This window comes from Paenibacillus filicis (assembly GCF_038070315.1).
Lineage (GTDB): Bacteria > Bacillota > Bacilli > Paenibacillales > NBRC-103111 > Paenibacillus_G > Paenibacillus_G filicis.
In genome coordinates this window covers 230,685-287,763 of record NZ_JBBPCC010000007.1, presented here as the reverse complement: position 1 = coordinate 287,763, position 57,079 = coordinate 230,685, and the positions used below count along the sequence as shown (strand labels likewise).

Sequence of the window (57,079 nt, the reverse complement as noted above, 5' to 3'; positions counted from 1 at the left end):
CACCAGTGGCACCCGTAGCGCCCGTGGCACCAGTAGCGCCAGTGTCGCCCGTAGCGCCGGTGGTACCCGTAGCGCCAGTAGCACCCGTAGCCCCAGTAGCGCCAGTAGCACCAGTAGCACCAGTAGCACCAGTGTCGCCCGTCGCGCCCGTTGCACCCGTCGCGCCCGTAGCGCCAGTGTCGCCCGTAGCACCAGTAGCACCAGTAGCGCCGGTAGCGCCAGTTGCGCCGGTAGCGCCAGTTGCACCGGTAACACCCGTTGCTCCAGTATCGCCCGTAGCACCAGTTGCGCCGGTAGCGCCGGTGGCACCTGTAGCGCCCGTGACGCCCGTCGCACCAGTAGCGCCCGTGACGCCCGTCGCGCCGGTGGCACCCGTAACCCCAGTAGCACCAATGGAACCAGTAGAGCCCGTCGCACCCGTCGCACCCGTCGCACCTGTCGGCGACCCTATCGTTTCGATTCTCACATTAGCAGAGCCTTGCGTTACTGCAATAGCGAGGGTGTCAGATAAGAAGGTTATGTTTTCACCCAAACCTACCGTTGCTGAGCCAGTTGGCCCTATGACATTGAACAACACTCCGGCTGTAAAGGTGCCCGTTGGACCCGTCGGGCCAGTGGGTCCTGTCGCGCCAGTAGCACCAGTAGCTCCTGCTCCTGTGGCCCCCGTAGGCCCGGTCGGTCCTCCGGAAGGGCCCGTAGCACCGGTTGGGCCAGTCGGTCCTAGCAGGGAGGGGGCTGACAGGACGGCATCCAGTTTGGTGCTAAGCAGCAATTCTTTCTTAATTAATTCCTGCATGGTGCTCTTGACACTGTTGTCAATAGCGAGCAAATCGCTGATCGTCGCAGGAACAGTCAGACCCGGCAAAGTACCAACTGCGTATTGAATTTTCTCAGCTTCAGCATTAATAACATGTCCTAGTCCCAGTTCTTCGATGGCAATGGATGCTAGCAAAAGATTTAGGGCGTCGTCTCTTGTAAGTGTGATGCTGGGAGTAATGTTAGGAATATTCGCTTGCGACAATGAAATCATCCTTTCTCTCTGTTTTTGCATGCCCTATATCGTATGTACAGAGAAAAATTGGAGTTCACCCAAATTTCGATAAATTGGAAAAATCAGCTATAGTTGCTAGACATCTGATGGTTCAAAACGGGGTCGGATGACAGGTCGCCAATATTATGGATGGCAATCGGCCTATACGCACAATTCTCCTAATGCATATATTGAACCAGCAGTCAAAAAGGAGGGATTTTCATGTGCAAACAAATAAAAATCGTTATTGTGACCAAAAGTTCAAGAACATGCAGCCCGGAGCACCGGCATCCTAAGCATGAGATCAGAAAGTGCTGTTCACGGCGCAGAAAATGTCATCACTGTCATCATTGTCATCGCTGTCACTGTAGGAAGTAGTAGAACTATTTTCTTCAAAGGAAGGAACGCGATTTTCATAGAAAGGCCCGGACAGTCGCAGATGAACTCTAGGTCTGCTTGGATCAATAACGTCAGACCTGCTTCTCGGCCTGATCAGCAGCTGGCATTGGACGAGCGTGGAACAGACTCACTCGGATAACGGGGGTTCAAAAATAAGTTAAACAATGCTCGACATTCGCATATACCTGAAACTGAGAGCGCTGTGTGCATAGCCGCCATTCCACAAAAGTTGTGGATGGAACCCAGGATGAGGTGATCGGATGACAACGAGCATTGTGATTTTGACCCACAACGAGCTTCCATTGACTGACAAATGCCTGCAAAGCATTAGACAGCATACCCATGATTACGAGCTGATCGTTGTCGATAATGGCTCGACGGATGGAACGGTAGCCTATCTAAGAAAACAACCGGATATTATCGTACACGAGAATCAGGAAAATCTGGGTTTTGCCGCTGGCTGCAATCAAGGCTTGGGGCTATCCCACGGAGAAAATATTCTATTTTTGAATAACGATACGATCGTAACTGCATATTGGCTGGAGAATATGCTGCGTGTATTATATGAAGATAAGAGGGTCGGCATGGTCGGACCAGTCACGAACTATTCCAGCGGTCATCAGATGGTACCGGTCACCTATTCGCGGCTGGGCGAGCTGGAGATATTTGCACGGCGTCATGTGCAAGAGAATGAAGGCTGCTATACGGATGTGCGTCGGCTGGTCGGTTTTTGTCTGTTAGCCAAGCGAAGTGTCCTGGAGGAGATCGGAGGCTTTGACGAGCGTTTCGGTCTCGGTAATTACGAAGACGATGACCTGTGCTTGCGCGCTTTGCGGGCCGGGTACGTGCTGAGGGTCGTGCAGGACGCGTTCATCCATCATTTCGGGCATGCCACGATCCGGAACCTGCAGGACTTCGATCTGACTAAGCTGCTGGATCAGAACCGCAAGAAGGCTTCGGAGAAGTGGGGCCAGGATATCCATCAGCTCATTTATAAACCTGCGGTAACGATCAGCGTGTGCATGATCACCAGAGATGCAAGTCTAACCTTGAAGCGGTCGCTGGACTCCATCGCGGGTCATGCCGATGAGATGATTATTGTAGATACAGGTTCATCGGATGACACGGTCGAGCTGGCGAAGACTTACACTTCTCATGTCTACATCCACAGTGGGAAGGGAGAGCCGTCAGATTCGTACCTGTATGCCTTTGAGCAGGCCACTGGCGAATACATCGTTTGGATGCGGCAGGATGAGGTCTTGGACAACAAGACGATCAAACGGCTGTCCAGCCTGAAGCTGTCCATAGACGGTAGTGAAGACAGCGTGGCTCTATCCGATCATCACGGGAAGAAAGCTAGCATGTACAGGAGGGCAGCCGGGTTCCGGATGCCGGATCAATGGGGAGAAGGAGTCTGAACGATGATAACGATCAGCTTGTGTATGATTGTCAAGAATGAGGAGGATGCTCTGGAGAAATGCCTGTCCTCTGTCAAGGGCATTGCCGATGAGATCGTCATTGTGGATACCGGTTCTACGGATCGTACCAAGGAGATTGCAGCCCAATTCACAGATCGGATCTTCGATTTCAAGTGGATCGATGATTTTTCGGCAGCGCGCAATTACTCCTTCAGCCAGGCTACCCAGACCTATATTTTCTGGCTGGATGCGGATGATCATATTCAGGAGAAGGACCGGCAGGTGCTGCTCAAGCTGAAACAAACGCTCAACCCGGACGTTGACAGTGTAACCCTGAACTACTACCTTGCTTTCGACGAATCGGGGAATGTGACCTCTAGCCTTAGGCGGAACCGGATCGTTCGCCGAGACCGGAATTTCCAATGGATTGGCCCGGTTCATGAATATTTGGCCGTCTGGGGTCATATCGAGCACAGCGAGGCCGGCGTTACTCACGGCAAGAACAAAGTGTATACCGACCGGAACCTGCAAATTTATGTGAAGCGAGAGAAGGCGGGGGAACTTTTCTCTCCGAGGGACCAATATTATTTTGCCAATGAGCTGCGTGACCATGCTCAGTTCAACAAGGCTGTTCTTTACTATGAACTGTTCCTGAAGGGCAAGCAGGGATGGATCGAGGATAACATTCAGGCATGTCTGAGAATGGCGGATTGCTACGGAAAGCTTGGCAATAAGGATAAACAGGTAGAATCCATGTGCCTCACGTTAACCTATGACAAGCCGAGACCGGAATTTTGCTGTGCGATAGGTAATCATTTCTTCGAAGAGAAGAAATTTGAAACCGCGATTTATTGGTTCAAAACGGCCACTGAAGCGGGGCAGGATACAACGAACATGGCGTTAGTGAATCAGATTCACTCTACCTGGTATCCTCATCTTCAGCTTTGTCTGTGCTATGACCGTCTCGGCCGGTTCGAGTTAGCCAACGAGCATAACGAGAAAGCGCTGGCCTATCGCCCGGCTCATCCAAGTATGCTGTATAATAGAACGTATTTCCAGAAGCTGCTCGCAGAGCATGCGGATAAGCAGCAGGGCTAGCCGCCTGGCAGCCTGTCTCCTGACCGTCCAGTCCAGCAGTTATCATACATGTGCAATAGATCAAGGCTGTCGCAAGATACTGCGGCAGTCTTTTATTCGTTTACACATCAGGATAGGTGAGGGGGACGGCTGGCGTTAGTTGAATGCCGTTAGACAATTGTCAGGGGTTGTTCAAATGATGCGCTATAAATGACTCATCCGGGTCATAGTCAGCCGTGTGGCATTATGTTTAGATGAAGATATTCTTCATCAAGGGAGTGACCTTATCATTTTATACAGACATCTGAAAAGTCTGATTCTATGGATTCCCACCCTGACGATCGGCTTGTGGGAGTATGTGCGCCATTCGTTCCTGCTGCCTTACGTATCCATGGACTTGGGGAACTGGCTGGCTCCGCTGCTCGTCTTCTTGGTAACGATGACACTGCTGCGCAAGCTGTTTGCGATGATGGAGTCGCTGCAGGAGGACCTGCAGAAGGAACGGGCGGCCAAGGCGGCCCTGGAGGAAAGGGAGCATATTGCACGCGAGCTGCATGATGGGATTGCGCAGTCGCTGTTCCTGTTATCCGTGCGGGTCGACCGTGTGGAACAAACGCATAAGGGTATCTTGACGGAAGCGCTGCGGGAGACGTATCAGAGCTTACGGAAAACGGTGTATGAGGTCAATGAGTATGTGAGACAAGCGATCGCGGGACTACGGTATCCCGTCAACCCAGCCTCCATGCCGTGGATGGAATCGATCTATAATCTGGTTGAGGAATTCAGGCATGACACGGGTATCTCCGTCCATGTCTCATGGTCTCTAACCGAGAGCCGTCTGACGATGAAGGAGAAGGTAGAGCTGTATTCCACGATACGCGAGGCGATGATTAATGTGTACAAGCATGCGCAAGCCTCCACGATCTGGATCGAGGGGCGAGATGCCGGGCAGGAGGGGTGGCGCTGTGAGGTCAAGGATGACGGTCAAGGCTTTCTACCGGATATCAATCAGGAGTCAACAGGAGGCTTCGGGCTGATGATGATCCGGGAACGGGCAGTCACGCTACAGTGGAGCTTTGAAATCCGGCAGGAGTCACAACATACGCTAGTGATTATCGGGAAGGAGGGGAAGCAATGACGCAACCGATTCGAATTATGCTGGCGGACGATCATGCACACGCGCGCGAAGCGATGAAGGATATTATTACGGCGGACGCTTCCTTTAAGATTGTAGGCGAAGCTGCCAATGGACTTGAAGCGATCCGATTGGCAGAGCAATGCATGCCGGATCTGATCCTGATGGATATCCGTATGCCCGAGATGGATGGTTTGGAAGCGACCAAGACGATCAAGGAGCGGTTTCCATATGTCAAAATCATCATGGTGACCGTCTCCGGAGATATCACGAATCTGTTCGAAGCGATCAAGCGGGGGGCACAGGGCTACCTGCTCAAGAATCTGAGCCCGGCTTCCTGGCATGAATATTTGCGGGCCGTTGCTTTCGACGAAGCACCGATGTCCCGGGAGGTAGCAGTGAGGCTGCTTCGGGAATTTACGGCGGTGAAGAGCAGCGTACCCGAAAAGTCGCCGCTGACTTCCCGGGAGAAGGAGATTCTGGAATGCGTAGCCCGGGGGAGATCCAACAAGGAAATCTCCGATGACCTGGATATATCGGAGCATACGGTGAAAAATCATCTGAAGAACATTCTCCATAAGCTCCATCTGGATAACCGCGTTCAGCTTATGCGCTACGCTTATCAGAAGGGTTGGATCGAGGCGTAGCCGGTGACCGCACACTCAGAACAGAATCAGCTTGACCCATCCGATCAGAGAAATCCATAAGAATGCGCTAAGTATCGCGCCAATAATAAATCCAAAGCCGAAACTATTCTCCATTACGAACACCGCCAGCCGAGTGTACTTTACTTGCAGGGATATCTTGTATATCGGATGGCGGCCTATCTTTTCTTAGTGTAAAACAAAACGCCCTTCCATGGCTGCCGTTTTCGAGAATGGCTGCCGCGTTGGGGCGTTTTCTTGCTGATCAGCTGTTTTTTGCTCCAGAGCCGAACCCAATGAGATACCCATCTACATCTTTAACGGAGAATTCCTTCCAACCCCCCCAATCATGTTCCGTTACATGAGGTTCGGAAGCAATGATTGCGCCATTTGTTTGGAATTCCGTATACAATGCATCCAGCTCTTGATGGGTCTTTACATAAGCGTATGTATTCCAAGTACCGCGATTAGGACTGACATCCTCTGGATCTGATGCCTGAATTAATTTGAAGCCCAGACCAAAATCATCGCGAATGGCCCAGTGTTCATTTACCTCACAACCCAGAGCGCTTTCATAATACGCTTTAGACTTCTCAAAATCAGAAACCAGTAGGACAGTAAGAGAGTTTTGAATGATTGCCTTGACTGCTTCAGTCATACTAACACCTCCTAGGATTTGTGGGAAATATACCCATTTATATCATAAGGAATATATGTTCGAATGTAAACAAGCAGCCAGTGTGCCAAAGGAGCTGTAACGCAAACAAACGGTCCCTAGGACCGTCTTGCCGAGCTGCCAGCCTCCGAATCCTTATGAAGATCCGGCCAACTGCCGAATCATCTTTAATATCTCATCGTTGTTCATGTCCTCGCCCATCGGGAAGATCTGGCGGATCTGATCTTGTCCGTCAATGAGGAAGAGGGAGGTGACCGTGTGGACGAATGAGCCGTCCGGCATTTTCTGCACCAGCACCCCGTAGTTTTTGGCAACTTCCGCCGTTTCCTGCTCGCTTCCCGTCAGCAGCGTCCAGTTCTTGCTATCCACGCCCATGCGCTCGCCGTACTTCCCGAACACCTCCGGGGTATCCTTCAACGGATCGAAGGTGATCGATAGAAACTGAACCTTGTCGCCCCACAAGCCCTGCTGCTTCAGCTTCTCCTGAAGCTTGACCATATTATAGGTCGTCATCGGGCAAATATCCACGCAGCTGGTGAACAGAAATTCCACCAGCCGAACCTTGCCTGACGTGTCACTTAGCTTCGCCGGTTTGCCCGACAGATCAAGCAGTGAAAATTCAGGAGCCTTCTTGATTACGGGAAGAACCGAGCCGTCCTTCTTCATCCAGGTATACGCGCTGAGGGCAAGCGCGGCTAACAGCGCCACAACCATCAATTTGAAGCCATGCCGTTTGAGTAGAGCTGCCATGTTTATCCATACTCCTTATTTTTTATCAGCCAGCCATTTGGCCAGGTTGACGAGCTCTTCATTCTTGAGTGCGGTCTTGAAAGACGGCATACCGCCTCGGCCGTTCTGAATGACCTTGTACAGCTGCTGATCGCTCAGCTTGCCGCCGATTTTCTGCAGATTGGGTCCGACCTTGCCCTCCAGATCGTTCCCGTGACAGGCGATACAGGATTGCTTGTAGATCACTTCCGCAGCTTGAGCATTCACCGCCGTATCCGGGAGAGCCGCTGAGGACGCTTCCGGCTTGGCCTTGCTCTGATTGTGCTGAACCTGCATAAACAAGACGGTAATCCCCAGTATACAGGCGATTCCGCCGAGTGCGGCCATTGACCATTTGAACATCGTATCCGAACCTCCCTTCGCTACAAAGTTATCCTAGCATTTCATTTCTGAGCCTGTATATAGCTTTAAGGGGCTATAGGGAAGGATAGGGCTGTCATTCTAGCTTTTATCCGGGAGTCTGACTTGGGCATCCTGGTGTCTCACTCGGGCAGGTTGACGGCTACGCATCAGCCGTATATTGTGAAGGTAGAGGGAGAACGAGCTCTGCATGCACAGCCAAAGGAGAGAGCCAATTCGCGCTGAAATTGATTTCTATGAATCGGCTTGTGCAGAACGATAATGCCAAAGTGCTCGCCCAGTGAATCAAGAAGAATTTGACTAATGCACAATACGGTTGAACAGGAGGCTGTTTCGGATGAAAAAAATAGCGGTTTTTTGCGGCTCCAGTAAAGGTGCTTCCGATGTTTATATCGAAAGTGCACGCGAGCTGGGCAGGGAGTTGGTTCAGCGCGAGATCACGCTAGTATACGGCGGGGCAACCGTAGGTATCATGGGAGCGGTAGCGGATTCCGTTCTAGAGCATGGCGGGAAGGTGATCGGCATCATCCCGGCTTTTCTGGAGAGCAGGGAGATCGCGCATCAAGGCTTGTCTGAGCTGATTATCGTCGAATCTATGCACGAGCGCAAAGCCGCCATGGTTGAGCTGTCGGACGGATTTATCGCCTTGCCGGGAGGACCGGGGACGCTGGAGGAGTTTTTCGAAGTGTTCACCTGGGCTCAGCTCGGTCTGCATCACAATCCGTGCGGCCTGTTGAATGTGAACGGGTATTATGATCCACTTGTGGCCTTATTCCATCATATGGCGGACGAGCAATTTCTGCATGAGAAATTCCGGTCCATGGCTTTGGTCGATACTCAGCCGAAGGGGCTGCTGGATCAGTTCAGCGCCTATGAGCCTCCCGCTCAAAAAAGATACGAATCGCCAAAGCTGGCCGCGGAATAACCAAACAGGGATGAGCAAGCAAAGAGTTCATTACGATGCGTTTGCTTGCCCAGACCGCCTTTCTGTGATACACTGTTATAAGATTTTTTGAAATATGAACTTGCTGCATCGCGTGCTATTCCGCCTTGCGCAAGGACATTATATAATTGTATAACCTCAATAATATGGCTTGAGGGTCTCTACCAGGAACCGTAAACCCCTGACTACAAACAAGAAGCGATGGCTCGCTTTGTTTGTAGTCAGGGTTTTTTTTGTTTCCAAAATCATGGTCACCCAGAGAGAAAGTGAGGAGTTGCCGTATGAATCCAAGAGTCTACATGCTGGCTGCGTCTACCGTTGCGGTAGGATTGGTCGAATTAATTGTAGGAGGAGTGCTGCCTGATATCGCGAATGATTTACGGGTGAGTATCAGCCAGGCGGGGCAGCTGATCTCTGTATATGCTTTTATTTATGCGATTTCCGCACCGTTGCTGCTTGCCTTTACGGCCAGAGTGGAACGCAAGAAGCTGTACCTTGCGTCCTTACTCGTTTTTTTTATTGGCAATATGATTGCCTACTGGAGTCCGAACTTTACGGTTCTGCTCATATCCAGAATCATCATCGCGATGAGCGCAGGCTTAATCACCGTGCTCGCCCTGACGATCACGGCCAAAATATCTGAGCCAGCTTACAGGGCCAGAGCTCTGGGCTTTATTTATCTGGGGATCAGCTCGTCCCTGGTGCTGGGAGTGCCGCTGGGTATTCTGATCAGCCATACGTTCGGCTGGCGGATTCTCTTTCTGGGCATTGGAATTTTATCGATTGTGTCGATGATTCTGATTTCCGTATCTCTCGAGCGGATTCCGACCGAGCGAACGATCCCGCTGGCAGTGCAGTTCAAATCGCTGCGGAATGTAAAGATTACGACGGCCCATCTGGCCACGTTATTCTTTCTGGCGGGACACTACACGGTCTACGCTTACTTCACGCCTTTCCTGGAAACGACGCTCGGTCTGGATTCCTATTGGATCAGCGTTTGTTATTTTGCCTTCGGGATCTCGGCGGTATTCGGAGGTATTGCAGGAGGGATGCTAGCAGACAAGCTGGGAAGCATCAAGAGCATCCTGCTCGTCATCAGTTTATTTGTGGTCATTCTGGTGCTACTGCCATGGTCTACCGCTTCACTGGCGGCCTTCGCTGTCGTGATGGTGATCTGGGCGCTACTCAGCTGGAGCCTTGCGCCGGCGCAGCAGATTTATCTCATTCAGACGGCGCCGGACACCTCCGATATTCAGCAGAGCTTTAACAATTCGGCGCTGCAGATCGGTATCGCGGTCGGCTCGGCCATCGGAGGCGTGGCTCTTCAGCAGACGGGGAGCGTGACCAGCATGGCTTGGGTCGGAGCGGGAGTTGTGCTCATCGCGCTGTTATGCGCCGTTATTTCGATCCGCAGGCCTGCGCTGGCCGATTCCCAATGACCAACCAAGGCTAGATCAGGAAGGAGATCTACATGTCCAATCCCCGATGGTTGACCATCGACTATCTTCAAGAAGGCAGTCCTGCACAGGTCGAAGTTCACCGGATCATAACAGGCCATCGGCTGCTTGACAAGCTGCGCGCCTACGATCCGATCTTGGTAGGCACCTTGCCGATAGGCATTCAGATCGCGGGCAGCGATCTGGACATCATCTGCGAGGTACATGATTTTACAGGCTTCGAAGAGCTGGTGAAGGAGCAGTTCCGGACATACCCGGACTTTGCGATCCAGAGAAAGGTCGTAGGCGGCCTGGAGCGGATCAAGGTGAATGTTACGGTTGACGGCTGGCCTGTCGAATTATTCGGTCAGAACAGGCCTACGACCGAGCAGAATGGTTTTGTCCATATGGTGATCGAGGCCCGGATGCTCGAGATGTACGGTAAGGCATTTACCGAGCGGATTATCGCTCTCAAAGCGGCAGGTCTCAAGACCGAGCCAGCCTTCGCCGCCGCGCTGGGCCTTGAGGGAGACCCATACGAGAGATTACTGGACATCTCCCGTTGGACCGATGAAGACATCCGCCGTCTCTGGAAGGAGCCCGGCACAGATCGGTCATGAGGCCGTGCGGCTATATCGGGCAACAATTACATTTCTATGAATTGGAATAGGGGCGAACCAGGCTTCGGAGCTGAACAGTCAGACTGGTCAGCTCCTTTTCTTTCTCCAGATAGGCGAACATCGCTTGAAGTAAAACAGGGCGGGGCTCCGATCTGCTGAGCTCTATTTCCAGCAGGCTGACCAGCTCCTTGAGCTCGCGCCGGTGGGCATCGCCAGACGGAATTTGTGGAATGGCGTGCTTCACTTCCTCCAACAGCCTCGTCATGACCTGAGCGCGCGCCTCCGCACCTGTATCCCCGTACAAATCCGGCTCCAGTAAAGCCTCGTGCAGTAACGGGGGGGATGCGGAAGCAACCATATGCTGTCTCAATACATTCATCTTGTCCACGATGTAACGGGCGGCTTCCTCTATCGACAGCTGCTTCTCCTCATGAATGATCCAGAATGAAAACTCCTTCAGCAGCGCCTTGTACATCACAGCCAAGTCCCATACGTAAGGCTCGGTCCCGGTGCCGTAGGCCTCGATCAGACACGTCTGATGCCACCGCAGCAGCCGGCTTCTAACCTGCTGCCGCAGCGGCTGGAACCTGGCATCCTGATGTATAGGAAAATCCGTAAAGTCGACTAGAATCCGCTTGTATTCCATAAAATACTGCAAGCGAAGCATAATCTGCCTAACCCACATCTCCTCAGGGGGAATGTGTGTCTGCTGCTTAAGCTGTTCCGCCAGCTCGAAATAGCGGTTCTGGCATTGATCGAATACAACTGCGAACAGCTCCTCCTTGGAGGAATAATATTTATATACCGATCCCTTGGCGATCTGGCAATCATCGGCAATGTCCTGGATGGAGGTTGCAAGAAAACCGCGCTCCTTGAACAGCTTGGCAGCAGATCGGATCACTTCGTGTATGGTTACGCTCATTACAGGGATGCACCGCCTCTTGACAAGATATGACCCATCGTACAAAATATTAAACATCAAGTCAAATGGTGTTCACAACGGATTGCCAACCCAGAAGGAGTTGACCTGAAGATGGACAAAGTAATCGAACCGGGTAAAACCGCGCTTGTCGTGATTGATCTGCAGAACTGGCTGGGCCCCCAATACGCACCTCATACCAAAGAACAGGTGATCGCGAACTCTGCTGCGCTCGCTGATGCTTTCCGCGAGGCGAATGAGTTCGTCGTCCTGGTACGTGTATCCAGTAAGGACTTTAAGGATATGCTGAGTCCCAAGCTGGATCAACCGGCGCCGAAGCTGAATTTGGTCGAAGGATGGGATGAGATTGTTCCGGAGATGGGTGTCACGGACTCTGATTATATCTTAACGAAAAAGCAGTGGGGAGCCTTCTACGGAACGGATCTGGATCTCCAGCTGCGTCGTCGCGGCATCACCACCATCGTGCTGTGCGGTATCGCTACAGGCATTGGCGTAGACACGACTGCCCGGGAAGCTTTCATGCACGGGTACGATGTCGTGCTGGCTATGGATGCGATGACCGGATTGTCGGAGGCTGAGCATAACCACTCCCGGGATGTGATATTTCCTAGATTGGGCCGCATCCGGACGACGGAGGAAATTCTTGGCTCAATGAAAGGGTAAAAAAAGAAGGCGATCAGACGGCACGCTGTCAGCGAATGCCATCTAATCGCCTTTTTTACTAATTATAGCTCTTTACCGGACGGACTACACCAGCAGGGAGCGCAGCTGGGAGAGGTGGAAGTTGGAGAAGTCTATCGATCCTCCGACATGGTAGCCGATGGACGTAAAGAGTACGCACCAGAACAAAGCTCCTGCACCGGCGAAAAGCACATACCTGCGAAGTCTCATCGCACTTACGCCGGCCAGATAGCAGGTCACATGGCGAATGCCCGGAATGAAGTAACCGAAGCAGATGGCCCAAGCACCATAGCGGCTAAACCAGCTCTCGGCCTTGTCCAGCCGCTTGGGGGTTAGCTTGATCCATTTGCCATATTTGTGGAGCAGGGGCTTCCCGAATTTTCGCCCCAGTGCGTAGCTGAACAGCATGCCGGACATGGTTCCCAGGAAGCTGACCGCGATGGCGATCGGCAGAAGCAGGAAGCCGCTTGAGGAAAGATAGCCGACAAACGTCATCAGCAGCTCATCCGGGACCGGCAAGCCGATAATCCCCAGCGCCAGCAAGACAAAGATCGCAATGTAGCCATATTGGGAAAGCATAGCTTCGAGGGTGGCGATAGGGATCACGCTCCTTTGCGGTCGATCACTTGGGGTTCTCCTATGGTTTGAACTTCCAAAATATCAAGTAAAAATACAAAGGTCGGAATCCCTACGATAAGCCCCCAGATGCCGAAGAAATGCTCGCCGAATAGCAGGACCAGGCACGTATAGAACATAGGCAGATGAGTCTTGGAGGCCATCAGCCGCGGATTGAGAATATAAGCTTCCAGGGCATGGATGACCAGGATGGCGATCAGCAGGTAGACGACATAGGGCAGGCCTCCCAGACTGAAGGCGATGAGACCCAGAGGAATCAGAGACACGATCACACCGGCGACCGGGATCAGTCCGAGTACGAAGATCAGCAAGGCGAGCCCGATCAGATTCGGGAATCCCATCACCCACAGGAAGATCGTGGTCAGTACACAATTGACGAAGGCAATCATCAATTGAGCCTCGATGACTTTACCGAAGGTCCGGGTCAGCTTGTACCCGAGAATCTCGACCTCTCTGGAGAACCAGCCCAGCTTGCTGGTGTGGAACTGTGCGGTAAAGCGGACGACGCTCTCCTTGCTGAGTAGCAGGAAGAAGCTTAGCAGCAGGGCCAGGAAGCCTTGCAGACCCAGATGGCCCAGTTTCATCACAAAATCAAATCCAGGCTTCACGAGACTTGGCAAATCCAGACTGCCAAGCCAGGAGGCCGCGTAGTTCATCAGCTCGTTCTGCGGATGCTTGTACACATCTTCAATCAGTACAACCAACTGGCCGATCTGCGAAGCCAGCTCCGGCAGAAACTTGACACCTGCGAATCCGACGCCACCTACCAGGAGCAGGTAGATGAGTGCCAGCAGCAGCTTGGAGTTGACTGGAAGCTTCCGCAGCGCATATTGATGCATCTGATGGATCAGGAAGGTGAATAGAAAGGTCAGGAGAAGCAGATTCAGCATGCTGCGCATGACGTATAAGAGAAGGCACAGCAGCAGCAGGACGGCAAAGCGCTGCACGTCTTTATGTTGTACAATAGACTTGAAATTCATAGACTCATCCTTTCCGGCACGCAAGCTTGAGGTATATATCCGATTATAGCGAGGCGTTGTGTATTTTATGTGTTTTGCAGGGCATGATGATCCGGGCTGCAGGGGTTAAAAACACACGAAAAACACAAGCTTTCATTAAAATAGAAACACAATCCATTCTCAATCAAGGAGTTGGGGAGCTATAGAGCGCAAAGTATTGCTTATTGAAGACGAAAGCCTGATCCGTGAGCTCGTAGCCGATTATTTTGAGCAGGAGAACTGGAAGGTTTACGAGGCTGAGCACGGGCGGCAAGCTCTAGAGATGCTCGAGACCTTGCACGTCGATCTGATCATTCTGGATATTCTCATGCCGGAGCTGGATGGATGGTCGGTCTGCAGGCAGATCCGGGCTAAGTCGCAGGTTCCGATTATTATGCTCACGGCCAAATCTGAGGATGATGACAAGATGCTTGGCTTCGAGCTGGGCGCAGATGACTATGTAACCAAGCCGTTCAGCCCCAAGGTGCTGGTCGCCCGGGCCCATAATCTGATGAAGCGGGTAGAGGGAACCGTGGGGAAAGAGGATCACTTGGTCAGCTTCGGTCAGATTCTGATCAACAAGAGATCGCATCGCGTGGAGGTCAAGGGCGAGGAGACCGAGCTGACGCCCAAGGAGTACGAGCTGCTGCTGTATATGACGCGCAACGAAGGCATTGTATTATCCAGGGAAACGATCCTGGATCATGTGTGGGGCTTCGATTATTTCGGGGATCTGCGCGTCGTCGATACGCATATCAAGAAGCTGCGCAGCAAGCTCGGGGATGAGGCCCGCCATATCCGGACGGTTATTCGAACCGGCTACAAATTCGAGGAAGACCGATGAAGCGGCATGGTGTTTCCCGGAAGCTGTTCGTCATCACCGCCGTTTTTTTTCTATTGTTTTACGCTATTGCGATGCTGAGCCAGCTGCTATTGTTTGAAAGATTCTACCAGTATCAGAAAACATCCCAGATCGAGAAGCGGTTGAAGTCGTTCCGGGACGCCTATGCCAAAAACCGCTGGGACGCGGATCGGGCCACACGGGAGATCGGTCATTTTATCTCGCAGAATAAAGCGCAGTTGGCCATTCTGAATCCAGACGGCAAGGTGAAGCACGATTACCTGTTCCGTATCACGATTCAGGACGATCAAGGTCAATCTGTCAAAATCTCGTTGTCCTTCGTGCTGAGCTCCGACCTGAAGAAGCTCTTGGAAGCCAACCTTCAGAAAGGAGACCGCATAGAGGTCAAAGGCAACTACGAGGAATTGGGGTCCAGTAATATGGACATTTTCTATCCTCAGCTGATTCGCAAGCCTGGCTTCAGCGATATCGGTAGAGTTCAGGAAGAGCCGGTCCAAAGTCTATCCGGCGTTATCACGGATATTGTGCTGCCCTCTGCGGATCAATGGAACTCGCGGCAGACGATCTTGTTCCTGGCCTTGGAGGATTGGTTTCCGCTCACAGAAGAGAGGAAGGCGGCGCTGCTAAGCGGGGGCGGCATTCAAGAGGAGTGGACCGATCCACTGAGCGGAACCCGCAGCGTGGTGATGATTCAGCCTGTCCTACGGGAGGGCAAGGCCAGCGAGCTGGCGTTCGCACTGGTTAATCTGCAGCAGATCAGCGAAGCCTATGACGCTCTGCAGGTGTTTTATATCTATATCGGGATCGGAGGGATTGTCCTGATCCTGCTGCTCTCGCTTATTTTCACAAAGATAGTGTCTAAGCCGCTCGTGTCCCTTAACCAGATCGCGCTGCGCATGGCCAAGCTGGACTTCTCCGTGAAATCCCCGATCCGCAGCAATGATGAGTTCGAGAGCTTGTCCCATAGCTTGAACAGCCTGTCCGAACGGCTCAGTGATACGCTCAAGGAGCTGTACGACGCCAACGAGCAGCTGCGGTCCGATATGGAGCAGAAGCAGCGGATGGAGCAGATGCAGAAGGAGTTCATCTCCAACGCCTCCCATGAGCTGAAAACACCGCTCAGCATTGTCAAGGGATACGTTGAAGGTATCCGTGACGGGGTCGGCGAGGCGAAGCGGGAGCGGTACCTGGAGGTGATCCTGGGCGAGACGGACAAGATGGAGGAGCTCATCAAGGATATGCTGGAGCTGGCCAAGCTGGAATCGGCCGCGATCAAGCTGAAGAAAAGCCCGTTTCTCTTGAGCGAGCTGGTCGAGGAGATCGTGGAGAAGCTGTCCAAGCATTGCAGCGAGAAGGGCTTGAAGGTCGAGGTGGTCGCCGTTGGCGAGCATGAGGTGCAGGCCGATCCGCAGAAGATCGAGCAGGTGCTGGTCAATCTGCTGATGAACGCGATCCGGCATGCGGCTCCCGATAGCGAGATCGTGGTCCGGATTGAGAATGAAGGCGTCCAAACCCGCCTGGAGATTGAGAATGAAGGCGAGACGATCCCTCCAGATCAGTTGGGTATCATCTGGGAGCGATTTTACCGGGTCGAGCGGTCCAGGAACCGCAAGACCGGAGGGACAGGCTTGGGGCTTGCCATCGTCCGCCATATCCTGGAGCTGCATGAGAGTCGGTATGGGGTAACCAATACCGAGCGGGGCGTCCGCTTTTATTTCTATCTCTAACGCATGCGTAGTCACCCGGCCCCGATTAGGGAGCCGGGTTTTTCGCTACCTTGCGGTTTTACTCGAGCAGGCGTACAAAGGCTCGGAGTTGGCGTTATACTGATTCTAGAAGAGAGTGAGGGGCAGGGACAAACTGCCGTTCATGATGAAGGAGGCAGCTCTCGCATGACCTTGAATATTTTACAAGCTGTAGCTGGCTTGGACTGGACTAGCATCCAGCGCTCGCTGGACGAGCAAGGCTATGCTCGCATACCCGATCTGCTAAGCCAAGCGGCGTGCAACGCAATCATCGGCACATATGAGGAAGAAGGTTCCTTCCGTAAGACCATCGATATGGCCCGGTACCGCTTCGGGATCGGGGAGTATAAGTATTACCGCGATCCTCTGCCCGAGGTGATTCAACAGCTCCGTGAGGCTCTGTATCCCGAGCTGGCCCGGACCGCCAACCGTTGGCTGGAGCAATTGGGCAAGCCCCCCGCCTACCCGCAGGGTTTGGCGGATTTCCTTGCTCAATGTCATCAAGCGGGGCAGAGCCGTCCGACACCGTTAATCCTGAGGTATGAGGCCGGGGGCTACAATTGCTTGCATCAGGACTTGTACGGGGACGTTTCCTTTCCCTTCCAGACCGTAGTCGCGCTGAATCAGAGGGAGGCGGATTACACCGGCGGGGACTTTCTGCTCGTGGAGCAGCGGCCGCGCGCGCAGAGCCGGGGGCATGTCATCGCTCTGAACCAGGGTGACGGTCTGATTTTTCCAACTCGTCATCGTCCGGTACTGGGGACGCGCGGCTATTACACGGCCACCCTTCGGCACGGTGTGAGCACGATTGCTTCGGGGACCCGATACAGCTTGGGGGTTATTTTTCATGATGCGCAATAGCTAAGGGCTGAGTCATATCGATGCCTGTGGTCTAGATTCAATAAAAAAGGCGAGGCTTTCTCCCAAGATTTCTAATGGGGGAAAGCCTCTTCTTATTTTCGTTTCAAGCCGCGGATCATCTGTCGGGTTGTCTGATCTACCCGCAAAGATTCCGTTATTTTCTGCAAAGCTTTGTTGTAGGTGAAATCATCTAGGGAGTTATTTCCCAAATAGCCGAGGGTGATTGCGGGAAACTTCACGTAGCAGATGGAGACGGCCCAGGCGACGGCCATTTTGACATAATAGCCCTCATGCTTGATACCATCCAGTTGCTGCAGCACCTGCAGGACAGATTCTTCCTCGATATAAAAGTTGAGCAGCATAACTACGCCGAAGCGGAGCTCGTATTCTCGGGCGGAGGCCAGATAGGGCTTCAGGAATTCCAGAACTCGGGCCCTATTGGACTTGGTGAACTTCAGGCCAGTACAGAAGCTGTCGCATACCGACCAATTATCAATTTTGGGCACGAAGTCCGCCACGTACCGCAGGATCTCCTCGATATCCGCTTTGACATAGCCGATGACCATGCCTTGCAGCATGATTTCTTCGAAATAGTCCTGATCGGCCTGCTGGAGATATGCCCGCCAATCTTCACGGGCTAGTTGCTTGGCGAGCTTGCGCAATTCAGGCAGCCGAACACCGAGTATATTATGAATATTCGGAATGAGAGCGGCGGAAAACTTCTGATAGTTTTCATCCGCCAGCTCTGCGAGCTGCTGTTTGATGGTTTGATTCATTCTTTCTACTCCCTGCACATTGTATAGAGTCCGTTAATGTTGGCATGAATACTATACCTCAGACGGGCTAGCAATGTGCGGATCATCGAATAAAATAGCAGGATAGTGAAATCACTTTACGAGGCCGCGCCCGGCGAATAGTCCCGCGATAAGAATGGTAACGGATAATCCTAGCAAAACAAACAGTGGAGCGGTCCAGCTATGCGTGAGATCATGCAGCCAGCCGAAGACCGTCGGTCCGAACGCGGCTAGCAGGTAACCTACGGATTGAGCCATGCCGGATAACTGGGAGGCTTGCTTGCCGTTCTGCGTCCGAAGAGAGAAGAACATCATGGCGAGGCCGAAGGCGCCGCCGGAAGCCATGCCGAACATCACCGCACATAATGGCAGCAGGACCCCCTGAAGCAGGCCCAGAGTTCCCGCGAAGAAGAGCAGAGAGATAGCGGCGGCCAAGAGACGCTGGCTTTTCATCCGCCCTGCGACGATTGGGATGATGAACGTCATCGGGATCAGCGCGCCCTGCATCAACGCAAGCAGCCATCCGGCGGAAGCGGACGTATAGCCATGGGTGTGCAGAATCTGCGGAAGCCAGGTCATCAAGGTATAATAAAACAGCGATTGGATACCCATAAATAGAGTGACCATCCAAGCCAGTGGGGATTTCCATACGTTGGCGGATTCAGTAGAAGCCGTACCGGCAGCCTGAATAGCCAGACGGTTATTCCGCAGTTGAAAGCTCCATACCAGTAGGGCAATCAGAGACAGGAGCCCCCACAAACCTAGCGCCCCTTGCCAGCCAATGCCTTGCATGGACGAGAGCGGATCACTCAGCCCAGAGGCCAAGGCCGCGAACACATTCATGAAAACGCCGTATACGCCTGTCATCAGCCCGATGCGCAGCGGGAAATGCTGCTTGATAATCCCTGGAAGCAGCACATTACAGACTGCAATGGCTAAGCCGATGAAGGCGGTACCCGCGAATAAGAAGCTGACATTCGGCAAGAAGCGAATGCCGATTCCGCAGATGAGCACGAACAAGGAGATCCAGACCGTTTTTTCGGTGCCTAATTTCTCGGCAATCCGGGATGCGAACGGTGAGAGCAGGGCGAAGGCCAGCAGGGGCACCGTCGTCAGACTGCCGGCGACCGTATTGGATAAGCCCAGGCTCTCTTGAATAGAGGCCAGGATCGGACCAACGGACGAGAGCGGTGCTCTCAGATTGGCTCCGACGAGAATAAATCCTAGAACGAACAGCCAAAGCTGCTGCGGGCTCGGGGTACGTTCACCCCTTCTGGTTGTGAGTGGCTGGTTCATCGTTTGTTCTCCATCGTAGCGGCAAAGGAATCCTGTGCTACTTTCATATAGTGATTGGTGCTGGCAACGGCCAGACTGACGTTTCGCTGCTCAATAGCCTCGAGCAAATCTGTATGAATGTCATAGGCCCGATGGGTGGCTGTGCGCATCAGGAGCAGCTCATGCACGGATTGTTCAAGCGCATCCGTGATGTGGTCATACAACTCCATAAACATCCGGTTATGAGCCGCTTTCACTACGGATTTGTGGAAGGCAATATCCATCGCAATAAATTCGTTAAAGTCTTTGGCCCGCGCAGCCGCCTGGCATTGATCTAGCCAGCTTTTCATATCAAGCAAATCTTGCTCTGTACGTCTCTCGCAGGCGAGCTGCGCTGCTTCACGCTCCAGGGCCAGCCGGACCTCGAGCGTCTCGATGAGCTCGCTTTTCTTGATTTTCTTCTTCAGCGCCATTTCCAGATCGCTCGTCGCGGTGACGTGAGTGCCGAAGCCCTGCCGTGTCTCGAGCAGACCCAGATGCACGAGCGAGCGAATCGCTTCTCTCAGCGTATTGCGGCTCACATCGAACTGCTCCATGAGCTGAGGCTCCGGAGGAAGCTTGTCCCCGACACGCCAATAGCCGCTTTCGATCAAATATTCGATCTGCATCGTCACTTGTTCGACCAGTGACAGCCGCTTCGTTTTTTGAACCGTCATATCTCGGGTACCTCCAAAGGTAGGATGATTGGATGTATGTTAACTTAGCATAAAGAAAGAGAGTTGTAAAGAAAGCTCTTAGTTCGCTGGAACGTCAAAAAGAAAAAAAGCATCCGCATGCAACGAATATCTCCGCATGCGGTTGCTATAGATTCTCGGCTGTGTGAACGAGCAAGAGGCTATGCCAGGGCCGCTTAGCCATTCGTCCCGCAGTTGCGGAGCTTACGGCTCTTGCTTCATTCCCCGCAGCTCAGACCTTGCCAAGCCGCTTCGCGTACTGGTAGATCTTGTTGTACATCGTTTTATCCTCCAATACCTTGAAAATAAAAACATCCGGCTTGGTATTGACCTCGATAATCCAGGGCTTCATCTGCACATCGATCCCTACATCTATGCCAAGCATATGGATAGCAGGATAAGCGGCGGCCATGGCCTCAGCAGTATTCCTGCCCAAGGTATAGAGTAGATCGCGATACGCTCCAATCTGCTGCTCATCCAGGAAGGGCTGGAGCAATGCCTCCAGAGGCAGGGGCGTACCGCCGTTATGATAATTCGTGACGACTTTATGAGGAGCGGCCAGCCGGCCGATCACTCCCGTGCTCTCCCACGGTCCGTCCGGCCCGATCTGGACCATTACCCTCACATCCAGCAGACGGCCGTTATAGGTCAGCAGGTCGATACCTTGCTGTACCAGGTAGCTGCGCTTTAACTTCCTATGCAGCAGGGTCTCGTAAAGAGAAGAGACTGTCTTGAAGCTGTACCGGTTCGTTCCCGAGAAGAGGACAAATTCAGCCGGTCCTTCCTCCGGCTGAATTTTCTCTGCCCGCATCACGCCCTGGCCGTAGGTGCCGATATCCGGCTTCATGTAGGCTATGCCGAATTCATCCAATACAGCCTGCAGGCTGGGTTCGCTCAGCTTGAAGGTTTTCGGGATATGCGGCCTGAGGCTTTCATGAGCCAGAAGCGGCTGGGTTTTATTCCACTTGCTGCGCACGTAAGGAAGCTTCTTTTTCATGGGGACCTCCTTTTCCGAGTGCCTTTCATTTCTATATAGCAATATATTCGAAGAATCTGCCCGTCGCACATAGAAACAGACGGAGAACAAGCCTGAATCCTGTACAATGGGCAGCGGCTTGTTCCAGAGATCTATTGACAATATCATCCATGGTCCTGTATTATTTTGACTAACACGAATGTCAATTAAAAGCGAGGAATCTTATGTCGCCCCGTACCAAGGAACAAAATGAAGAAATTCGCAAACAGCGTACCCAAGAGATTTTGCAAGCCGCTATTCTTGTGTATGCCGAGAAGGGTTATGCGGCCTCCGAGATCGGGGATATCGCGGAGCGGGCCGGTCTGGCGCGCGGGCTGGTTTACCACTATTTTAAAAACAAGCAAACCTTGTTTCGCGAGCTTTACACCTACATGATGGAGGGAACAAACCGCTTCACGAAGTCCCACTTCGAGCAGGAGGGCTCTGCGTTCGACCTGTTCCACACGTATGCCCGGCTGGTCTGCAATCAGGTGCTGGAGAAGCCGGCTATATCCCGCTTCTACATGCGCATCAGCCTGGATGTACATTATTTGTTTACGCCCGAGGAGTTCTCTCCCTTTGATTGGATGAAAGGCTTCATGCGGCCCATGACCGAAGCGATAGAGAAGGGCATGAGCCAGCAGTCGATCCGTCAGGGGGATGCCAGCCTGATGGCTGCGCAATTCTGGGGAGGCGTGTCGCAAGGCATGAATTATTTAGACAGGCTGCAGCAGGAGCTTCTATCCCAGGAGATTCCGGTGCAGGAACAGAGAGAGCGGCTGGAAGCAGCGATTAAGCAGGTTGTCGATTCGGCGCTAGCGATCATAAGACCCGCCTAAATTTTTTTAACTTTTATATTGACATTCACGATAGTCAAAAAAAGGAGATGATGAGAATTTGAAAATATTGGTCATCGTGGCTCATCCGAATTTGCAGCAATCCCGCGTGAATAAACATTGGGTGGAGGCCTTGCAGGAGCATTCCAGCCAGGTAACGGTGCATGATTTGTATACATCCTATCCTGAGAAAAGGTTGGAGGTCCAGCGTGAACAGACTCTGATAGCCGAACATGACCGTCTAGTCTTGCAATTTCCGCTTCAATGGTACGGCACACCTTCGCTGCTGAAGCAGTGGCTGGATGAAGTGTTTACGACCGCCTGGTTGTTCAGTCCGTCTGGCCGAACCGTAGCAGGCAAAGAATTTGTGCTCGCGATCTCCATCGGCGGTGCAGAGGACACGTATCAGGCAGGCGGCCTGATCGGCTACACGATTAGCGAGCTGACTCGGCCGTTGCAGGCTTTCGCCAATCAAATCGGGATGCGCCTGCTCCCCCATTTCAAATTCCACGGCGCGGTTAAGGCCACCGATGAACAGATTCGCAGCAGCAGCACTTCTTACATCCGGCATATCTTAAATCCTGAGCTCGACCCGCAGATCGCCCGGCAGCGCATGCTGAAGGAGATGCAGGAGAAGATGAACGCGAACTCAAAGTAATCTTAACTTGGCGGACTTTAAACCCGTGCTACTATACATGTATAGGCTATAACCAATAATCCACGATATGCCATTGTCATGCGTACATGTCCGCCAAGGAGGTTCATACATGAATCAAACGGAACATTCACTGCTAGAACGCCACGAATCATATATTCCACCCGTCGCAGACGCTTCTTATCCGCCGAGATCCGGTAATCGCCTTCAGCCGCTTGTAGACAGCGCTCCTACGTTCCGGCGTATCTGTGAGGCGATTGAGGCGGCTCAGCACAGCGTCTGGATCGCGGTTACCTTCATGGACCCCGACTTCGAGATGCCGGATGGACGGGGTAGTGTGCTGGATGTACTGGACCGGGCAGCTGCCAGAGGACTGGACGTGCGGGTACTATGCTGGCGCCCGAACCCGGAGAGCAGCGGGTACGGGCAGGCCTTCCCCGGTTCACCTGCAGACCACGAACGGCTCGCTGCGCGGGGTTCTCGCTTCCTTATACGCTGGGACCGTGCACACGGCTATTTCTGCCAGCACCAGAAATTTTGGCTGGTGGACGCTGGAAATGAGTCCGAGACGGCCTTTATCGGGGGAATCAATCCGACCTTCGGAGCCTTCGAGCCCGGACACCGGGGCGAGGGTCAACGCCACGATATCTATGTGGAGGTGACCGGACCGTCTGCGACCGACGTACACCATAATTTCGTCCAACGCTGGAACGAGGCGAGCGAGAGAGCGGAGGCAGATGGCGTATGGGGCCACGATGGTGACGACGAGTTGGCGCTGCCTGATCGTGTATCGGCTCCCCGCGGAGATAGTCTGGTACAAATTCAGCGAAACGTGCACGCAGGACGCTACTTCCGCAGCTACCCGGTCCCTGGCGGTTCTTCTGTAGACATCGCCGCTGGCGAGCGTGCCGTGACGGAGCAATACATACAGGCGATCGATGCCGCCCGCCGCTCCATCTATATCGAGAATCAGGCGCTACCCGTTCCGGAGATTGCAGCTAGGCTGGAAGCGGCGCTGAAGCGCGGAGTGGAGATCGTCTTACTGGTTCCGGCGGAGCCTGAGTCCTATGTCCGGACCTTCCGGCAGGATCCCAGCCGGTCCAGCTTCTTCGAGTCGATCGAAGCGCTTGGCCGCTATGATAACTTCACGCTGGCCGGCATCGCAGGGCCCAATGAACTGGGAATAAGAAGCCCGATCTATGTTCATGCCAAGATCATGCTGATCGATGACGTTTGGGCGACGATCGGCTCCTGCAACCTGCACTTCAATTCGATCAACGGGCATACGGAGATGAATGCTTCGATCTGGGACGCCAAGATGGTGCGGATGCTTCGCTGCCAGCTGCTGTCCGAGCATCTGGGGCAGGAAACGGCGCATCTGGAAGACCGCGAGGCGCTTTGTCTGTACCGGAGCATCGCTGGCGATAACCGGCGCCGAGCGGAGCGGGGAGACTTTGACTGGCAAGGCCTTGCGATCAGCCTGGATACGATGACTTACGGCGAACCGGATCTGCAGTTTGGGCAGAGTTAAGCGTTCCATGGCGCCTTCAGAAGAGGGCATCGATAGCTTTCAAGAGAAGAGACCGTCTAACTGGCGGTCTCATTTTGCAATCTTCCCTCTTTTATGCCGCATTCTAACAAGAGCTTCCTGGAAGAAGCGTTAATTCGCGCTATGAATCGGAACATCGCGTCATAGATCGTGCTTCGTTTTCTCTTCTATAATGTAGTCAGACTACTGGGGGCGCACGGGATGGAGCCCGTAGCAGCCTTTCAGTTAGCGGCAAGGAATGGCGAGAATAAGGAGGAAACGAGGGCGAATGATAACGAACCGCGAAGTTGCAAGCGCTGTCCACTTTGAAGAAAGCGCTTACTCGATCCGCTTGTCGAATGGTCTGGCCTCACTTGAAATCAACTTGAGCAATGGAGAGTATTCGGTTGCAGCAGGACCGCTTCTGTCATGGAAGCAAATACGCAGCGCATGCCGGTGGAACGGACGGAACTATCATACCGGCCACTTCGATCAACATGTGAAGAAGGGAGAGCCTCAAGCCGTACAGGACGGCTACGGCAAGGGCATTCATCTGACGATTGTGCATGAATCGGCCGCTTTTCCCGACTATCCGGTGCTGGAGCAGCACTTCTGGCTGTATGAAGGATCGACGTTTTTCTTGACGAAGATCGTAGTCGCAAGCGAGACGGGGATCAGGTTAAACCGGCTGACCGTGCTTCATACCGAATCGTTTTTTCCCGAGCCGGATCTGCTGAAGGACGACCAGCTCCATATGCTTCGCGTGCCGTACGATAATGACAAATGGGTACGCTACGTGACGTACACATCGCCCATGGATACGGAAAGCTATGAGGTCACGGCTTTGTTTCAGCCGGAGAGCCGACATGGAATCATCCTGGGTTCACTCAATCATAACGTGTGGAAAACCGGCATCCGGATTAGGAGCGGGCAGTCTGGAACAGCGGATGAACTGGAGCTGTATGCAGGAGCGGCTGGCGAGATGACGCGCGACTCGCAGCCGCACGGCTATGTGCAGGGGACACGGGTGGCATCCCCGCTCGTCTTCGTCGGCTTCTATGAGGATTACAGAAGCGGGCTGGAGGCGTATGGCCGGGCCAATACCGTGCAGGCTGCTCCGCTGAGCTGGGAGGGCGGCGTTCCGCTAGGCTGGAACAGCTGGTCTGCGGCGATGAGCACGCTGGATTATGAGCTGTACACCGGAGTCAGCGACTTCCTGAAGGTGGAGGTGCAGCCGCTGGGCTTTCATAACGAGCATACGCTGTATATCAACTTCGACGCTTTCTGGGATCGTCTGACGCCCGCGGAGATGGAGGATGCGTTGAACCGAGTACGGGCGAACGGGCATAAGCCGGGGACCTACTGGACGCCCTTTGCCTTCTGGGGAAGTCCGGCCCAGTTCAGTGATCCCGTAGAAGGCACGAATGGAGATTACACGTACGCAGATATTTTGCTGAGGGATGCTGAGGGGGAAATACTGCCGGATATTGCCGGAGGCCTAGCGATCGACCCGACTCATCCCGGTGCACTCGCCCGGATCGATTGGTATACCGACAAGTTCGTGTCGGAGGGCTTTGCCTATATCAAGCTGGATTTTATGGCGCATGGAGCGCTGGAAGGCAGGCATTATGATCCTGATATCACGACCGGCATCGGTGCGTATCATTATGGTCTGTCTTATCTGGCAGGGAAGCTGTCCCCTGAAGTGATCGGCAGGCCGTTTTTTATCAACCTGTCCATCGCACCGCTGTTTCCCTATGCGTTCGCACACAGCCGCCGGATCTCCTGCGATGTGTTCGGTACGATCTCGGATACGGAATATTTGCTGAACTCCCTCACTCATGGCTGGTGGATGAACGACACGCTATACCGGTTCAACGACCCGGATCACGCTGTCCTGTACAAGAGCTTCAATCAGGACAAGACGACCCGTCACGAAGGACGAAGCCGCCTGACGGCATCCGTGATTGCCGGTACCGTGCTGCTGCTCGGCGATGACTTCAGACAGGAGGAGGCGGCTTGGCGCGCCAGGACCTGGCTGCAGAATCAGCAGGTCATGAGTCTCGCTCGCCTAGGGAAGACGTTTGTTCCCGTGGAAGGCGACCGGGGCCAGCAGGCAGCGGATACTTTCCTCCTGCAGCATCCGCAGGAAGACGCGGTCTATCTCGCAGTCTTCAACTTCGACCCGGCTGTGGCTGTGCAGAAGCCGGTAGCGCTGGAGAGGATCGGTCTTCATCCAGAGCACCGCTATCACGTATTCGATCTGTGGGAAGGTACGGTGAGCGAAGCTGCCGGGAAGGTCATCGTGGACCTGGAACCGGCCGAATCCAAGCTGCTGAAGCTGAGTCTGATCAACGGCTAGGTTAAAAAAAAGGAGGATGTTTATGCGTCAAAAAATCCGGTTTATTCCCAAATTGCTGATCGCTTTGCTGACGACAGGGCTGGCGTTATCCTTGCCCGGCGCTTCGTGGGCGGAGGCTTCTGAATCTTCATCCCTGCAAGCAGTGTCTGCTGCAAGCTCGGCTTCTTATGTTTATGAAGCCGAGGCTGCTGCGAACACCTTCACCGGTCATGCGGGTGCAGCGGATTGTCAGCCTTGCTCGGGCGGTAAAAAAGCAGGAAATCTGTACGGAGGCTCCTCGCTCCAATTTAATGAGGTGCAGACCTCTAAGGCCGGTGTCTACACGATGACCGTGCATTATATCTCGGGCGATCCAAGGGCGGCGTCTATTGCCGTAAATGGGGCAGAGGCGGAGAACTTCAATTTCCCCAAGACGGCGGACTGGAACACGCTCGGCACCTACGACATTCAGATCGATCTGAAGCAGGGCAGCAACACGATTCGCTTCGACGACGGGGGCGGCTACTCGCCTGACATCGACAAGATCGAGCTGAGGCTGGATTCGGAGGGCGATGGTGTTCCAGCTGGCGATGGCAGCATCGGTGACCTGGGCAAGCAGGTTCAAGTTTCCCAATACGGCCCGATCACGCTGACGGAGTACACGTCGGGCCTCAAGGTTGCGAGTCCTTCCTACGAGCTGCTGTACAATACGTCGACCGGCCTGTCCCAGTACAATTGGAACAACAAAACGGTTGTGCAGGGCGTGTACAGCGCCATCCAACTGGACCGGCTGGTCGCCAGCACAGAGTACGACCGGCATGTGTTCAGCCGCAAGGATGTGGACACCTTCAAGGACGAGACGGGCAAAGGCATCCGGATTACTGTGAGCAACGAGAAAGCCGGACTGCCGACCTTGAAGCAGAGCTTCTACCTGTATAACAACGCCCCATATCTGCTGACTGAAGCGTCTGCTTCGCAAGCCGGCGGGCTGACAACCAGCTATATCGCTCCGGTGGTTGTCCATGCACGGGGCGGCGTCAATATCGGCACCTATGGCGACAACCGGGTGCTGGTCACACCGTTCGATAACGACAGCTGGTCGCGTTACCAGGCGAAGACGATCAACACGAGGCTGAACACTGGCAGCTATGTCAGCTCGGAGCTGACCGCCATCTACGACAACACCAGCCGCAAGGGGCTTGTGCTTGGCTCGGTGACGCATGATACGTGGAAGACCGGGATCGCCTGGAGTGGCACGGATAACAAGCTGAACGAGCTGCGTGTCTTCGGCGGCTTCACTTCCCAGGCTTCCACCCACGACAGCCTGCCGCATGCCGCCGTCTCGGGCCGGACCGTCACCTCTCCGAAAATTTTCATCGGGTTCTACGACGATTACCGTACTGGGCTTGAGAGCTATGGCCAGGTTAATGCCGCGATTGCACCGCCTCTGGCCTTTGGCAAAAATATTCCGAAGGGCGTGCCGGTCGGCTGGAACAGCTGGGGAGCGTACGCCGAGCATCTGAGCTATGACAAGGCCGTGGAGGTGTCGAACTACTTCAAGGAACATTTGCAGCACGAATCCTTTGCTAATAAAGGGAATTTTTACATCAACCTCGACTCCTACTGGGATAATATGACAGACCAGCAGTTGTCCGACCTGGTGAAGCTGATTCGCCGCAACGGCCAGAAGGCGGGCATCTACTATTCTCCGTTCGTATACTGGGGAGATAATCTGGAGCAGCCGGTCGAAGGAACGGACGGCAAGTACAAGTATAGCGACATCGTGCTGCGCGATGCGGGGGGCCAAGTGCTGCCCAAGCTGGACGGCGCGTATGCCGTAGACCCTACGCATCCGGCGTCCAAGCAGCGGATCGATTACTACATGAACCGCTTCAAGAAGCACGGCTTCGAGTATATCAAGGTCGATTTCCTGAGCCACGGCTCGTTGGAAGGCAAGCATTACGACACGAAGGCGCAGACCGGCATCCAGGCTTACAATCAAGGTATGGCCTATCTCAACAAAGCGATCGACGGCAAGATGTTCATCAGCGCGTCCATCGCGCCGCTGTTCCCGAGCCAGTATGCGCACAGCCGCCGGATCTCCTGCGATGTGGACGGCAGTCTCGGCAGCACGGAGTATCAGCTGAACAATCTGACCTACGGCTGGTGGCAGAACGGCACAATCTATCCGTACACCGATCCTGACTATATGACCCTGCTCAAGGGCGGATCGTATGAGGGTGCTAAGTCCCGTGTCAATGCAGCAGCGATCTCGGGTACCGTGTATCTCAGCTCGGACGATGTCAGCAACGCTACCGCCCGGGTGTATATGGAACAGCTTTTGACAAATCCAGAAGTGAATGCGGTTGCGCTGAAAGGAAAAGCCTTTCAGCCTGTCGAAGGAAATACAGGCACGAAATCCGCGGACCTCTTCGTGCTGGAAGACCGGGGCACGTATTACCTGGCGGTGTTTAACTTCACCCAGGATGCGGTGGACCGTGATATTGACCTGAGCCGCGCCGGGATTACACGTGGAGGTGGCAAGACTCTCCAAGTGAAGGATCTGTGGACCGGTCAGACGCAGAAGGCGGACGGCTCGCTGAAGGTATCGCTCAAGGGAGCCGAGTCCAAGCTGTTCAAGATCGGGCGCTGACAAGAAGGGCAGGCTCAGCTACGAAACGGAGGGTGCAAGATGCAAGAGTTGAAGCTGTGGTACTCGGGTCCTGCCTCCGGCTGGGCCCAGGGGCTTCCGCTCGGCAACGGCAGGATGGGGACGATGGTCCTCTCCTCGCCGGACCGGGAGGTATGGAGCCTGACGGAAGTCACCTATTGGTCGGGGCAGGCCGAGCCGGTTCAGGGCAGGTCCAATACCAAGGGCGATCTGGCGCAGATGCGCCGGCATTTTTTTGAAGGAGACTTCCGCGCCGGCGATCAGCTGGCCAAGGAGCACCTGCAGCCGCCGAAGCTTAACTTCGGTACCAACCTGAGCCTGTGCGACGTGATCCTCGACTGGGAGCAGACGGAGCGCGGGCAGAGCGCCGATTCCTCGTTCCGCCGGGAGCTGGATTTGCATGAGGCCGTAGCCCTGTCTACAGGCACAAAGGATGGCCATGAGCTGCGAAGGGAGACGTTCGCTACTCATGCCGATGATCTGATCGTATCCCGGTTGTGGACCGACGACCCGCAAGGAATTTCCTTTACTCTGCGGGTGGAAGGCCGTACCGCCGAGTTCAGCAGCGAGACTCGGGAGCCGGGGACGATCGTCTTCACGGGGCGCGCTGTGGAGGACATGCATAGCGACGGAGCCTGCGGCGTATCCTGCCGGGGGCTTATCCACGTTGCCGTCCGAGGCGGCTCGGTGACGGCGGCTGACGGAGGAACGGTCCGCGTGGAACAGGCGCAGGAGGCGTGGGTTTACACGGCAGTGAACACGGATTACCGCCAGACGGATGAAGCTTGGAAGGAGAAGTGCTTCCGGCAGCTGGAGCAGGCGCTGGAGCTTGGATACGACCGGCTCCGGGAGCGTCATCTGGCCGATTACCGGCCGCTATTCGAACGGGTGAAGCTCAACCTCGGCCGTTCGGCTCATGCAGAGCTTCCCACCGATGAGCGCATCCGCCGGTTCAAGGGACAACTGCAAGATGATCCGCAGCTGTATGTGCTCTTCTTCCAATACGGCCGTTACCTCACGCTGGCCGGCTCCCGCTCGGACTCGATCCTGCCTCTGCATCTGCAGGGCGTCTGGAATGACGGCGAAGCGAACCGGATGGCGTGGAGCTGCGACTATCATCTGGACGTTAATACGCAGATGAATTATTTCCCGGCGGAAATTGTGAATCTGGCTGAAAGCCACGAACCCTTAATGCGTTATGTACGCAGTCTCGCTGAGGCAGGACGGTCTGCGGCGCGCCATTATTACGACGCGGACGGCTGGGTGACCCATGTGTTCTCCAACGCTTGGGGCTTCGCCTCGCCGGGTTGGGAAACGTCCTGGGGGCTGAATGTGACGGGTGGGCTGTGGATCGCGACGCATCTGATGGAGCATTACGATTACGGACAGGATGATACATTCCTGGCCGAAGTGGCATACCCGGTGCTGAAGGAGGCCGCTGCCTTCTTCCTGGATTATATGGTTATTCATCCGGAGTACGGCTGGCTGGTGACCGGGCCTTCCAACTCGCCGGAGAACAGCTTCTACGCAGGCCAGCCGGGGTCTGAGAAGGACGAGGCGCAGCAGCTCTCCATGGGATCTACGATGGACCAGGTACTGGTCCGGGATCTGCTGACCTTCTGCCAGAAGGCGGCCCGGAAGCTGGAGGTGGATGCAAGCCTACAGCTCAAGTGGGAAGCGGCTTTGTCACAACTGCCTCCGCTGATGATCGGCAAGCGTGGTCAGCTGCAGGAATGGCTGGAGGATTTCGGGGAGGCACAGCCGGAGCATCGCCATCTGTCCCATCTGTTCGCCCTGTACCCGGGCAGCCAGATTACACCGCATCATACGCCGGAGCTGAGCGCAGCAGCCGAGGTGACCCTGCGTAACCGGATGGAGAGAATCGATCTGGAGGACGTAGAGTTTACAGCGGCGTTATTTGCCTTGTTCTTCGCCAGGCTGCATAAAGGCGATCGGGCCGAGCACCATATCAGCCACCTGATCGGCGAGCTATGCCTCGATAATCTGCTGACCTTCTCCAAATCCGGCATCGCCGGGGCGGAGGCGAATATTTTCGTCATCGACGGCAATTTTGGCGGAACGGCGGCCATCGCGGAGCTGCTGGTGCAAAGCCATGAGGGCGAGCTTCATCTGCTTCCAGCGCTGCCCGCCAGCTGGCCGGACGGCTCGGTGCAGGGCCTGCGGGCTAAGGGGAACCTGGAAGTGAGCCTCACCTGGGCGAACGGCCGACTGGTCAGCGCCGTGATCGAGGCGCGTTCCGCCGTAGCGGTCCGGGTGTACAACGGTTCCCAGAACCGCCTGCTGGAGCTAGCGCCCGGCGACGTCCATGTGCTGGACGCCGAGCTTCAGCCTTTGGCGGCGGTTCAGTAAGCCGCTATCTCAACCAAGGAAAGACAACTGCAGGGCAACCTGATGCAGTTGTCTTTTTTTCTAGGGGCCTTCGTGCGCCCTGCATCAAAATAACCTATCGGAAAGGAATGGTTTCATAGTCTGGTCGAGACTTATCGAAACCGAATCCTATGCACCAATCAAGCGGCGAGGCGGTCTGAGCGGAACGGTCGACCTGTTGTTCATGAAGTTTCCCGTCAAAGAGAGGTGGACCGGAGCGAACCACACAGAGGATGGAGGGGGCGTCCTGGGTGACGGTTGGGATCATCCAGGGAACGGGGCTGTATCTGTTTTAAAGACTGGATTCGGGGGAGCTGGAATATTCTGTGAATGGTAAGTCGTATCGCCAGATCGGTTCTTCACAGAATAGTGTCCGTTCGCCTACCGGTTCGTGGTCGCCATGCTGGCTGGCAAACCAACTGAACCCATCGGAGCCTGCAGGAACCTGCAGGAGCCTGCGCGGGGTGCAAGTCTCTGTACGCAGCACAAGGCTCCGCGATGAGCGGAGCCTGGGGACGCGCGTGCAGGTGCTGAGAATCATACTGGTCCATGATGGGGAGGCCGGCTACCTAGGCCAGCTTGGCGCTAGCTCTTGATTGCGCCCATCATGATCCCTTTTACGAAATATTTCTGCACGAACGGGTAGACCAGAATAATCGGCAGCGTGGCGACCATATTCACGGCCATCCGAATGCTTTCACTGGAAACCGGAAGACGCTTGGAGCTCTGCGAGAGCTGCTGGGCGTCTGACATCATGGACGCGGTCTGGAACTGGTTTAGAATTTTCACCAGCACGGCCTGCAGCGTCTTCAGCTCGGGCTTGTAGGTGTACACATACGAGTCGTACCAGGAGTTCCAGTGGCCGATGGCGAGGAACAGGCCGATGGTGGCCAGCGCAGGCACGCAGAGCGGAAGCATGATGCGGAAGAAGATCTGCAGGTCGTGAGCGCCGTCGATCTTGGCGGATTCCTCGATTTCCACGGGAATTTGCTCCATGAAGGTGCGGACGAGAATCATTAGGAACACGTTGATTGCTCCAGGGAAAATGTACACCCAGAAGGAATCGATCAGCCCGACGGACTTGATGACCATATAGGTCGGAATCAAGCCCCCGGCGAAATACATGGTGAAGACGAAAAAGAACGAAAAGTATTTCCACCCGAGCAGCGAGCGCTTGCTGAGCGCATAGGCCAGCATGGAGATGAAAAAGACGGACACCGCCGTTCCTGCTATTGTCCTCAGTACGGTCACCCGGATGGCGCTCCAGATTTCCGGATTGCGGAAGATGGTCATATAGCTTTCGAGCGTGGGCATTCTGGGCCAAAAATATAGGCCGCCCTTGAGCGTATCGGTCGCATCGTTGAGCGAGATGACAAAAATATTCCAGAACGGATAAAAGGTCGCCACAAAGACCAGGGATAAAAACACATACAGTGAAGCGTCGAAAAGCTGCTCCGGGATGGATTTGCGCGCAAGCATACGAAGGACCTCCTAAGTCGATTAGAATAAGGACTGGCCGTTGAGCTTCTTGGCCGTGTAGTTGACGATCAAGACGATGATGAAGGCCACGACGGAGCTGAACATGCCGACCGCCGACGCATAGGAAAGCATCCCGTTCTGAATCCCATAACGGAAGGAATAAGTAGACAGCACATCCGAATAGTCGCGCGTCAGGTCATTGCCGAGCAGGAAGTGCTGATCGAAGCCCGCGTTCAGCACGCCGCCGAGCGCCAGGATCAACAGGATGACAATCGTCGGCTTCAGGTGGGGCAAGGTGATGTAGCGAATCTGCTTGAGCCGGGATGCGCCGTCCACCTTGGCCGCCTCGTACAGCTCCGGATTGATCGAGGAGATGGCCGCCAGATACATGATCGAGTTATAGCCCATGTCCTTCCACGTATTGCCCAGCGCGACGATCCACCAGAAGTACGGCGCATGCTGCAGAAAGAGAACGCTCTCATTGGTAATGCCGAAAAACTTCAGCAAGCCGTTGACCGCGCCGTCGGAGGACAGCAGCGTTACGATAATGTTGGCCGCAATGACCCAGGAGATAAAGTACGGCAGGTAGGAAACCGTCTGCACGGTCTTCTTAAAGCGGACACTCTTGATCTCGTTGATCGCGATGGCGATCAGAATCGGCATCGGGAAGGAGAACAACAGCGTGATGAGCGTCGAGGCCAGCGTATTGCGCATGACGATCAGAAAGTCGCCGTTGCCAAAGAAATATTGGAACCACTTCAAGCCGACAAACTCGCTGCGAAATAAGGTTTGCCAGAACCCGCCCAAGGTAGGCTGGTAATTGACGAAGGACATATACAGCCCGACCATCGGCGTATAGGCGAAGATCAGCGCCCAGATCAGGGCGGGCAGCATCATCAGAAACAAATATTTCTGCTGACGGAAGGTCGTGAGCAGCTTGCGCCGGGGGATCGCAAGTCCTGCTTGCTCCCGGATGACCAGTTCGTTTTTCATAGGGCACCTCGCATCTCAAGTTAACTCACATTATAAGATTCCCCAAAATTGAGGTCGATATGGCATTGTAACGAAAGATGCCTGAAAATAACTTACATTGCTCTGGACCCATAGTGAAGTATCGTGAAATCACTATAATAGATGTAGATCGAGATACAGGGAGGGGAAGCGATTGTATAGCCTATTTCTAGTAGACGATGAAGAACTGGAGCTTGAGATGATGAGGGATTATATCCGGTGGGAGGAAATGGGGCTCTATGTGGCGGGTACGGCCGTCAACGGGAGGGATGCCATGGAGAAGATCGAATCGATCCAGCCTGACATCGTTATCACCGATGTCCAGATGCCGATGATGAACGGCTTGGACCTGGCGAAGGCTATCCGGGAGCGGTACGAGTGGATGCAGTTCGTATTCCTGACCGGCCACGACGAATTCAACTATGTGAAGTCGGCCTTGAATGTAGGAGCTGTCGGTTACTTATTGAAGCCGCTCGATCTAAGTGAGATTGTAAGCGTTATCGAGAAAGTGAACCAAAAATGTGAGGAGGTACGGATGAAGAACCGCTCGATTCGAGCAACCAAGTCTACGATTCTGAAGGAGTTGATCGTTGAGAAGCAGGAGGAACGCCTCCACAATCTGGCGGCCAGCTATCGCAAGCTGTCCCGGCATGCCGAGAATGGCCGCTACGGTCTCGCTCTGCTTCAATTGGACCAGACCAGCATAGGGGAGCAGAAGTTGACGCTGGAACAGGCAGTCGGCCAACTGATCGGTTTCCTCGAGAGATGGCTGTCGGGTAAGAAACTGGAATCCGATATAGTTTCCTTCAAGGAAGGGGAGATCGGCATCGTCATGGACGCCAGGCACCGACCAGGGTATTATGCCTGGCAGGATGCGGCGGAATTGCTGCGGCAAACGCTGCCGTTCACGGTGACGATTGCGATTGATGAGCAGGAGAAGGAGCTTTCGCAGCTTCAAGTTCTGTACCACCAGACCAAGACCATTCTGGAGGCATTGTTCTATGTAGGCAAGGGCAGAGTGATCAGTCTGAGGGACGTCCAGAAGCAGTGGGAAAGCGAACAGGCTCCCCCTTTTCCGGAGTCGGAGTGGCTGGAGACGATCAACCGGCATGAGCTGGACGAAGCGCAACGTATGCTCCGGGAGTATGTAACGAAGCTTGTGACACTCCGCGTCGCCAAGAAAAAAGTCCGCGACGGGGCGATTGCGCTCATCGAGCATGTGCTCGGGCAGATCCATGAGCCGATGCTGGAGGGGGAAAAACGGGCGGAGCTGTATCACTCGATCTACCAATGCGAGACGATCTACGACATCGAGGCCCTCCTGCTGGATACGGTCCGCGATGCGGCGGCATCCGTCCGGCAGCGGTTCGCTGACAAGAACGCCAAGCTCGTGCATCAGGTGCGGACGCTGATCGATCAGAGCTTCGACCAGCCGCTTACGATCAACAGCCTGTCGGATCAGGTCTACTTGTCCCCGAATTACTTGAGATCGATATTCAAGGATAAGATGGGTATCACGATCCATGATTACTTAACGAGAATCCGGTTGGATAAGGCCAAGGAATATCTGGCCGACGAATCGCTGAAGGTCCAGGATATCGCGCAGAAGGTCGGCTATGAGAGCACCTCCTACTTCATCTCCCTATTTCTGAAAAACCAAGGAGTAACGCCCAATGAATACCGAAAACATCTCCTTCTGGGATAAATACGTCCGTCGTCTGCCGGTTGTTCGGCAAGGGTTGTTCGCTAGGCTCCGACTGCGGCATAAGTTCTTCCTGATCTTTCTGGGGGTGATCATCCTGCCGTTCTCGATCCTGATCTATTACTCCTATAGCTCCACCCGGAGTACGGTCACAGAGCAGACCTATACGGCCTTGAATGTCACCTTGGCCCAGATCAATACCAACGTCGAGAAAAGGCTGGAGTATTACAATCAGCTGTCCAACCTGTTGTATATGGATGCCCAACTTCGCAACTACTTATCGACGGATTATGAGCAGGCGTATGATTACCTGGATGCTTTTCAATATATCAACCGGATGCTCCCTTCGCTGATGACACTGAATTCCAACTTGCAAAATATATCGATCTATACGGACAACAAGACGCTGTATTCGGATGATCAGTATGTGAGACATATGGAGGAATTGCCCCCTGCCTTGAAGCGAAGGGCGCTGGAGGCAGCGGGGAATACGGTGTACACGCATTCGGAAGCCTATAAGACGGAGGATGCGCACTTCACGCTGGCCCGTTCCTTGAGCTATTTCAGCCTGCAGCATCCGTATGGCATTCTAACCTTCGATATCAGCGACAATGAGCTATACTCTCTAATCAAGATGGAGAATAACAACAAAAGGGTGTTTATCATCGATGAGCAGGGATGGATCATCAGTCATGGCGACCGGAGCCTGGATTCCAACCGGCTGTTCGACCTGTATCCGATTCAGAGTCAGCTTCAGGACAAGGAAAAGCATTTCGATATGCGGATTAACGGACAGAATCGCTACTTCACGTACAAAAAGCTGAGCAACGGCTGGAGCACGGTCATCACTGTCCCCTATGATGAACTGCTGTCCAATACGAACAAGGCGACGAAGAAAATCATCTGGTATTCCGTCCTTACGATCAGCGTCGCGATCCTGCTGCTGTATATGACGACCAAGCTGCTGACCAAGCGGATCGAGGTGCTGCTGCAGCAGATTCGCAAGGTGGAGCGGGGGGATTTTCGGTTATCCGTGAATCCGAGGGGCTATGACGAGGTGGATCAGCTTTCCTTTGCCTTTCACAAGATGGCATCGACCATCCAGACCTTGATTAAGGATGTCTATGTAAAGGAGATCGCTAGGAAGGAATCGGAGCTGAACACGCTTCAGGCACAGATTAATCCTCATTTCCTCTACAACACCTTGTCTTCCATTTCTTCGCTCGCTATGAAGGATGGCGCGATGCAGGTTCACCGCATGGTGAATTTTCTGGCCAAGTACTATCGGGTGTCCTTGAACAAGGGTAAGCGGATCATCATGCTCAAGCAGGAGATGGATCTGGTTCAGAATTATGTGGCGATTCAGGATATTCGTTTCCGCAATAAACTGCATATGCATTACGACCTTGACGAAGGGCTATTCCAGCGCTCGACAATCAAGCTGATCGTCCAGCCCTTTATTGAGAATTGCATCAACCATGCGATGTGGGACGAGTCGGGGATCAACATTAAGATCCAATTAAAACGGGAAGGACCAGATATCTTGCTGCGCGTCATTGACGATGGAATCGGCATGACCCCAGGCCAACTGGACAGCGCCCTGCAGAAAAGCGAGCATGCATCCGGCTACGGTATCAAAAACGTCGATGACCGGATCAAGTTGACTTATGGCAGCGAGTACGGCGTCTCGATGTTCAGCAGACCGGGCATCGGCACGGCCGTCACGATCCGGATTCCTTACAATCCTGGGTGAATCAGTCCGGGATAGCGCTTTCCCGAAGGAAAGGCGGTTTCCATTATGAATTGGTAATTTGCGTTATAGCTAATTGAACTCTCCGTTTTTACAATTAGACATGTACTCAGGCACCAGACTAAGTGACTTCGGAAAGGGGTTCAGGTTATGAAGGTAATCAAAGGAATGCTAGCGGCAGGGCTAGTTGTAACGGCGATATCTGGCTGCAGCGACAATCAGAAGGCAGCTCCTGCTCAGGGGAATGGCGGCACAGACGCGGGGAGTACGGCGCCCATCACCTTGACCTGGTTCGACAAAAATACGGGGGATGCATTCACGAACCCGGTAGCCAAGGTGATTACGGAGAAAACAGGCATCACCCTGGAAATTCAGCAGCCGACGGGTAATCCCGTGGAGAAGCTGAATCTGATGCTGGCGAGCGGCGATCTGCCGGATGTTGTGATGCTGGATCGTGGAAGCGATATCATGAACAAGTATATTTCCTCGGGCGCGGTTGTCCCGCTCAATGAGCTGCTCGACAAGTACGGGCCGCATATCAAGGAGATGTATGGCGATACGCTCGCCAAGACCCGCAACGAGGATGGCAAAAATTATTACTTCGCCAATTGGTACGGGCTGGAGAAATATCCGGTGTTCGGCTTTATGATGCGTATGGATATCATGAAGGAGCTCGGCGTCGGGGCTAAGGTGAATAACGGCGAGCCATTTACCGCAGAAGAATTTGAAAGCTTGCTTGTGAAGTTCAAGGAAAAATACCCGGCGATCGACGGCAAGGAATCGATCGGAATGACGTTGAACGGTGAAAATATCGGTGGCGTGACCGGGAGCTTCAAAGGAATGTTCGGCATGAAGCCGTATTATGAAGTGGGCGGAGAACTGAAGAAGGACGTTCACGATCCGCGTTACCTGGATATGGTCAAGTTCTTGAATTCCTTGTACCGCAAGGGACTGCTCGACAAGGAATGGGCAACCATGAAGACGAAGCAATTCGAGCAAAAGCTGGCAGCTGGCAACGTATTCGCTACGGCCGACGCACTCTGGAACGTAGGCAAGCCGAACTCGCTATTGAAAGCCGAAGCCCCAGATCAGTCCAAGAAGGATGAGCGTCAGTTCTATCAATACAAGGTGCTCGCTCCAGGCGTGCAGGCGAATCAGACGACCTACGGTCCGAAGAGCTCCCTGGGCTGGGATGGCGTAGCCATTACCCGGTCCAATAAGGACCCGGTGAGAACGATGAAGCTGCTGGACTTTCTGGCTAGCGAAGAAGGGCAATATTTGCTCATGTGGGGCGTAGAGGGTACACACTGGGACAAGAAGGACGGCAAGCATGTGCCGCGTCCGGAAGTGCTGGAGGCGTTCAATAAAGACTGGGACGGAGCCTCGCGGAAAACGGGCATCCGCAAGTGGACGTGGATGCTCAAGAACGGCCCGGGCTCCGACGGCACGCCCTATGACCTGATCGGCCGTTTCAACAGCGATCCGGTCACCGATCTGGCGGTGAAGAACCTGGCGGACACATCGTTCGACACCGCGCCTTATGATAATCTCGGCCCGGCGGGCGGCACCCCGGAAGCGATTATGGAGACCAAGGTGAACGATACCGTCAATAAGTATTTCCTGAAGATGGCGCTTGCGCCAACCGAGGAGCAGGTGACGGAGCTGTACCAGCAGATGCTGAAGGAAGTCGAGGCGGCCGGTCTGGCCAAGCTGGAGAAAATCTACACGGATAATTATAAGAAACGCCAGAAATTATGGAATCACTAACCGCATACACGAAGGAACCCGCCTCGGGATGAGGCGGAAGCAAGCGGGAAAGCTACCCCTTCCGGGTATTTCGATAATCGGAAGGGGACTTTCCCATTATTTGTTTGAACAGGCGGGAGAAATAGTACGGGTCCTGGAAGCCCAGCCGGTGGCTAATTTCCTTCACGCTGTCCCTGGTCAGGTCCAGATTGCTGCAGGCAAGCTGAATCTTCAGACGCAGGAAATAATCGATCGGGGAATAACCGGTAGCCTCCTTGAACTGGTGGGTGAAATGGGGAACCGATACCTTTGCCTGAGCAGCTAGCTCCTTCAGCGTTAAGCGGCTCTCCAGATGGTCCATCATATATCGGATCGTATGAGCCAGGTCGGTACGGCTGTGCGGCAGAGCCGCCTGCGGCTGCAGCCGGGCATTCCGTAGGATAGCGGCCAGATGCCCCGCCACCTGGGACACATAGATCATATGATTCAGCGTATACCCCTGCTCCAGCAGCTCATAACCTTCTTGGAACAGCTCCGCCACTTGCCGGGTCTTCTCCAGCGTCAGCGTCACCGCCTCGTCGCCGGGGCCGAGGTCTCCGAAGTAAGCCTCTACTTGCTCTCCTTTCATATGCCACCAGTAAATACTCCAGGGATGGTCCTCGGAGGAACCATAGGCGTGAGGAATGCCCGCTGGCAGGAGGATGGCTTGGCCCTGCTGAAGAGTGTGCTTGCGGCCTCCATCCAGCAGGTACCAGCCTTCTCCTTCCATGCAGCAGATGAGGATTTGCACTTCGATGCCTTGCGGCCGCTCCATATAGTGATGAAGTGCGCGGGGGTAATATCCGGTATCCGTCACATAGATCGGGCGGACAAGCGGGTGCTGGGCCGCCTCGTCACAGATATGCGCGGGCAGCACGATTAATCGTTCGGAGCGAAATCCGTCGGGCTTACGTAAAGGTTGATTTTCCATACATAGAGTATACGGCAAAAATCATCAGATCGTCCATCATCCTCATGAGATCGTCAATGGCTGTTACGCTCGTATGCCGGTAAGATGAGAGCTAGATCCGATGTTCAAGTGAAGAAAGGATGAGCTGATATGGTCAAAACGATACAGACTGAAGAAGCAGTGAAGGTTTGGGAAGAGACAGTAGACCTTCCCACTTATGAGGTCGGAAAGCCCGATGCCAATCCGATGTTTCTGGAGAAGCGCGTTTATCAGGGCAGCTCAGGACGGGTATATCCGTTGCCGGTGATCGACAAGATCTATGATGACAAGGTGCAGAAGCCTTACCGCATCGTGTTTCTGGAGAATGAGTATCTGTCCATCCAGATCATGCCGGAGCTTGGCGGTCGGATCTACCGGGCTATCGATAAGACCAATCACTATGATTTTGTCTATCACAATCAGGTGATTAAGCCGGCGCTGGTGGGTCTGGCGGGACCGTGGATTTCCGGCGGCATCGAGTTTAACTGGCCCCAGCATCACCGTCCAAATACCTTTGGACCTGTGGAATACAAAGTGGAGACGAATACGGACGGAAGCAAGACGGTATGGGTGGGAGAGATCGACCGCATGTACGGAACCAAGGTATCGACAGGCTTTACGCTGTATCCGGGCAAAGCGTACCTGGAAATCCAGGCTCAGCTGTACAACCGTACGCCGCAGCCGCAGACGTTCCTGTGGTGGGCGAACCCGGCTGTCGCGGTCAACGACGACACGCAGTCTGTTTTTCCGCCGGATGTGCATGCTGTCTTCGATCATGGGAAGCGGGATGTGTCCAAATTCCCGATCGCAACCGGTACCTACTATAAAATGGACTACTCGGCCGGCGTAGATATTTCCAAATACCGCAACATTCCGGTGCCGACCTCTTACATGGCCTACCATTCCGACTATAACTTTGTCGGCGGCTATGATCACGGCGTGAATGCTGGCCTGCTGCATGTCGCGAACAAGCATGTTTCTCCGGGGAAGAAGCAGTGGACCTGGGGACACGGGGAATTCGGGCAAGCCTGGGACCGCAACTTGACTGATGAGGACGGGCCGTATATCGAACTGATGACCGGGGTGTATACAGATAATCAGCCGGATTTCACCTGGCTGCAGCCTTACGAGGAGAAAAGCTTCAAGCAGTATTTCATGCCGTACAAGCAGATCGGGATGGTTAAGAACGCTTCGATCGAGGCGGCCGTGAATCTGGAGGTGGTAGGTACGCGAGCGACCGTTCAGGCCTATGCGACTTCCGTGTACGAAGAGGCACGCATCCTGCTGAAGAGAGCGGGGGAGATCTGTCTGGACCGGACGGTAAGACTGTCCCCGGTGGAGCCGTTCCTGGCTGAGGTCGAGCTGGGTGAAAATGTGCGGGACGAAGAACTGCAGGTTCTCGTACTGTCCTCTCAGGGCAAGGAACTGATCGCTTACCGGCCGAAGCCGAAAGGAATCGAGCAGATTCCCGATCCGGCAGAAGCCATCGGGGCTCCAGAGAAGCTGGCAAGCACGGAAGCGCTCTACTTGGCGGGCCTTCACCTGGAGCAGTACCGCCATGCGACTTATGAGCCGGAGGCGTATTACCTGGAAGGCCTCAAGCGGGACCCTGGGGACATTCGCCTGAACAATGCCTACGGTCGGCTGCTGCTGCGCCGGGGCTGCTTCGAGCAAAGCGAAGCTTGCTTCCGCAAGGCCATCGAAACGCTGACGCGTCATAACGCGAGACCGTATGACACCGAGCCATTCTATCAACTGGGCCTGGCGCTGAAATGGCAGGGCCGGCTCGAGGAGGCATATGAAGCCTTCTACAAATCGGTATGGTCGGCGGCGTGGCAAGGAGCGGGGTATTTCGCACTGGCACAGATTGCGTGCGAGCAGCAGGAGTACGAAGAGGCGCTTGAGCTGATCGAACGGTCGCTGAACGTGCAATACCGTCATTACCAGGCCCGTATGCTGAAAAGCGTCGTCTTGAGAATGCTCGGACGGCTGGAGGAGGCAGAATGGCTGGCGCTGGAGACTATCGGGCTCGATCCGATGGAATTCAGCGCCAGCCAGGAGCTCGTCATTATCTATAAGGAGCTGGATCGTCCTGATGATGCCCTAGAGGCGCAGGAGAACCTGACGGTATTGATGCGGGATGATGCCCATAACTACATGGCTCTGGCACAGGATTACGCCGATGCCGGTCGTTATGAGGAAGCGCTGGCTGTCCTGGAGCGGATCGCGGGCCTGAACCGGACGGACGTGTATCCGATGATCCGTTATTACCAAGCCAGCTACAGCCTGAAGCTGGGAGATCCGACTAAAGCCGGTCTGTATTATGACTTGGCGGCTAAGGCAGACTCGATCTACTGCTTCCCGAATTCTCTCCATGATTATGCGGTGCTGAAGCAGGCGACAGCCTTGCAGCCAGAGGACGCCAAGGCGCTGTACTATCTGGGCAATCTTCTGTATGACAAGAAGCGGCATGAGGAGGCCATCTCTTGCTGGGAAGTCTCAGTTGAGCTGGATAGCAGCTTTGCCACGCCGCTTCGCAATCTCGCGCTGGCCTATTACAACAAGAGAAATCAGCCGGAGCAGGCGCTGCAGGCACTGCAGGCCGCTTTCGAACGAAACACTTCAGACGCACGGGTCTTCTATGAACTGGATCAGCTATATAAAAAGCTCGGCTACGCGCCGGAAGCCCGTTTGCAGGACCTGGAGAAGCATCTGGGGCCGGTCAAGCTGCGCGATGATCTGTTCCTGGAATATATCACGCTGCATAATCAGATGGACCGGCATGAAGAAGCGCTCCGTCTGATCCTGAGCCGGAACTTCCACCCGTGGGAGGGTGGAGAAGGCAAGGTGCCGGCCCAATATGTGCTGGCCCGTGTCGAAATCGCCAAGCGTCTGCTGAGCCAGGGAGACGCCGAGGAGGCGGTACGGCAGCTGCTCGAGGCTAAACAGTATCCGCTTAATGTGAATGAAGGCAAGCTGGAAGGTGCCCAGGAGAACAATATTGATTATTATCTGGGGATTGCCTATGAGCAGTTGGGCTTAGACAGCGAAGCGGAGGCGGCTTTCTTGAAGGCATCGGAAGGATTGGATGAGCCGGCCAGCGCCATGTATTACAACGATCAGCCTCCGCACATGATTTTCTATCAAGGAGCTGCCCTTCGCAAGCTCGGGAAGGAGCGTGAGGCGAGAAGCCGATTCAACAAGCTTGTGGATTATGGAGAAAAGCATCTGTTCGATCAGCCTGGGCTCGATTACTTCGCCGTATCGCTGCCGGATTTTCTCGTCTTCGACGACGATCTGACCAAGCGAAATCAGCTTCACTGTCATTATATGATGGGACTTGGCCATCTGGGACTGGGCAAGCTTCAGCAAGCGGAGGAGCATTTCCGGCAGGCGCTTGAGCTTGAGCCCCATCATCAGGGAGCAGCGCAGCATCTCTTGCTTTGCTCGGAAGCGTGAATGACTATGACATGGAATCTTCATAAGGTCGATGGGTATGCCGCATGGACCGGGCGGACCCCGGCGATGCAGGTCACGCTGCTCCCGGAGCTGGGCGCCAAGATGATTTCGCTGCAGAACCGGCTGTCGGGCCGGGAGTGGTTGTCTCGTGCTCGCGCAGATAGACCGCTCGGCAATAGCGGCTATGGGAGTTCATTCGCCTCCAGCGACGGAAGCGGGTGGGATGAGATGTTTCCGACGATCAATGCTTGCCGGTACCCGGAGCATCCTTGGATGGAGACGGCTCTTCCCGATCATGGAGAGGTGTGGTCCATACCTTGGCAAGCCGAGGCGTCACTGGGTCAGCTTCATTGCAGCGTTCAAGGAGTAAGGCTGCCTTACCGTTTGGATAAAACGTATTCGTTTTCCGCGGAGGACCGGCTGCGGATTGATTATACGGTGACGAATCAGAGTCCGTTCCCATTGTCCTTTCTGTGGGCGGCTCATCCGTTATTCCACATCGAAGAAGGCATGGAGGTGCGAGTGCCCGAGGGGCTTGACGAAATAGCGGTTTCCTTTTCAGAAGGCGGCCGCTTGGGGACCAGGGGAACACGGCTGTCATGGCCGCAGCCGGATCGGCACGATCCTGATCTTCGGCTGAACAGGACCGGAGGCGGGCAGGAGCGGACGGCGGAGAAATTTTATTTCACCGGCACGCTGCCTGAGGGCAAAGCCTCCTTGTACGATCCGCGGAAGCGGGAGGGCATCACCTTGTCCTTTCCTGTGGAGAAGGTGCCCTATCTCTCGGTGTGGGCCAACTATGGCGGTTATCTGGGCCAGTATCATCTGGCGTTGGAGCCGGCAACTGGATTTCTGGACGACTTGGCTGATGCGATGGATCAGAGAGCTTCCGCCACTGTAGGGGCGGGGGAGACGTATACGTGGTATGTGGAGGTTAGCTGGGAAGGGTAGCCGGTATATAAATCAAGCTATAGCAAACAAGCCAAGCCATAAAAAAACAAGCAGCGTAGAGCCTGGAAGACCAGACTTAGCTGCTTGTTTGCTTATAACGAAGATGGTCAACGCCCCGCTTCACATCTCCTTTAGTGCAAATGAGTAAGCATGTTACTCCTGGGTAATGAACTTTTTACTGAAAAGCCACAGGAAAACGCTTATTCCTAGGAAATACAAAGGCATGGTCATCAGTGAGCCGTTGTGAAGCGCACTCATGCCCCATGTCGTTAAACTCACCAGCAAGTAGTACCCCAAGCTGAACACAGCACCTGCGGTTCCTACCACATCCTGAAAACGGACAAGCGCCAAACTCAAGCAATTGGGCAGTGCAATGCCCGCTCCTAACAGCAGGATAAACACCGTGAGCAGCATGCCCATGGATACGGCGAGATCGGGCAGCATGTTAAGGCTATCCAGACTGCTAACGATGGTGAGCAGGAAAGCCCCAGCCGTCATCACCAGACAACCGTTATGAATGGTTTTCTCTGGAGCTTGGACGGTCAACAGTCTTTTCGACACCATGGCACCAATGACCGAGGCCAGGGCGACGATCACGCCGAGCAAACCATACACCCCCGGGGAGACTCGGAAGTGTTCGATAAAGATGAAGGGAGCTTCCGCATAGTAGCTGAATAAGATGCCATTGATGCCCCCGATGAGTAACCCGAACACCAGGACACGCGGTAACGCCAGCATTCTTTTCAGAATCGGAAGAATCGCGACCTTGTTCCTCTTGGATACATCGGTTGTTTCCGGCAATCTAAGAAAGGCATAGATCAGCAAGAAGACACTCATGGCCACAAGGCTGAAGAAAACCGCACGGAAGCCCAGCGCTTGATCGATCCATCCTCCAATCAGCGGCCCTACAGCCGGTGTAAAAGCAATGACGGCAGATATTTGCGCGAACATCGCATGCCGTTTCTGTCCCGAAACACTTTCACGAAGAATCGTTTGAGTAATGATCGATCCGGTAGCGGCTCCAAAGGCCTGGATGAAACGGCTCACAAGCAGCATAGAGATAGACTCGGAATACAAGCACATCAGGCTTCCAAGCCCGTATACCAGGAGACCGCCAAGCATAGCGGGTCTGCGACCGATACGATCCGAAAGCCAGCCCCACCCGAACACGCCCAACGCGAATCCGACAAAGTAGAGGCTTAAGGTAAGCTGCACGTCATTGCTGGAGACACCGAGAACTGCTGAAATATCCGGCAATGACGGGGTGTAGATCGTCTCGCTGATTTGTGGAAATGCCACAAGAACAATCATCAATAGTAAAGATGGTACTGCAACGTTTTTCATCATGGATTTGCCCTCCTACAGGCTTATAGTTCAAACCGATCGAACGATGAGCCTAGCTAGGGAAACGGGGGCTTCATGATAGCAATGCGACTAAAAGTCATCATGGTTTGATCACCTTTCCTTTTAAGTTGGCAGTAAAGAGGGTGGAGGGCCTCATATCATGATCTGCGAATAAGACAAATTGAACTTCCATGATAGCACAGGCGCCGGAATTCAAGCAAAGGGCACAGCATCGTATCCAATAGGTTGAGATGTAAAAAAAGGATGAAACGCATGCCTGCGCTCATCCTTGAGATATCCGGTTACGACTGAACCGCTGCCCGCCAGCCGCCGAAAGAGGTAATGTTTACGGCGCCTTGCACAGCAAAAGCTTCGCATACAAAGCCCGACACGAGCCGCCCGTCGCGGAGCTCGATCTTCCCTATCCCCAGTGGAGCGGGGATAGAGGCGGTGAAGGTGCCGAAGGACGCAGCCGGTATCTGCCAGAGCTCCACCGCAATCGATGAGCCGCCTTCCACAGTGCGGACAAGCCCCGGCTTGGCCGGCGAGGTGGGGAGCTTGTAAAGCTCATAGCTCTCCGCCGTAGCGGCTTCCTCCAGGAAGAAGGCACCTAGCCCCGTCATCTGAGGCTCCAGGGCAAGTCCTCGCATATGCAGTCCGCACACGGCGACGGTTATGAACTCCTGCTGTCGCAGGAAGAGATTGGCGGCAGGAACCAGGTTAGCCTCCTCCTCGGCCAGCGTGAACAAGGTGATGCCGAAGGGCAGCCGTTCGGCGGCATCGACAGAAGGCACCGCGATGGCGCTGAGATCCAGCAGGTTGCAGTGGTTCGTGAATTGGCCCATGCTGCGATTGGTGGCGATCGGATCCGTAGCGACCTGCTCGCGGGTCCAGGTCCCCCCGCAGGTCGGCAGCACGAGCACGGAGCCCCGGAGCAGCTCGGCTGTCAGATGCTTGATGGTCTGCAGCCGGTGCTGAGCGCGGAACAGAGAGGATGCGTCGAACTCCGTCCGGGTGCCGGAGCGCAGAATAGCTTCGGTGACCGGAAGCGTCGCCCCGGGATGGCGCTCCACGAAGGAGCCGAGGTCCGCCCAGCGCTCCGCGACCAGCGGGCCTTCGTACAGCAGGGCGGCGGCTTCAAGCAACAGTTCCGTATCGACTTCCCGGATCTTGACGCCGAGGCTCTGGATCCTCTGCCGGGTCTCCTGCCAGGCCTGCTCGTACGCCTCGGCGAACGGCCCGTAGAAAGCGGGCGGCTCCTTCGGCAGCAGCCAAGCGTCCGGCGAAGCGCTACGCTTCAGCGGACGGTCCCGCGAGAACGGATCGCCCTGGTCCCAGCCGCGAGCGGCCTGATCCACGGCCTCCGCATCTGCGACGCTGCGGGTGAAGACCGTGACGCAGTCGATGCTGCGGCAAGCCGGCACGACCCCGCGTGAAGGCCAAGCTCCCACGGCCGGCTTGTAGCCGATCAGCCGGTTCAGGGCAGCAGGCACCCTTCCTGAGCCGGCTGTATCCGTGCCGAGTGCGAAGGCCGCCTGACCCCGTGCTACCGCTACGGCCGATCCGGAGCTGGAGCCTCCGCTGATCAGCTCGTGACGCAGCGCGTTATGCGTGTCCCCGTAGGGACTCCGCGTGCCGACCAGCCCGGTGGCGAACTGGTCCAGATTCGTTTTCCCGACCGGAATGGCTCCGGCAGCAATAAGCCGTTCCACCACCGAGGCGTGCGCCTCCGGCGTATAGGCAAAGTCCGGGCAGGCGGCCGTGACCGGCCAGCCCGCTACCTCGATATTGTCCTTAATGGCAAAGGGAATACCCCACAGCGGGCAATCCGCAGGATCAAGCTCTTGAAGCCGCTCCAGATAAGGGGCGATGCGTTCCACCGACGGCGGCAGAATCCAGATATGCATCTCCAGGTCGCGGTTCGCCCGGTCTACAATAGCACGGACGACGTCCTCAGGCGTAAACGAGCCCCGGCGGTAGCCTTGCTGCAAAGCTTCTATAGATAACTCCAACGGTACGGATGACATCGACATCAGGCGGTCGCCTCCTCTAATGGATAAATGGCTGCCAGGCAGTCCCCGGATCTGACTTCGTCCCCGGCCTCAACATAGATGGAGGCGATGACGCCGTCGAACGGGGCGAATTGCGGGAATTCCATCTTCATACTTTCTTCCACGACTAGCACTTCACCCTTGCGCACCTGTTGGCCGGGGGTGACCAGCACCTTCCACACGCTGCCGGACATCGAACTGTTCACGCCGGAGCTGCCGGCAGGCAAGCTTTCCTGCTGTAGAGCGGAGGGCGGCTCAGGCTCGGAGACATGCTCGGCGATGCCGAGTTCCTTCCAATAAGCAAGCTCCTGCTTGAAGGCGCTTTGCTGCTGCTGGCGGAATAGAGAGGCTCCGTCCTGAATGCTGTCGGTCCACTTCAGATAGTCTCCCAGACGGAATGTAGTTTCCTCTACATCTACAAGGAAGTCGCCCCGAGGAAAATCTTCTCTCATCTGAAGCAGCTCCTTCTCAGAGACTGGATAAAACTGTATCTGATCGAAGAAGCGTAATAGCCATGGCTTCCCAGCTTCGAAATTCGGCGTAGAGCGGTGCTTGTTCCACATTTGCACGGTGCGGCCGACGAACTGATAGCCGCCGGGACCTTCCATGCCATACACGCACAGATACGCTCCGCCAATGCCGACGGCATTCTCCGGCGTCCAGGTTCGGGCGGGGTTGTACTTGGTCGTCACCAGCCGGTGACGCGGATCGAGAGGGACCGCTACCGGCGCGCCGAGATACACATCGCCTAATCCCATGACGAGATACGAAGCGTTAAAGACGACCTCTGCGACCTCCTCCAGTGACCCCAGTCCGTTCATCCGGCGTATGAACTCCAGGTTGCTCGGGCACCAGGGAGCATCCGGGCGGACATTTTGCTGATACCGCTCGATCGCCAGCTGGGTGGCCGGGTCATCCCAGGACAAGGGAAGCTTCACGATCCGGGATGGCACTTCGATCGAGCCGAGCTCAGGCAAGCTGAGGTCCATCTCGAGTACGATGGCCGCCGCTTCCTTCACCGTCATCTTGGACGGGTCCAGATGGATCTGCAGGGAACGGATGCCTGGTGTCAGCTCGACGAACGGGATACGGCCACTGCTGTGGATTTCCTCCATCAGGACATAGACCTGGAAGCGGTACAGCAGATCGAGCTCCCGCTCGCCATATTCGATCAGCAGGTTCTCATCGCCCGAGCAGCGGATAGCGATCGGAAACCGGCGTCCCGCTTCCTCATAGGCGATCAGCGGCGTATAGCCGCCCCGGGATACGGCCGGGAGGGAAGGGAGAACGGGCGCATCGCCCAATCGGGTCAAATAGTTCTCCTGCTCCAGCCGCAGCTCTTCGGCTTCCTCGACCGAAATCAGCATGAACCGGACCGTATCGCCGGGATGCAGTTGGCCAATCTTCCACAGCTCTGCCGTGGCCGTCGTGACAGGACAAACGAACCCTCCGAGACTCGGCCCGTCCGGTCCGAGTAGGATCGGCATATCTCCGGTCAAGTCAAGCGCGCCCACCGCATAGGCGTTATCGTGAATATTGGAAGGATGCAGGCCAGCGTCACCGCCGTCCTCCCGAGCCCAAAGTGGTGCTGGACCAATCAATCGAACACCTGTTCGTGAACTGTTGAAATGCACCTCCCAGGAAGTCTGCGTCAGCTGCTCCAGATAAGCCGGAAGCAGGTATTCTTCGGTGCAATGCGGTCCGGGAATGACGCCGATGGTCCATTCCTTGGCGAGCACGGGGCGGGAAGAGGCAGCTAAACCCAGAGGAGGCGTAGTCACGCCGCTCCTCTGAACAGCCAGAACAGAACCCGGACGGAGCGCGCCGCCTCCGTGACCTCCGAATCCGCCCAGCGTGAAGGTAGCTGCGCTGCCCAGGGTGAGTGGCATATCCAGCCCTCCCGCCACCAGCAGATAAGTCCGCATGCCGGCCTTAGCTTCGCCGAGAGAGAGCACGGCTCCTGAGGAGGCCTTCACCGGCGTATACAGCGGAACGGTCACGCCATCGAGCGTTGCTCCCATATCCGCTCCGGTCAGGCAGAATACGATATCGTCTCGGAACTGGAAGGAACCGCCCCGCAGCGTCATCTCAAGTCCCGCCGCTCCATCGGCATTGCCCAGCAGCCGGTTGCCCGTTCGGAAAGCAAGCCGGTCCATCGGGCCCGAAGGCGGAACGCCGATATCCCAGTAGCCGACCCGTCCGGGATCGTCCTGGACGGTCGTCTGTACCCCGCCGTCCAGCACTTCAATCGCATGCTCTCGAGGCCTGAAGGTCTGAAGCATCGTGGTATATACCCGGCCCTCCCCGAAAGCCGACGTTTGCAGAAAAGCTTCTATATAAGACTGATTGTTGGCAAGGCCGTAGACGCGCAGCTCTTGCAGGGCGGCGATCATCTGCCGAATGGCCGCTTCGCGGGTGTCGGCATGAACGATGATCTTGGCCAGCATAGGATCGTAAAGTGGTGTGACCTCCAGACCCGATTGAATCCAGGTTTCCACACGGGTGTTGTCCGGCAGGAGGATCTGATCGATCCGGCCGGTGCTCGGGCGGAAATCATGCTGGCAGTCCTCGGCGTAGAGCCGCACTTGCAGGCTATGCCCGGCAGGCTGACGGATTAGCTCCTGGAGGCTGCTCAGCTCGCCGGCCGCTTCCTTGATCATCCACTCGACCAGGTCGATACCCAATACCTCTTCGGTTACGCCATGCTCCACCTGCAAGCGCGTATTCACTTCTAGGAAGTAGTACTGCTGACGTTCGGGATCGTATAAGTACTCGACCGTCCCAGCGCTGCGGTAACCTGCGGTGAGTGCAAGCCCCCGGGCATGCTCCAGCATGCTGGTCCGGATGTCCGCAGGGAGAAGTGGGGCAGGTGTTTCTTCGATGATCTTCTGATTGCGTCGCTGTACGGAGCAGTCCCGCTCGCCGAGCGCAACGGCTTCGCCGCTGCCCGTGCCGAAGATCTGGACCTCGACATGCCGGGCCCGGGCAATGTAGGCTTCGAGAAACACGCCGCCGTCGTTAAAGTTAGCAGCCGCCAGCCTCGTGACCGAGTCAAAAGCCTGCCGCAGCTGCGACTCATCGGCGCAGATCCGCATCCCGATCCCGCCTCCGCCTGCCGTGCTCTTCAGCATGACCGGGTAGCCGATAGCTCCGGCGCTGCGAACGGCTTCTTCCGCGTCCGAGATCAGCCCGGTGCCGGGCAGCAGCGGAACTCCAGCCTGCTCCGCGATGGCGCGCGCGGTATGCTTCAGGCCGAACAGCTCGATTTGCTCGGGCGTCGGTCCGATGAAGGTGATGCCGCGAGCGGCGCAAGCTCGTGCGAATTCCGTGTTCTCGCTCAGAAATCCGTAGCCGGGATGAATCGCTTCCGCTCCGGTCTCCAGCGCCGTCTGCAGAATGAGCGAGGCATTCAGGTAACTGTCCTTGGCCGGTCCGTCTCCGATCCATACCGCTTCATCCGCCTGCTCGACATGCAGGCTGTCCCGGTCTGCCGTCGTATACACAGCCACGGAGGCGACTCCCATGGAGCGCAATGTGCGGATGATGCGCACGGCGATGGCTCCGCGGTTAGCAATCAGTACTTTGTTAAACATGAGCTTCGCCTCCATTCGTATCCCAGACGATGACTTCCGCCGGAGTAGGGTTATAGGCATTGCAAGGGTTATTCAGCTGCGGACAGTTGCTGATGAGCACGGTAACAGGGGATAGCGCGACCATCTCTACATAACGCCCGGGCCCGGATACGCCATCGGCGAAGGTTAGCTGGCCCTCCGGCGTCACCGGCACGTTCATGAAAAAATTCACGTTAGGCGCAAGCTCCCGCTTGCTATACTCGCTTCGGCTGGACAGCATCCGCATGAAGGTGTCACGGCAGTTATGCATCGGCAGCGTGTCATGGGCATAACGCACCGTGTTGCTCTGAGCGGAGCAGGCACCGCCGATCGTATCATGTCTGCCGCAGGTATCGGCGGTGATCTGAACCAGCTCCCGTCCGGATTCTGCGACTAGTGTAGAGCCTGCAGTCAGATACAGATTGCGCTGCTGCGCGATGGTCTTCACGGCGCTGTAGTGATCGCCAGGATCCCCGGTGGAGTAGAACAGCGTATCGACCGCCTGATTGCCCTCCACATCGACGATCCGCAGGATCTGGCCGGGAAGCAGGTCATGCAGCCAGCCGTCCCCGGCCGGAATGATGTGGGTATAGATTGCGTCTGCTTTGCTTCGTTCGCTGAACACAGGTTGGAATAGGCTCATCGTCAGTAAGCTCCCTTCGTTAATTTGTGGGCATTCCATGTGTTGTCAAAGGCGCGCCGGTTCTCGCTGCAATGCTGCACGCACTTGTCGTCCGGGCTGACGGGCTCCGCATTGGTGATCTGGACTTCGATGGCCGCCACGGGAAAGGCGGGGGAAGGGTTCAGCGGGTTGGGCGTGCTGGAGAACACCGCAAGCACATCCATTTCCGTGCGGAGCGTCACGTACCGTCCCGCTGTAGGCTGCTGGACATAGTGCATGTCACCGTTCAGCTCGCACACGACTTTCGAGAACAGGTTCAGTGGTACCGACAGATCACGCGCCGCAAGACCATGCCGGAACAGCTCGACCGTCAGGTTCTCCTCGCCGCTGCGCAGCCATTCGTTGCGGTGCGTCTGGAAGGAGGTCCCGCCATACTTGGCATCCGTGCCTTCACGCGTCGTATAACCGGATAGCGTATCATGCCAGCCAACGGTGTCCTCCGTAATGGAGACCAGTGCCCGGCCCTGATCGCTCATCAGAATATGGCCTGCGGACAAGAATGCGGTATGCTGCGCCTTAAGCGTGTCGGGCATGTTGTAGCGCTCGGCCGTGTGCCGGGCGTGATAGAACAGGCAAGAGAGATTGGCTTCATCTCCGTCCGCCGTGAATCGGAGCAGCTTGCCGCTGCTTACATAGGCGGACCACTTGTGGCCTGGCTGGAGCGTGATGGAATAAGCAGTTGTCATCGAGTTGCCTCCTCAGAAAAATAGTAAAAAGCCCGGGAGAATATCAAAAGAAGTCTTTTGATTCATTCTCCCGGGCTTTTGTCCCGCCGTGTACACCGGGTGCCATGGCATCGGTGCGTTTTCTCTCGGTCCAGGCAATCGCCGCAGCGATTCGGAACCCTAGAAAACCTTTGGTATGAAGTTTTGTCTTTGTGTTATGAATACTAACATAAAAATCCGAGATCAATCAATAATTATTTTTTGAGTGAGGTTTTGTGCTTATGGATCGAGGTATTTGCGTCTTTATAGAAAATTAAACTTGACTTTTTTCAAAAATCGCTGCAAAAATGTTAGGTATGATGACGCGAGTGTTTGATTGCGAAGAGCAGAAGGAACAACAGAGGAGGATGAGCGATGTCAGAGTCTATCACGTTAAAGCGAAACTTGACCTTGTATCATGTGGTGAGTATGGGTCTGGCTTGGATGTCCCCGATGATTTTTTTCACCAGCTTCGGTGTCTTGCATGAAGGTTCCGGAGGTATGCTGCTGGCGGCCTATGTGCTTGCGTTCGCAGCGATCTTGTTTACGGCCGTCAGCTACGGACAGATGGCCAAGGCCTTTCCGGTATCCGGATCAGCGTACACGTATGTAACGAAAGCGATGAACCCGTTCCTGGGTTTTCTGGTCGGGTGGGCGATTCTGCTTGATTACTTGTTCTCCTGCATCATCGCGGTACTGATGTTCGGGATCAATCTGGAGGCACAATTCCCGTCCGTACCGTTAGCCTTCTGGGTTGTGCTGCTGACCTTGATCGTGATGGTGGTCAATATTATCGGGATCAAAGCCTCGGCCAACGTTAACAAAGTGTTCGTGCTGCTGCAGATTGCGTTTATCGCCGGATTTTGCTCCATGCTGGTGTACAAAGCGATGCAAGGCGGTCTCACAGCGGGTCTGAACCCCTTGGCGCATACCGAAGGCGTCTCCTTCTCGGCAATCCTGGCCGGAGCTTCCCTCGTTTGTTTTTCCTTCCTCGGTTTTGACTCGATCACCACAATGGCTGAAGAAACCAAGGACCCCAAGAAGACCATTCCGCGAGCAATCATGATCATCGTGCTGCTGGCGGGCCTCATGTACTTCATCACCGCATATCTAATCCAACAGATGTACCCTGGATTTACGTTCCAGAATGCCGATTCGGCCGGATTTGAGCTGATGGGAACCATCGGCGGGGGATTGCTGGCCTCAATCTTCACATTCGTCATTATTTTCTCGATTCTATCCCAGGCGATGTCCTCGATGACCACCGTGACCCGCATGCTGTTCGTGATGGGAAGATCATCCTTGCTGCCTAGCCGAACCTTCGGTTCCATCCATCCCCGGTTCCGCACGCCCGTCTTTAATATCATCCTTGCTAGCATCGTTTCCTTATCGGCCTTGTTCATCAGTCTCGAGACCGCCATCAAGTTCGTTAATTTCGGCGCGCTGACCGCCTTTCTGTTTGTGAATCTTTCGGTTATCTTTCACTACATCGTGAAGCGGAAGCAGTCCCGGCCGCAAGACTTGGTCGTCAGACTGCTTTGTCCGTTAATCGGCGCAGCCTTCGTCTTTTACCTGATTACGCTGCTCGATCTGTCCTCCTTGCTGCTAGGCTCCGGTTGGCTGCTCGCCGGTCTGATTTACTATATGGCCAGAGGCTGGGCACGATCCGGACAGCGGGTTGTTCTAACTGAGGTAGAGAAGGCGGTCTGATGAAGGGACATAACGTTAAAAAAGCGACCCTCAGCAGGTCGCTTTTTGTCGTTGCAGATATTACTTGCTCCAATACTTCTCGATGATGGCATCGCGGCCGGAATACACGCGAGATTCCTTGTAATACTTCGGATCCTTCTTGTGAAAATTCTGGTGATACTCTTCAGCCGGATAAAAGACGGACGCTTCCTCGATCGCCGTCACAACAGGCTTGTCGAAACGTCCGCTTTGGTCGAGCTTTTCCCGGGAACGGGCAGCCGCCAGACGCTGTTCTTCATTGTGATATAGAATCGCGGCGCGGTATTGACTCGTGCGATCATTGCCTTGGCCCGTTGCATCTGTAGGGTCAATCTGCGGCCAATACAGCTCAAGTAGCTTCTCATAAGGGAAGATCGACGGATCGAATGTGATTTGTACCACTTCCAGATGCCCGGTTTCTCCGGTTAATACCTGCTCATAGGTAGGATTCTCTACGGTGCCGCCCATGTAACCGGACACGATGCCATGTATCCCCGGCTGTTCCTCGAACGGCGTGACCATGCACCAGAAGCATCCTCCGGCAAACGTTGCTTTGTGTAACACATAAATTCCCCATTCCTGCGAGTATATATGGACATGCTGCATATGTGTATAAGTAATTATTATAGTAACTTTTTTAAAAGAAGTCTACGGGTTCAAATTGGTATGCAGCCTGCAGTTGGGGGGGGGGTTATTTACATAATAAAAATTATGTTATCTTATGAATAACTTCGATTCATTTGCTCACCAAAGATTCTTATCATACTTGAAACAAGTATAGCGATCTTCGGTATAATGGATACAGGACTTCAGGAAAGGAATGTCAGTATGAAGAAAGTGATTGTCATAGGCTCGGGGATTCTGGGAGCCTCCACTGCTTATCAATTAGCCAAGCTGGGGGCAGAAGTTCTCATCCTGGACCGTCAAGATCCTGGACAGGCTACGGATGCCGCAGCCGGCATAATATGCCCGTGGCTGTCTCAGCGGCGCAATCAGGCCTGGTACCGGCTGGCCAAGGCGGGCGCGCGATTTTATCCGGAATTGATGGAGGAGCTAAGGGGCGAGGGAGAAACGGAGACGGGCTATGCGCAGGTCGGCTCTCTGAGCATTCATGACGATGAGGGGAAAATCGCTAAGATGGAGGAGAGGGCCCATCTGCGAAAAGCCGATGCGCCGGAAATCGGCAACATTGTCCGATTGGATGATAGGGAAACCCATGAACGTTTTCCTTTGTTGGCCGAAGGCTATCAGGCTGTCCATATAAGCGGTGCCGCGAGGGTAGATGGTCGGGCGCTGCGCGATGCGCTGCTCCGGTCGGCCCAAAGAAACGGTGCCGTGCTTATGCATGGAGATGCTTCGCTTCTCTATCAGTCCAACCGCGTCACAGGAGCAGCTGTAGGGGAGAGGAGCTTCTTGGCGGATGAGGTGATTGTTTGCGCAGGCGCATGGGCCAATCAGCTGCTGCTGCCCTTGGGCATTCTCTTTCGAGTTAGCTATCAGAAAGCGCAAATCATGCACGTTCAGCTTCCCGATGGACAAGACACCGGCATCTGGCCTGTCGTCATGCCGCCCTCGGATCAATATTTGCTGGCCTTCGATCGGCAGAAGATCGTCATAGGGGCCACGCATGAGAACGACATAGATGGCTATGATACCAGGGTAACGGCAGGCGGCATGCAGGAAATTTTGAATAAAGGGCTGGAATGGGCGCCGGGCTTGGCTAACAGTACGTTTCAGGAGATTCGAGTCGGATTCCGCCCGTTTACCCCCGGCTTTCTTCCGGTGCTGGGCACTGTCCCCGGCTGGGACGGACTTCTGGTAGCCAACGGACTTGGAGCGTCCGGATTGACAATGGGTCCTTTTATAGGTAAACAACTGGCCAAGCTGGCGATGGGGCTGGAGCCGGATATCGATTTGCTGGATTATGAGGTTCGAAAAGCGATGGGTGAAAGCTAATTTTTCTGAATACGCAGTCAGCGGAGTCGGGCGACCCAAGCGATCGTCCCGGTTCTTGCTCTGGACGGCACAGGATTTTATGGCTATCTGGAGCAAACGCTGCTCTGCATCTTGATTAGTAATTTTTTTGAATAGCGACTTGTTTTGTGTGCTTATTAAAGTTATAATAGATCCGTTAAGTCTCTAATTGATGTGATAATGGAACGAGCAAAAATCTGCTAGCGGTATGTTACAGAATAAAGCTCGCATCCTGGTGTAGAAAACTTTGGAGGAGGAACATCAATGATCTATGATTGTGCGATTATCGGCGGAGGTCCTGCCGGACAAAATGCGGCCCTGGTACTGGGCCGGGCAAGACGAAGCGTGGCGCTGCTGGATAACAATCAGCCTCGCAATGCAGTGACTCATGCTTCACACGGGTATCTGACCC

General features: G+C 54.7%; 46 protein-coding genes and 2 riboswitches (1 of these 48 running past the window's edge). Of the genes, 26 read left to right on the top strand and 20 right to left on the bottom strand.

The window, feature by feature from the left end; all coding sequences use genetic code 11:
* Nucleotides 1-1,021 (bottom strand): alpha-helical endospore appendage domain-containing protein (locus WMW72_RS13585; RefSeq protein WP_479724851.1); only part of this gene is annotated, 1,021 nt, incomplete at its 3' end.
* Nucleotides 1,022-1,689: 668 nt separating this feature from the next.
* On the opposite strand from WMW72_RS13585, the gene WMW72_RS13580 reads away from it, so the two are divergent.
* From WMW72_RS13580 to WMW72_RS13565, 4 genes are all read left to right on the top strand, one after another.
* The gene (locus tag WMW72_RS13580) at nt 1,690-2,847 is read left to right on the top strand and encodes a glycosyltransferase family 2 protein (RefSeq protein ID WP_341416017.1); all 1,158 of its coding nucleotides are present in this window, start codon (nt 1,690-1,692) and stop codon (nt 2,845-2,847) included.
* Nucleotides 2,848-2,850: 3 nt separating this feature from the next.
* Entirely contained in the window at nt 2,851-3,945 is a 1,095-nt protein-coding gene (locus tag WMW72_RS13575) for a glycosyltransferase (RefSeq protein ID WP_341416016.1), read from the top strand.
* Between the two features lie 325 nt (nt 3,946-4,270).
* Nucleotides 4,271-5,062, top strand: coding sequence for a sensor histidine kinase (locus WMW72_RS13570; RefSeq protein ID WP_341416015.1), 792 nt, complete (start codon nt 4,271-4,273; stop codon nt 5,060-5,062).
* A complete protein-coding gene (locus WMW72_RS13565; RefSeq protein WP_341416014.1) occupies nt 5,059-5,706 on the top strand; it encodes a response regulator in 648 nt (215 codons plus the stop codon). The genes WMW72_RS13570 and WMW72_RS13565 overlap by 4 nt, the downstream gene beginning before the upstream one ends.
* A gap of 262 nt (nt 5,707-5,968) precedes the next feature.
* Here WMW72_RS13565 and WMW72_RS13560 read toward each other — a convergent pair whose 3' ends face one another.
* The 3 genes from WMW72_RS13560 to WMW72_RS13550 all read right to left on the bottom strand — a co-directional run bounded on the left by WMW72_RS13560 (nt 5,969) and on the right by WMW72_RS13550 (nt 7,510).
* A complete protein-coding gene (locus WMW72_RS13560; RefSeq protein ID WP_341416013.1) occupies nt 5,969-6,361 on the bottom strand; it encodes a VOC family protein in 393 nt (130 codons plus the stop codon).
* Nucleotides 6,362-6,514: 153 nt separating this feature from the next.
* On the bottom strand, nt 6,515-7,129 hold the full coding sequence (locus tag WMW72_RS13555; RefSeq protein WP_341416012.1) for an SCO family protein: 615 nt from the start codon (nt 7,127-7,129) through the stop codon (nt 6,515-6,517).
* Between the two features lie 15 nt (nt 7,130-7,144).
* Nucleotides 7,145-7,510 (bottom strand): c-type cytochrome, encoded by a 366-nt coding sequence (locus tag WMW72_RS13550; protein ID WP_341416011.1) that lies wholly within the window; start codon nt 7,508-7,510, stop codon nt 7,145-7,147.
* Between the two features lie 355 nt (nt 7,511-7,865).
* On the opposite strand from WMW72_RS13550, the gene WMW72_RS13545 reads away from it, so the two are divergent.
* From WMW72_RS13545 to WMW72_RS13535, 3 genes are all read left to right on the top strand, one after another.
* Nucleotides 7,866-8,453: an LOG family protein gene (locus tag WMW72_RS13545; RefSeq protein ID WP_341416010.1), complete on the top strand. Its 588-nt coding sequence runs from the start codon at nt 7,866-7,868 to the stop codon at nt 8,451-8,453.
* Nucleotides 8,454-8,579: 126 nt separating this feature from the next.
* A riboswitch (purine riboswitch) is annotated at nt 8,580-8,679 on the top strand.
* 73 nt (nt 8,680-8,752) lie between these two features.
* Nucleotides 8,753-9,910, top strand: coding sequence for an MFS transporter (locus WMW72_RS13540; protein ID WP_341416009.1), 1,158 nt, complete (start codon nt 8,753-8,755; stop codon nt 9,908-9,910).
* A 32-nt stretch (nt 9,911-9,942) separates the two neighbouring features.
* On the top strand, nt 9,943-10,527 hold the full coding sequence (locus WMW72_RS13535) for a DUF4269 domain-containing protein (RefSeq protein WP_341416008.1): 585 nt from the start codon (nt 9,943-9,945) through the stop codon (nt 10,525-10,527).
* A 34-nt stretch (nt 10,528-10,561) separates the two neighbouring features.
* Here the strand turns inward: WMW72_RS13535 and WMW72_RS13530 are convergent, their stop codons facing one another.
* Nucleotides 10,562-11,449 (bottom strand): TetR/AcrR family transcriptional regulator, encoded by an 888-nt coding sequence (locus WMW72_RS13530; protein ID WP_341416007.1) that lies wholly within the window; start codon nt 11,447-11,449, stop codon nt 10,562-10,564.
* 111 nt (nt 11,450-11,560) lie between these two features.
* Here WMW72_RS13530 and WMW72_RS13525 point away from each other — a divergent pair, with 111 nt between their 5' ends.
* Nucleotides 11,561-12,130 carry a hydrolase gene (locus tag WMW72_RS13525; protein ID WP_341416006.1) on the top strand — a complete coding sequence of 190 codons (570 nt, stop codon included), beginning with the start codon at nt 11,561-11,563 and terminating at the stop codon, nt 12,128-12,130.
* 84 nt (nt 12,131-12,214) lie between these two features.
* Here the strand turns inward: WMW72_RS13525 and WMW72_RS13520 are convergent, their stop codons facing one another.
* Both WMW72_RS13520 and WMW72_RS13515 read right to left on the bottom strand, forming a co-directional pair.
* On the bottom strand, nt 12,215-12,727 hold the full coding sequence (locus tag WMW72_RS13520; RefSeq protein ID WP_341416005.1) for a DedA family protein: 513 nt from the start codon (nt 12,725-12,727) through the stop codon (nt 12,215-12,217).
* A gap of 23 nt (nt 12,728-12,750) precedes the next feature.
* Complete coding sequence (locus tag WMW72_RS13515) at nt 12,751-13,764, bottom strand: AI-2E family transporter (protein ID WP_341416004.1); 1,014 nt, start codon at nt 13,762-13,764, stop codon at nt 12,751-12,753.
* A gap of 181 nt (nt 13,765-13,945) precedes the next feature.
* On the opposite strand from WMW72_RS13515, the gene WMW72_RS13510 reads away from it, so the two are divergent.
* From WMW72_RS13510 to WMW72_RS13500, 3 genes are all read left to right on the top strand, one after another.
* A complete protein-coding gene (locus WMW72_RS13510; RefSeq protein ID WP_341416029.1) occupies nt 13,946-14,626 on the top strand; it encodes a response regulator transcription factor in 681 nt (226 codons plus the stop codon).
* Nucleotides 14,623-16,371, top strand: a complete 1,749-nt coding sequence (locus WMW72_RS13505) for a sensor histidine kinase (protein WP_341416003.1) — start codon at nt 14,623-14,625, stop codon at nt 16,369-16,371. Before WMW72_RS13510 ends, WMW72_RS13505 begins: the two co-directional genes overlap by 4 nt.
* 165 nt (nt 16,372-16,536) lie before the next feature.
* Entirely contained in the window at nt 16,537-17,250 is a 714-nt protein-coding gene (locus WMW72_RS13500; RefSeq protein WP_341416002.1) for a 2OG-Fe(II) oxygenase, read from the top strand.
* 92 nt (nt 17,251-17,342) lie between these two features.
* On the opposite strand, the gene WMW72_RS13495 is transcribed toward WMW72_RS13500, so the two are convergent.
* The 4 genes from WMW72_RS13495 to WMW72_RS13480 form a co-directional block, all read right to left on the bottom strand.
* The gene (locus WMW72_RS13495) at nt 17,343-18,026 is read right to left on the bottom strand and encodes a DNA alkylation repair protein (protein ID WP_341416001.1); all 684 of its coding nucleotides are present in this window, start codon (nt 18,024-18,026) and stop codon (nt 17,343-17,345) included.
* 111 nt (nt 18,027-18,137) lie between these two features.
* Nucleotides 18,138-19,340 (bottom strand): CynX/NimT family MFS transporter, encoded by a 1,203-nt coding sequence (locus WMW72_RS13490; RefSeq protein WP_341416000.1) that lies wholly within the window; start codon nt 19,338-19,340, stop codon nt 18,138-18,140.
* Nucleotides 19,337-20,035: a FadR/GntR family transcriptional regulator gene (locus tag WMW72_RS13485; RefSeq protein WP_341415999.1), complete on the bottom strand. Its 699-nt coding sequence runs from the start codon at nt 20,033-20,035 to the stop codon at nt 19,337-19,339. The genes WMW72_RS13490 and WMW72_RS13485 overlap by 4 nt, the downstream gene beginning before the upstream one ends.
* Nucleotides 20,036-20,285: 250 nt before the next feature.
* Nucleotides 20,286-21,050, bottom strand: a complete 765-nt coding sequence (locus WMW72_RS13480) for a YheC/YheD family protein (RefSeq protein WP_341415998.1) — start codon at nt 21,048-21,050, stop codon at nt 20,286-20,288.
* 203 nt (nt 21,051-21,253) lie between these two features.
* Between WMW72_RS13480 and WMW72_RS13475 the strand changes: the two genes are divergently transcribed.
* The 7 genes from WMW72_RS13475 to WMW72_RS13445 all read left to right on the top strand — a co-directional run bounded on the left by WMW72_RS13475 (nt 21,254) and on the right by WMW72_RS13445 (nt 32,083).
* Nucleotides 21,254-21,907: a TetR/AcrR family transcriptional regulator gene (locus WMW72_RS13475; RefSeq protein ID WP_341415997.1), complete on the top strand. Its 654-nt coding sequence runs from the start codon at nt 21,254-21,256 to the stop codon at nt 21,905-21,907.
* 58 nt (nt 21,908-21,965) lie between these two features.
* Complete coding sequence (locus tag WMW72_RS13470) at nt 21,966-22,562, top strand: NAD(P)H-dependent oxidoreductase (protein WP_341415996.1); 597 nt, start codon at nt 21,966-21,968, stop codon at nt 22,560-22,562.
* A gap of 109 nt (nt 22,563-22,671) precedes the next feature.
* Nucleotides 22,672-24,090 carry a phospholipase D-like domain-containing protein gene (locus WMW72_RS13465; protein WP_341415995.1) on the top strand — a complete coding sequence of 473 codons (1,419 nt, stop codon included), beginning with the start codon at nt 22,672-22,674 and terminating at the stop codon, nt 24,088-24,090.
* A 286-nt stretch (nt 24,091-24,376) separates the two neighbouring features.
* Entirely contained in the window at nt 24,377-26,449 is a 2,073-nt protein-coding gene (locus WMW72_RS13460) for an alpha-galactosidase (RefSeq protein ID WP_341415994.1), read from the top strand.
* A 22-nt stretch (nt 26,450-26,471) separates the two neighbouring features.
* Entirely contained in the window at nt 26,472-29,081 is a 2,610-nt protein-coding gene (locus WMW72_RS13455) for a CBM35 domain-containing protein (protein ID WP_341415993.1), read from the top strand.
* A 39-nt stretch (nt 29,082-29,120) separates the two neighbouring features.
* Nucleotides 29,121-31,469, top strand: coding sequence for a glycoside hydrolase family 95 protein (locus tag WMW72_RS13450; protein WP_341415992.1), 2,349 nt, complete (start codon nt 29,121-29,123; stop codon nt 31,467-31,469).
* A gap of 344 nt (nt 31,470-31,813) precedes the next feature.
* Nucleotides 31,814-32,083, top strand: a complete 270-nt coding sequence (locus WMW72_RS13445) for a hypothetical protein (protein WP_341415991.1) — start codon at nt 31,814-31,816, stop codon at nt 32,081-32,083.
* Here the strand turns inward: WMW72_RS13445 and WMW72_RS13440 are convergent.
* Together WMW72_RS13440 and WMW72_RS13435 are read right to left on the bottom strand one after the other, a co-directional pair.
* Complete coding sequence (locus WMW72_RS13440) at nt 32,073-32,966, bottom strand: carbohydrate ABC transporter permease (RefSeq protein ID WP_341415989.1); 894 nt, start codon at nt 32,964-32,966, stop codon at nt 32,073-32,075. The two genes, WMW72_RS13445 and WMW72_RS13440, sit on opposite strands and share 11 nt — an antisense overlap.
* Before the next feature lie 21 nt (nt 32,967-32,987).
* Nucleotides 32,988-33,959, bottom strand: a complete 972-nt coding sequence (locus WMW72_RS13435; protein WP_341415988.1) for an ABC transporter permease — start codon at nt 33,957-33,959, stop codon at nt 32,988-32,990.
* Nucleotides 33,960-34,131: 172 nt separating this feature from the next.
* On the opposite strand from WMW72_RS13435, the gene WMW72_RS13430 reads away from it, so the two are divergent.
* From WMW72_RS13430 to WMW72_RS13420, 3 genes are all read left to right on the top strand, one after another.
* Nucleotides 34,132-35,682: a response regulator gene (locus tag WMW72_RS13430; RefSeq protein ID WP_341415987.1), complete on the top strand. Its 1,551-nt coding sequence runs from the start codon at nt 34,132-34,134 to the stop codon at nt 35,680-35,682.
* A complete protein-coding gene (locus tag WMW72_RS13425) occupies nt 35,651-37,432 on the top strand; it encodes a cache domain-containing sensor histidine kinase (protein WP_341415986.1) in 1,782 nt (593 codons plus the stop codon). The genes WMW72_RS13430 and WMW72_RS13425 overlap by 32 nt, the downstream gene beginning before the upstream one ends.
* A 147-nt stretch (nt 37,433-37,579) precedes the next feature.
* Entirely contained in the window at nt 37,580-39,196 is a 1,617-nt protein-coding gene (locus tag WMW72_RS13420) for an ABC transporter substrate-binding protein (protein ID WP_341415985.1), read from the top strand.
* A 52-nt stretch (nt 39,197-39,248) separates the two neighbouring features.
* Here WMW72_RS13420 and WMW72_RS13415 read toward each other — a convergent pair whose 3' ends face one another.
* Nucleotides 39,249-40,145 carry an AraC family transcriptional regulator gene (locus tag WMW72_RS13415; RefSeq protein WP_341415984.1) on the bottom strand — a complete coding sequence of 299 codons (897 nt, stop codon included), beginning with the start codon at nt 40,143-40,145 and terminating at the stop codon, nt 39,249-39,251.
* Between the two features lie 129 nt (nt 40,146-40,274).
* Here WMW72_RS13415 and WMW72_RS13410 point away from each other — a divergent pair, with 129 nt between their 5' ends.
* Nucleotides 40,275-43,622: a DUF5107 domain-containing protein gene (locus tag WMW72_RS13410; protein ID WP_341415983.1), complete on the top strand. Its 3,348-nt coding sequence runs from the start codon at nt 40,275-40,277 to the stop codon at nt 43,620-43,622.
* Nucleotides 43,623-44,573, top strand: coding sequence for an aldose epimerase family protein (locus WMW72_RS13405; protein WP_341415982.1), 951 nt, complete (start codon nt 43,623-43,625; stop codon nt 44,571-44,573).
* A 153-nt stretch (nt 44,574-44,726) separates the two neighbouring features.
* Here the strand turns inward: WMW72_RS13405 and WMW72_RS13400 are convergent, their stop codons facing one another.
* From WMW72_RS13400 to WMW72_RS13380, 5 genes are all read right to left on the bottom strand, one after another.
* A complete protein-coding gene (locus WMW72_RS13400; RefSeq protein ID WP_341416028.1) occupies nt 44,727-45,917 on the bottom strand; it encodes a multidrug effflux MFS transporter in 1,191 nt (396 codons plus the stop codon).
* A 302-nt stretch (nt 45,918-46,219) separates the two neighbouring features.
* The gene (locus WMW72_RS13395) at nt 46,220-47,950 is read right to left on the bottom strand and encodes an allophanate hydrolase (RefSeq protein WP_341415981.1); all 1,731 of its coding nucleotides are present in this window, start codon (nt 47,948-47,950) and stop codon (nt 46,220-46,222) included.
* Entirely contained in the window at nt 47,950-51,561 is a 3,612-nt protein-coding gene (gene uca / locus WMW72_RS13390) for an urea carboxylase (RefSeq protein ID WP_341415980.1), read from the bottom strand. The genes WMW72_RS13395 and uca overlap by 1 nt, the downstream gene beginning before the upstream one ends.
* Nucleotides 51,554-52,222, bottom strand: a complete 669-nt coding sequence (locus WMW72_RS13385; RefSeq protein WP_341415979.1) for an urea amidolyase associated protein UAAP2 — start codon at nt 52,220-52,222, stop codon at nt 51,554-51,556. Before WMW72_RS13385 ends, uca begins: the two co-directional genes overlap by 8 nt.
* A gap of 2 nt (nt 52,223-52,224) precedes the next feature.
* Nucleotides 52,225-52,947 carry an urea amidolyase associated protein UAAP1 gene (locus tag WMW72_RS13380; protein WP_341415978.1) on the bottom strand — a complete coding sequence of 241 codons (723 nt, stop codon included), beginning with the start codon at nt 52,945-52,947 and terminating at the stop codon, nt 52,225-52,227.
* A 65-nt stretch (nt 52,948-53,012) separates the two neighbouring features.
* Nucleotides 53,013-53,121: riboswitch (guanidine-I (ykkC/yxkD leader) on the bottom strand.
* Between the two features lie 219 nt (nt 53,122-53,340).
* Here WMW72_RS13380 and WMW72_RS13375 point away from each other — a divergent pair.
* Complete coding sequence (locus tag WMW72_RS13375) at nt 53,341-54,675, top strand: APC family permease (protein WP_341415977.1); 1,335 nt, start codon at nt 53,341-53,343, stop codon at nt 54,673-54,675.
* A gap of 60 nt (nt 54,676-54,735) precedes the next feature.
* On the opposite strand, the gene msrA is transcribed toward WMW72_RS13375, so the two are convergent.
* Complete coding sequence (gene msrA, locus WMW72_RS13370) at nt 54,736-55,299, bottom strand: peptide-methionine (S)-S-oxide reductase MsrA (RefSeq protein WP_341415976.1); 564 nt, start codon at nt 55,297-55,299, stop codon at nt 54,736-54,738.
* A 222-nt stretch (nt 55,300-55,521) separates the two neighbouring features.
* On the opposite strand from msrA, the gene WMW72_RS13365 reads away from it, so the two are divergent.
* Both WMW72_RS13365 and WMW72_RS13360 read left to right on the top strand, forming a co-directional pair.
* Nucleotides 55,522-56,649, top strand: coding sequence for an NAD(P)/FAD-dependent oxidoreductase (locus WMW72_RS13365; protein WP_341415975.1), 1,128 nt, complete (start codon nt 55,522-55,524; stop codon nt 56,647-56,649).
* A gap of 282 nt (nt 56,650-56,931) precedes the next feature.
* A protein-coding gene (locus WMW72_RS13360; protein WP_341415974.1) for an NAD(P)/FAD-dependent oxidoreductase crosses the window boundary here: on the top strand, nt 56,932-57,079 show its 5' portion. 758 nt of this gene lie beyond the right edge of the window; the window shows 148 of its 906 coding nt (coding positions 1-148); it begins with the start codon at nt 56,932-56,934; its stop codon lies off the right edge, out of view.

Bases quoted from the DNA above. Each gene is read 5' to 3' on its own strand.
- WMW72_RS13580 (WP_341416017.1), top strand. From the start codon at position 1,690: ATGACAACGAGCATTGTGATTTTGACCCACAACGAGCTTCCATTGACT.
- WMW72_RS13575 (WP_341416016.1), top strand. From the start codon at position 2,851: ATGATAACGATCAGCTTGTGTATGATTGTCAAGAATGAGGAGGATGCT.
- WMW72_RS13565 (WP_341416014.1), top strand. From the start codon at position 5,059: ATGACGCAACCGATTCGAATTATGCTGGCGGACGATCATGCACACGCG.
- WMW72_RS13560 (WP_341416013.1), bottom strand. From the start codon at position 6,361: ATGACTGAAGCAGTCAAGGCAATCATTCAAAACTCTCTTACTGTCCTA.
- WMW72_RS13555 (WP_341416012.1), bottom strand. From the start codon at position 7,129: ATGGCAGCTCTACTCAAACGGCATGGCTTCAAATTGATGGTTGTGGCG.
- WMW72_RS13550 (WP_341416011.1), bottom strand. From the start codon at position 7,510: ATGTTCAAATGGTCAATGGCCGCACTCGGCGGAATCGCCTGTATACTG.
- WMW72_RS13545 (WP_341416010.1), top strand. From the start codon at position 7,866: ATGAAAAAAATAGCGGTTTTTTGCGGCTCCAGTAAAGGTGCTTCCGAT.
- WMW72_RS13540 (WP_341416009.1), top strand. From the start codon at position 8,753: ATGAATCCAAGAGTCTACATGCTGGCTGCGTCTACCGTTGCGGTAGGA.
- WMW72_RS13535 (WP_341416008.1), top strand. From the start codon at position 9,943: ATGTCCAATCCCCGATGGTTGACCATCGACTATCTTCAAGAAGGCAGT.
- WMW72_RS13530 (WP_341416007.1), bottom strand. From the start codon at position 11,449: ATGAGCGTAACCATACACGAAGTGATCCGATCTGCTGCCAAGCTGTTC.
- WMW72_RS13525 (WP_341416006.1), top strand. From the start codon at position 11,561: ATGGACAAAGTAATCGAACCGGGTAAAACCGCGCTTGTCGTGATTGAT.
- WMW72_RS13520 (WP_341416005.1), bottom strand. From the start codon at position 12,727: ATGCTTTCCCAATATGGCTACATTGCGATCTTTGTCTTGCTGGCGCTG.
- WMW72_RS13515 (WP_341416004.1), bottom strand. From the start codon at position 13,764: ATGAATTTCAAGTCTATTGTACAACATAAAGACGTGCAGCGCTTTGCC.
- WMW72_RS13505 (WP_341416003.1), top strand. From the start codon at position 14,623: ATGAAGCGGCATGGTGTTTCCCGGAAGCTGTTCGTCATCACCGCCGTT.
- WMW72_RS13500 (WP_341416002.1), top strand. From the start codon at position 16,537: ATGACCTTGAATATTTTACAAGCTGTAGCTGGCTTGGACTGGACTAGC.
- WMW72_RS13495 (WP_341416001.1), bottom strand. From the start codon at position 18,026: ATGAATCAAACCATCAAACAGCAGCTCGCAGAGCTGGCGGATGAAAAC.
- WMW72_RS13490 (WP_341416000.1), bottom strand. From the start codon at position 19,340: ATGAACCAGCCACTCACAACCAGAAGGGGTGAACGTACCCCGAGCCCG.
- WMW72_RS13485 (WP_341415999.1), bottom strand. From the start codon at position 20,035: ATGACGGTTCAAAAAACGAAGCGGCTGTCACTGGTCGAACAAGTGACG.
- WMW72_RS13480 (WP_341415998.1), bottom strand. From the start codon at position 21,050: ATGAAAAAGAAGCTTCCTTACGTGCGCAGCAAGTGGAATAAAACCCAG.
- WMW72_RS13475 (WP_341415997.1), top strand. From the start codon at position 21,254: ATGTCGCCCCGTACCAAGGAACAAAATGAAGAAATTCGCAAACAGCGT.
- WMW72_RS13465 (WP_341415995.1), top strand. From the start codon at position 22,672: ATGAATCAAACGGAACATTCACTGCTAGAACGCCACGAATCATATATT.
- WMW72_RS13460 (WP_341415994.1), top strand. From the start codon at position 24,377: ATGATAACGAACCGCGAAGTTGCAAGCGCTGTCCACTTTGAAGAAAGC.
- WMW72_RS13455 (WP_341415993.1), top strand. From the start codon at position 26,472: ATGCGTCAAAAAATCCGGTTTATTCCCAAATTGCTGATCGCTTTGCTG.
- WMW72_RS13450 (WP_341415992.1), top strand. From the start codon at position 29,121: ATGCAAGAGTTGAAGCTGTGGTACTCGGGTCCTGCCTCCGGCTGGGCC.
- WMW72_RS13440 (WP_341415989.1), bottom strand. From the start codon at position 32,966: ATGCTTGCGCGCAAATCCATCCCGGAGCAGCTTTTCGACGCTTCACTG.
- WMW72_RS13435 (WP_341415988.1), bottom strand. From the start codon at position 33,959: ATGAAAAACGAACTGGTCATCCGGGAGCAAGCAGGACTTGCGATCCCC.
- WMW72_RS13425 (WP_341415986.1), top strand. From the start codon at position 35,651: ATGAATACCGAAAACATCTCCTTCTGGGATAAATACGTCCGTCGTCTG.
- WMW72_RS13420 (WP_341415985.1), top strand. From the start codon at position 37,580: ATGAAGGTAATCAAAGGAATGCTAGCGGCAGGGCTAGTTGTAACGGCG.
- WMW72_RS13415 (WP_341415984.1), bottom strand. From the start codon at position 40,145: ATGGAAAATCAACCTTTACGTAAGCCCGACGGATTTCGCTCCGAACGA.
- WMW72_RS13410 (WP_341415983.1), top strand. From the start codon at position 40,275: ATGGTCAAAACGATACAGACTGAAGAAGCAGTGAAGGTTTGGGAAGAG.
- WMW72_RS13405 (WP_341415982.1), top strand. From the start codon at position 43,623: ATGACTATGACATGGAATCTTCATAAGGTCGATGGGTATGCCGCATGG.
- WMW72_RS13400 (WP_341416028.1), bottom strand. From the start codon at position 45,917: ATGAAAAACGTTGCAGTACCATCTTTACTATTGATGATTGTTCTTGTG.
- WMW72_RS13395 (WP_341415981.1), bottom strand. From the start codon at position 47,950: ATGTCGATGTCATCCGTACCGTTGGAGTTATCTATAGAAGCTTTGCAG.
- uca (WP_341415980.1), bottom strand. From the start codon at position 51,561: ATGTTTAACAAAGTACTGATTGCTAACCGCGGAGCCATCGCCGTGCGC.
- WMW72_RS13385 (WP_341415979.1), bottom strand. From the start codon at position 52,222: ATGAGCCTATTCCAACCTGTGTTCAGCGAACGAAGCAAAGCAGACGCA.
- WMW72_RS13380 (WP_341415978.1), bottom strand. From the start codon at position 52,947: ATGACAACTGCTTATTCCATCACGCTCCAGCCAGGCCACAAGTGGTCC.
- WMW72_RS13375 (WP_341415977.1), top strand. From the start codon at position 53,341: ATGTCAGAGTCTATCACGTTAAAGCGAAACTTGACCTTGTATCATGTG.
- msrA (WP_341415976.1), bottom strand. From the start codon at position 55,299: ATGCAGCATGTCCATATATACTCGCAGGAATGGGGAATTTATGTGTTA.
- WMW72_RS13365 (WP_341415975.1), top strand. From the start codon at position 55,522: ATGAAGAAAGTGATTGTCATAGGCTCGGGGATTCTGGGAGCCTCCACT.